The following is a 46,346-nucleotide window of genomic DNA, read 5'->3' on the forward strand; positions in this document are numbered from 1 at the left end:
AAGTCCGACTTGTCGGCTTCTCGATACTCTTCGCAGTGGGCAATGAGGCGGGGGGCCTCTCTACATACAAGGTCAGGGGCAATCCCTGCCTTTAGGAGCGATCGGCCTCCCCGGAAGTGCTTCTTCAGCCTGACGAGAATAACCTCTCTCACCAGGCCAGACACAACATACAAGGAGCGAGCGCAGCTCGCGATGCGCCGCGCGAGCGGCGCTCGTTCTAACAGGTTCTAGACATCCACCGCCAACCCATCCGAACTTCCCTCCCCCACCATGGCTCCTAACTGGTAACCCCCAACCAGCGCACACCGCCCATGGACCTCGTCATCGCCCGCCCCGAAGGCCTGTACTGCCCGCCCGGTGACTTCTACATCGACCCCTGGCGCCCAGTGGAGCGTGCCGTGATCACCCACGGCCACGGCGACCATGCCCGCAGCGGCAACCGCCACTACCTGACCGCCGCCCCCGGCGCCGGCATCCTGCGCAGCCGGCTGGGCCAGGACATCGCCCTGCAGGCCCTGCCCTACGGTGAGCGCATCCAGCACCACGGCGTCACCCTGAGCCTGCACCCGGCCGGCCATGTGCTCGGTTCGGCGCAGGTACGCCTGGAGCACCAGGGCGAAGTCTGGGTGGCCTCGGGGGACTACAAGGTCGAACCCGATGGCACCTGCGCCGCGTTCGAGCCGGTGCGCTGCGATACCTTCATCACCGAATCGACCTTCGGCCTGCCCATCTACCGCTGGCCCAGCCAGGCAGAGGTGTTCGCCGGCATCAATGCCTGGTGGCAGGCCAACGCCGCCCAGGGCAAGGCCAGCGTGCTGTTCTGCTATGCCTTCGGCAAGGCCCAGCGGATTCTCCATGGGCTGAACCCGGCCATCGGGCCGATCCTGGTCCACGGCGCGGTAGAGCCGCTGAACCGGGTATACCGCGAGGCCGGCGTGCACCTGCCGCCCACCCGTTATGCCGGTGATATCGCCCGCAACGACCCCCTGCTGCGCCAGGCGCTGGTGCTGGCACCGCCGTCCGCTGCCGGCAGCAGCTGGATGCGCCGCTTCGGCGACTACAGCGACGCCTTCGCCAGCGGCTGGATGCTACTGCGCGGCACCCGCCGCCGGCGCGGGGTAGACCGCGGCTTCGTGCTCTCCGACCATGCCGACTGGCCGGGGCTGCTGTGGGCCATCGGCCAGACCGGCGCGCAACGGGTGATGGTCACCCACGGCTCGGTCAACGTGCTGGTGCGCTACCTCAACGAGCAAGGCCTGGACGCCCGCGCCTTCGTCACCGAATACGGCGACGAAGACGACACACCCGCTACGCAGGCCCCGGCATGAAGGCCTTCGCCGAGCTGTACCTGCGCCTGGACGGCACCACCTCCAGCAACGCCAAGCTCGACGCCCTGCGCGACTACTTCAGCAGCGCAGCACCGGAGGATGCGGCCTGGGCCGTGTACTTCCTTGCCGGCGGCCGCCCCCGGCAACTGGTGCCTACGCGCGTCCTGCGCGAACTGGCCACGGCCTTGGCGGGGCTGCCCGACTGGCTGTTCGAGGAAAGTTATCAGGCTGTTGGCGACCTGGCAGAAACCATTTCCCTGGTATTGCCGCCAAGCGCCCATGCCAGCGATGCAAGCCTGGCCGAGTGGCTGGAGTGCCACTTGCTGCCCCTTCGCGGCTTGCCCCCAGAGCACATCCAGCAACGCCTGCCACCTTTATGGGCACAACTGGACCGGCCCAGCCTGATGCTGTGCCTGAAGCTGATCACCGGCAGTTTTCGCGTGGGCGTGTCCAAGCTGCTGGTCACCCGCGCCCTGGCGCAGTTGGCCGGGTTGGACGCCAAGCGCGTGGCCCAGCGCCTGGTGGGCTACACCGACATCGGCCATCGCCCCACAGCGGCCAGTTACCAGATGCTGGTCGCCGAGGAATCGGCCGACGAACACCGCCAGCGCGGCGGCCAGCCGTACCCGTTTTTTCTGGCCCATGCGCTGCAGGCGCCCACCGAGCAGTTCGATGATCTGCTCGGGCCGCCCGGCGCCTGGCAGGTCGAATGGAAATGGGACGGTATCCGCGCCCAGGTGGTCAAGCGCGAGGGGCAGCTGTGGATATGGTCACGCGGCGAGGAACTGGTCACCGAGCGCTTCCCCGAGCTGCACGGCCTGGCCGCCAGCCTGCCGGACGGCACCGTGCTCGATGGCGAAATCGTGGTCTGGAAGCCCGAAGCCGATGGGCCGGCCGTGCAGCCTTTCGCCGTGTTGCAGCAACGCATCGGGCGCAAGACCCTGGGCAAGAAGCTGCTCGCCGAAGCGCCCGTGGTCCTGCTGGCCTACGACCTGCTGGAATGGCACGGCGAAGACTGGCGCAACCGCCCGCAGCACACCCGCCGCCAGCAGTTGCAACAGGTGGTGGAAGACGCCCCACTGGCGCCGTTGCAACTGTCGCCGCTGCTGGCGGGCCAGACCTGGCAGGTGCTCGCCAGCCTGCGTGAACAGTCGCGCAGCCTGGGCGTCGAGGGGCTGATGCTCAAGCAGCGCGAGGCCTTGTACGGTGTAGGCCGGACCAAGGACATGGGCGTATGGTGGAAGTGGAAGATCGACCCGTTCAGCGTCGATGCCGTGCTGGTTTATGCCCAGCGTGGCCATGGCCGGCGCGCCAGCCTTTACAGCGACTACACCTTTGCGGTGTGGAATGCGCCACCCGGCACGCCCGAACGCGCCCTGGTGCCTTTTGCCAAGGCCTACTCAGGGCTTAGCGACGAAGAAATGCGCAAGGTCGACGCGATCATTCGCAAGACCACGGTGGAAACCTTCGGGCCGGTGCGCAGCGTCACCCCAACCCTGGTATTCGAGTTGGGGTTCGAGGGGATCGCCTTGTCCAAGCGGCACAAGAGCGGGATCGCCGTGCGCTTTCCGCGGATGTTGCGCTGGCGGTTGGACAAGCCGGTGGAAGAAGCGGATGACCTGGCGGCGCTGCAGGCGTTGTTGGCCTGATTGGCCGGGTTTACCCGCGAAGAAGCCAGCACGGTGGCAAAAATTATGCTTCTATTTTGGGTCGCAGACCGTTTTCGCACGCCACCAGGATTACCATGCACCATTCAACCCACGACCTGCTCTCTCCCGTACCGGGCATCTCGCGCCAACTGCACAGCTTCCACTTCGGCCCGCGCGGGGGCGCCAAGGTGTATATCCAGGCCTCGCTGCATGCCGACGAGCTGCCGGGCATGCTGGTGGCCTGGCACCTCAAGCGCCGCCTGGCCGAGATCGAGCAACAGGGGCTGCTGCACCGCGAGGTGATCCTGGTGCCAGTGGCCAACCCGGTAGGCCTTGAGCAAGTGGTGCTGGACGCACCGCTGGGCCGTTTCGCCTTGCAGAGCGGCGAGAACTTCAACCGCAATTTCGTCGACCTGTCCGACAGCATCGGCGACCAGATCGAAGGCCACCTGACCCAGGACCCGGCCCACAACCTGGCCTTGATCCGCGAATACCTGCGCCGCGGCCTGGATGCCCACCCGGCGCACACGCCGCTGCAGTCCCAGCGCCTGGCCCTGCAGCGGCTGGCCTGCGATGCCGACCTGGTGCTGGACCTGCACTGCGACTTCGAGGCCGTCGAACACCTCTACACCACGCCAGAAGCCTGGCCGCAGGTCGAGCCACTGGCCCGCTACCTGGGGGCACAGGCCAGCCTGCTGGCCACCGATTCCGGTGGGCAGTCGTTCGATGAATGCTTCAGCCTGGTCTGGTGGCAGTTGCAGCAGCGCTTCGGCAAGCGCTTCCCGATCCCGCTGGGCAGCGTCGCAGTGACCGTGGAACTGCGCGGCCAGGCCGACGTCAGCCATGAGCTGGCAAGCCAGGACTGCCAGGCCATTCTCGACTACCTGACCCACCTTGGAGTCATCGAAGGCCGCGCCGCCGAGCAGCCCCCGCTGCCCCGCCCGGCCACCCCATTGGCCGCCGTGGAACCGGTGAGCGCGCCACTGGGCGGGCTGCTGGTGTACCACGCCCGCCCCGGCCAGGCCGTGCAGGCCGGCCAGCTGATCGCCGAAGTGATCGACCCACTCAGCGACCGCGTGACGGCCGTGCGCAGCCAGCAGGGCGGCTTGCTCTACGCCCGCAGCGTGCGGCGCATGGCCACGGCAGGCATGGTCATCGCCCATGTCGCCGGCGAACAGGTGTGCCGCAGCGGTTACCTGCTGGCCAACTGATCGGTTAAAACCAAGTGCCCGGCCAGCGGTCTGTAGAAACACAGCCTCTGCAGGACCCTCGCCGCGCATGCCTACTTCCCCCGACCTCGCCAATGCCTGGTTCGCCGCCCGCGGCTGGAAACCCTTTGCCTTCCAGCGCCAGGTCTGGGCGGCGATCGGCCGCGGTGAATCGGGGCTGCTGCATGCCAGTACCGGCGCGGGGAAAACCTACGCCGTGTGGCTGGGCGCCCTGCGCGCCTACGCCAAAGCCGCTGCTGGGCGCCAGCCTGCACCGCTGCAGGTGCTGTGGATCACGCCCATGCGCGCACTGGCGGCCGATACTGCACACGCCCTGCAAACGCCGCTGGACGAATGTGCGCTGAACTGGAGCGTCGGTGTGCGCAGTGGCGACACCAACAGCAGCGAGCGCGCCCGCCAGGCCAGGCGCCTGCCCAGCGTGCTGATCACCACACCGGAAAGCCTGACCCTGCTACTGACCCGCGCCTCGGCCGCCGAGGACTTCGCCAGCCTGCGCCTGGTGGTGGTGGACGAATGGCACGAACTGCTCGGCAACAAGCGCGGCGTGCAGCTGCAACTGGCCCTGGCGCGCCTGCGCCGTTGGCAGCCGCAGTTGGTCACCTGGGGCCTGTCGGCCACCCTGGGCAACTTGGCGCACGCCCTGGACGTGCTGCTGCCCCAAGGGGGCCAGCTGGTCGAAGGCCGGCAAGACAAGCAACTGCAGGTCGACACCCTGCTGCCCCCGGCCATCGAGCGCTTCCCCTGGGCCGGGCACATGGGCCTGAAAATGCTCGCCCAGGTGGCCGCCGAGCTGGATGCCAGCACCAGCAGCCTGGTGTTCACCAATACCCGGGCCCAGGCCGAACTCTGGTACCAGGCCCTGCTCGATGCGCGCCCCGACTGGGCCGGGCAGATCGCCTTGCACCACGCTTCGCTGGCGCGGGCGACCCGCGACTGGGTGGAGCAAAGCCTCAAGCAGGGCACACTCAAAGCGGTGGTCTGTACATCCAGCCTCGACCTGGGCGTGGACTTTCTACCCGTTGAGCGCGTGCTGCAGATTGGCTCGGCCAAGGGCATCGCCCGCCTGATGCAACGTGCCGGGCGCTCCGGGCATGCCCCCGGGCGCCGCTCGCGTATTACCCTGGTGCCGACCCACAGCCTGGAACTGGTGGAGGCCGCCGCCGCCCGCGCGGCGCTGGCGGCGGGGCATATCGAGGCGCGCCAGTCGCCCCGCCTGTGCATGGATGTACTGGTGCAGCACCTGGTCAGCATGGCCCTTGGCAGTGGCTTTCAGCCCTCGCAGCTGCTGGCCGAGGTGCGCAGTACCTGGGCGTTCAAAGGCCTGCGCGACAGCCAGTGGCAGTGGGCACTGGATTTCGTCAGCCACGGCGGCCACGCACTGACCGCCTACCCCGACTATCAACGGGTCGAAGCCCACGCCGACGGTATCTGGCGGGTGGCCAGCGAGCGCTTGGCCCGGCGCCACCGCATGGGCATCGGCACCATCGTCAGTGAAGCCAGCCTGCAGCTCAAATATTGGAGCAAGGGCGGCGGTGGCAAGCACCTGGGCAGTGTCGAGGAGGCGTTCATCGCCCGCCTGCGCCCCGGTGACACCCTGGTGTTCGGCGGGCGCATCCTGGAACTGGTGCGGGTCGAGGGCATGACCGCCTACGTGCGCCGCAGCACCGCGCGCAAGGCCGCCGTGGCGCGCTGGAACGGCGGGCGCATGCCGCTTTCCAGCGAGCTCGCCGACGCCTTGGTGGGGCAACTCGATGCCGCCGCCCACGGCCAGTATCGCGGGCCGGAAATGCAGGCCGTGCGGCCACTGCTTGAATTGCAGGCGCAGTGGTCGGCGCTGCCCACCGGCGACACGCTGCTGGCCGAAACCTTCACCTCACGCCAGGGCTCGCACCTGTTCCTCTACCCCTTTGCCGGGCGCATGGCCAACCTGGGCCTGGCCAACCTGATTGCCTGGCGGGCCAGCCGCACGCAGCCGCTGTCGGTGTCCATCGCAGTCAGCGACTATGGCTTCGAACTGCTCAGCCCCAGCGAGGTGGACTGGGCAAGCTGCCTGCCCGGCGCACTGTCGGCCGACAACCTGCTCGAAGACGTGCTGGCCAGCCTCAATGCCGGTGAAATGGCCTTGCGGCGTTTTCGCGAAATTGCCCAGATCGCCGGGCTGGTGTTCGGCGGCTACCCGGCCGCGCAGAAAAGCACGCGGCAGATCCAGGCCTCCAGCGGGCTGTTCTACGAGGTGTTTCGCAAGCATGATGCCGGCAACCTGCTGCTGGGCCAGGCGCGCGATGAAGTGCTCAGCCAGGAGCTGGAGATCGAGCGCCTGCACCAGCAGCTGCGCAAGATGCAGGGCCTGCGCCTGAACCTGCAGGCCTTGCAGCGCCCCGGGCCACTGGCCTTCGCCTTGCTGGTCGAAGGCATGCGCGAAACCCTGAGCACTGAAAAACTCGCCGACCGCATTGCCCGCATGGTGGCGGACCTTGAAAAAGCCGCGAACCGCTCATGAACAGCCACCTGCCGATCGACCACTGCGGCGAACGCCTCTGGCTGCTGGCCGACAAGGCCATCTACTGGCCCGCCCGGCGCACCCTGCTGCTGGCTGACGTGCACATTGGCAAGGCGGCCAGCTACCGCGCCCTGCACCAGCCGGTGCCACGCGGCACCACTCGCGCGACATTGGACCGCCTAGACCGCCTGCTGGCCGCCCATGACTGCCAGCAGGTGATCATCCTGGGCGATTTTCTTCACGCACGCGCCGCGCACGCGCCGGCCACCCTGGCCAGGCTGATGGCCTGGAGAATGCGCTGGCCCCAGGTAAAGCTGGTGCTGGTGCGCGGCAACCATGACCGCCATGCCGGCGACCCACCGGCGCAGCTGGGCATCGAGGTGCGCGACGAACCCCTGCTGCTGGCTCCCTTTGCCTTGCAGCATGAGCCCAAGGCCCACCCGCAATACCCTGTGCTGGCGGGCCATGTGCATCCGGTGTTCGTGCTGCGCGGGCGAGCCCGCCAGCGCCTGCGCCTGCCCTGCTTCCTGATCGATGAGCAGGTCAGTTTGCTGCCTGCGTTCGGGGAGTTTACCGGCGGCTGGGTGGTGGCGCCCGCTGCGGGCACACGGGTGTACGCCGTGGGCGGCGAGCAGGTATGGGCGCTGGCCGAGTGATCAGGCCACAGGAGACGGTGGGGGTTCGTCTGGCAGGGTAGGCTCACCCGGCTCCATCGGTGGCGTGTCGCCAGGCTGGGCGGGCTGGGGCGTATCGGGGCCTGGCTGGTGCGGCACACCGCCTGCCTGCAAGGGCATCGGGTGGGCCAGCAGTGACCATGCCAGCAAGCCGATCTGGTTGGGCTGCAACACAGCCAGCTTTGCAGTGATGGCGGGGTCGAGTTTCATTGGCAGCTCCTGTCGAGGGCCGATACGCATCGGGCGTACCGGCACTGTTCACAACGTTGGAGTGCCAATGGCGAAACAAATTCCCCGCGCTTGTCGGCTCAGGTGCGTGGCAGGGTGACGCCACGCTGGCCCTGGTACTTGCCGCCACGGTCCTTGTACGACACTTCGCATTCTTCGTCGGACTGCAGGAACAGCATCTGCGCCACGCCTTCGTTGGCGTAGATCTTGGCCGGCAGCGTGGTGGTGTTGGAGAACTCCAGGGTCACGTGGCCTTCCCATTCCGGCTCAAGCGGGGTGACGTTGACGATGATGCCGCACCGGGCGTAGGTGCTCTTGCCCAGGCAGATGGTCAGCACGTCACGCGGAATACGGAAGTATTCGACGGTGCGGGCCAGGGCGAAGGAGTTCGGCGGAATGATGCACACGTCGCTCTTGATGTCGACGAAGCTGCCGGCATCGAAGTTCTTCGGGTCGACGGTGGCCGAATTGATGTTGGTGAACACCTTGAATTCGTCGGCGCAGCGCACGTCGTAGCCGTAGCTGGAAACGCCGAAGGAGATGACCCGGCTGTCTTGTTCGCCGCGCACCTGGCGCTCGACGAACGGTTCGATCATGCCGTGTTCCTGCGCCATGCGGCGAATCCACTTGTCCGATTTGATGCTCATGGCGGGGTGTCCTGAAGAGTTGCGAGGGGAAAATCCAGACGCGCATATTACCGGTCCCGGCGCCTGGGTTAAAGTTCCGTGCCACATCCCGCGCCAGACGGGGCTTGCAGCGGCCGCCGATCCGAATTTGCGTAAAGCGCCCCAAGACCATTGGCAGCTCGCGGAAAGTGGGGTAAGGTGGCGCCACTGTGCTGCACGTGACACCGAGAATCTCTAGTTTGATGCACGATCCTGATCGGCCCATCGCTGAATTTTCTGCTCTCTTTGCGCTCAGTCCCGGTCAGGGTTTTTCCTGACCGTTATCAAATTGTCCAAGGAGACAGAAAAATGTCCAACCGTCAATCCGGTACCGTTAAGTGGTTCAACGATGAGAAAGGCTACGGCTTCATCACCCCTCAGTCGGGCGATGACCTGTTCGTGCACTTCAAAGCCATCCAAGCTGACGGCTTCAAAACCCTGAAAGAAGGCCAGGCTGTTACTTTCGTCGCTACCCGCGGCCAGAAAGGCATGCAGGCTGAAGAAGTTCAAATCGCCTAAGTCGATTTAGCTTCCTAGCTTTCAAAAAAACCCGCCTCTGGCGGGTTTTTTTATGCCTGATCGAAACACCGAGTCGCCTGCTTCGCGGCGGTTCGACGCCTCGCCAAGCCCGCTCCTGTAGGAGCGGGCTTGCCCCGCGAAGAAGCCCACGCGGTCTTCAGTCCTCGCTAATGGTAATGCTCGGCATCGCCGGCGCCGCCGCTTCCTGCAGCACGATACGCGCACCTACCTGGCGGGCCAGTTCCTGGTAAACCAGGGCAATCTGGCTGTCCGGCTCAGCAATCGCCGTCGGCTTGCCGCTGTCGGCCTGCTCGCGAATCAGCATCGACAGTGGCAGCGAGGCCAGCAGCTCGACGCCATACTGGGCCGCCAGCTTCTCGCCTCCCCCCTCGCCGAACAGGTGCTCGGCATGGCCGCAATTGGAGCAGATGTGCACGGCCATGTTCTCCACCACGCCCAGCACCGGGATGTTGACCTTGCGGAACATCTCCACGCCCTTCTTGGCATCCAGCAGGGCCAGGTCCTGCGGGGTGGTGACGATCACCGAGCCGGCCACCGGCACTTTCTGCGCCAGGGTCAGCTGGATATCGCCGGTGCCCGGTGGCATGTCGATCACCAGGTAGTCGAGGTCGTCCCAGGCGGTTTGGGTCACCAGTTGCAGCAGCGCGCCGGAAACCATCGGGCCGCGCCACACCATCGGCGTGTTGTCGTCGGTGAGAAAGGCCATGGACATCACTTCCACGCCATGGGCCTTGATCGGTACGAACCACTTCTGGTCGCGGATTTGTGGGCGGGTGCCCTCCTTGATGCCGAACATCACACCCTGGCTGGGGCCATAGATGTCGGCGTCGAGAATCCCCACCCGGGCACCTTCACGGGCCAGCGCCAGGGCCAGGTTGGCAGCGGTGGTCGACTTACCCACCCCGCCCTTGCCCGAGGCCACGGCAACGATGTTCTTGACGTTGGCCATGGCCGGCACCTGGGCCTGGGCCTTGTGCGCGGCCACCACGCAATCGATCGACACCTGGGCAGCACTGACCCCGTCGAGGTTCTCCAGGGCGGTCTGCAGCACCTGGGCCCAGCCGTTCTTGAACAGGCCGGCGGCATACCCTAGTTGCAACTGCACACTGACCTGCCCGCTTTGGATGTCGATGGCGCGCACGCAACCGGCGCTGACCGGGTCCTGGTTCAGGTAGGGGTCGTTGTACTGGCGAAGCACACCTTCGACGGCGGCACGGGTGACGGCACTCATGGACACTCCCATTGGCAAACTGAATGCGAAACAGGCGCCTATCCTAACCCGTCAATCGTCAGCAGATGCGCGCGCGGGGTGAAATATATTTCCCGGCCCTTTATAGTGGCCGATCACCCTCATTTTTACCCGAGCCAGATAAGTAGCCGAGCCACCATGTCCGAGCCACGTCAGATTCTCGTCACCAGCGCCCTGCCCTATGCCAACGGATCCATCCACCTTGGCCATATGCTGGAGTACATCCAGACGGACATGTGGGTGCGCTTCCAGAAGCTGCGCGGTAACCAGTGCGTCTACGTCTGCGCCGACGACGCCCACGGCTCGGCCATCATGCTGCGCGCGGAAAAGGAAGGCATCACCCCGGAACAGCTGATCGCCAACGTCCAGGCCGAGCACAGCAGCGACTTCGCCGATTTCCTGGTGGACTTCGACAACTTCCACTCCACCCACAGCGAAGAAAACCGCGAGCTGTCGAGCCTGATCTACTCGCGCCTGCGCGACGCCGGGCACATCGCCACCCGTTCGGTGACCCAGTATTTCGACCCTGAAAAGGGCATGTTCCTGGCCGACCGTTTCATCAAGGGCACCTGCCCGAAGTGCGCCGCCGAAGACCAGTACGGCGACAACTGCGAAAAATGCGGCGCCACCTACGCCCCCACCGAGCTGAAGAACCCCAAGTCGGCGATCTCCGGCGCCACCCCGGTGCTGCGCGACTCCCAGCACTTCTTCTTCAAGCTGCCCGACTTCCAGGCCATGCTGCAGCAGTGGACCCGCAGCGGCACCCTGCAGGACGCGGTGGCCAACAAGCTCGCCGAATGGCTGGATTCGGGCCTTCAGGAGTGGGACATCTCGCGTGATGCGCCGTACTTCGGCTTCGAGATTCCAGGCGAGCCGGGCAAGTATTTCTACGTGTGGCTGGATGCGCCGATTGGCTACATGGCCAGCTTCAAGAACCTCTGTGCCCGCCGCCCGGAGCTGGACTTCGACGCCTTCTGGAACCAAGGCTCCAAGGCCGAGCTGTACCACTTCATCGGCAAGGACATCGTCAACTTCCACGCCCTGTTCTGGCCAGCCATGCTCGAAGGCGCCGGGTTCCGCAAGCCGACCGCCGTCAATGTGCACGGTTACCTGACCGTGAACGGCGCAAAAATGTCGAAGTCGCGCGGCACCTTCATCAAGGCCCGCACCTACCTCGACCACCTGCAGCCGGAATACCTGCGCTACTACTACGCGGCCAAGCTCGGCCGTGGCGTCGACGACCTCGACCTGAACCTCGAAGACTTCGTGCAGAAGGTGAATTCCGACCTGGTGGGCAAGGTGGTCAACATCGCCAGCCGCTGCGCAGGCTTCATCCACAAAGGCAATGGCGGCGTGATGGTGGCCGGCGATGCCGCACCGGAGCTGACCGAAGCCTTCCTGGCCGCGGCCCCATCGATCGCCGAAGCCTATGAAGGCCGCGACTTTGGCCGCGCCATGCGGGAAATCATGGCCCTGGCCGACCGCGCCAACGCCTGGATCGCCGACAAGGCGCCGTGGTCGCTGGCCAAGCAGGAAGGCAAGCAGGACGAGGTTCAGGCCATCTGCGCCCAGGGCATCAACCTGTTCCGCCAGCTGGTGATCTTCCTCAAGCCGGTGCTGCCGCTGCTGGCCGCCGACGCCGAGGCCTTCCTCAATGTGGCCCCGCTGGCCTGGAACGACCACCAGTCGCGCCTGGAAAACCACCAGCTGAACCCGTTCAAGGCGCTGATGAGCCGCATCGAGCCGGCCAAGGTCGAGGCCATGGTCGCTGCCAGCAAGGAAGACCTGCTGGCCGCCGAGGCCCAGCAAGCACCGGCCGGCAACGGCGAGCTGGGCAAAGACCCGCTGTCGGCGGAAATCGAGTTCGACACCTTCGCCGCCGTCGACCTGCGCGTGGCGCTGATCGTCAAGGCCGAGGCGGTGCCGGGCGCAGACAAACTGCTGCAGTTGACCTTGGACATTGGTGACGAGCGCCGCAATGTGTTCTCCGGCATCAAGTCGGCCTACCCGGACCCGTCCAAGCTCGAAGGGCGCCTTACCATGATGGTGGCCAACCTCAAGCCACGGAAAATGCGCTTTGGCGTATCCGAAGGCATGGTCATGGCGGCCGGCCCGGGCGGTGAAGAAATCTACCTGCTGAGCCCGGACAGCGGCGCCAAGCCAGGCCAGCGCATCAAGTAACCCCCATACCCCGGCGCCCCGCCGGGGTATTTTTTACCTTCTTCCCCCGCCGACCTACCCCGTAGGAGCGAGCGCAGCTCGCGATAGGGCCAGCCCAGGCAACGCACCAACCGGCCCTGAAAGCATCGCGAGCTTCGCTCGCTCCTACCGGGGCCCACGCCCATGGCGATTCCCGGCTATCGTCTTGTGCATGAACGACTACGTCCTGACGCTGCTCAGCGCCGCGCTGGTCAGCCATGTGCTGCTGCCACCCAGCCACTTGCCCGGTTTCGGCCTGGCATGCGCCGTGACGACCGCGCTGGGCGTGTGCGGTGGGCGGTTGATCGAGCACTGGCTGATAGCCCCCTGGCAACTCGAAGACCTGCGCCTGTTCCTGCTGCTGCCCTGGCTGGCAGTGCTCGCCTGGGCCGTGCCGCTGCTGCTGGCCAGGCTTCGCCCAGGCATGATCTCCCAGGGCCTTGGCACGCCGATCCTGGGCAATGCCTTGGTGCTCGGCTTGGCGCTGCCGGCCATGGCCGAGCACACGCCATGGCTGGCAACCCTGGGCTGGGGTATCGGCGCCGGGCTGGGCTTCTGGCTGGCGCTTACCCTGTTTGCCGACCTGCAACAGCGCACCGAGCATGAACAGCTGCCCCGCGCACTGCGTGGCCTGCCCATCGCCTTGATCGGCGCAGGCATCATGGCCATGGCGTGCTCGGGCTTGAATGGGCTGTTCACGCAATGAGCGCCGCCGATGCACGGCTGCGCACGGCCATGGGCCTGGTGCTGCTGGCCTGCATGCCCGGGGTGATGACAGCGTTCTGGTTTCATGGCTGGGGGCTACTGTTCAACCTGCTGCTGTGCGCCGCCAGCGCCCTGTGCTGCGAAACTGCGCTGCTGGCATGGCGTGGCCAGCCGGTACGGGCGGGTTTGAACGACGCCAGCGCGCTGGTGAGCAGTGTGCTGCTGGCACTCGCCCTGCCCACCCTGGCGCCCTGGTGGCTGCCGGTAACGGCCACCGGCATCGCCATTACCCTCGGCAAGCACGCGTTCGGTGGCGTCGGGCGCAACCTGTTCAACCCGGCAATGCTCGGCTATGCCGCTGTACTGTTGAGCTTTCCCCTGCAAATGAACCACTGGCCCGGCCAGCCCCCCGGCTTGCTCGAAAGCCTGCAGTGGGTGTTTACCGACGCTGGCCAGATCGACGCCTGGGCCCAGCCCACGGTACTCGACAGCCTGCGCCACAACCGCAGCCTGACCCTCGACGAACTGTTCGCCAGCCACCCAGGCTTTGGCAGCGTTGGCGGGCGAGCCAGTGAGTGGATCAACCTGGCGTTCCTGCTCGGCGGGCTGTTTCTGCTGCAGCGCAAGGTGTACGGCTGGCAGGCGCCGGTGGGCCTGCTGGCTGGCCTGTTGCTGTGCAGCCTGCTGGCCTGGAATGGTTCCGGCTCGGACTCCCATGGCTCGCCGCTGCTACACCTGTTTTCCGGCTCGACCATGCTGGCCGCCTTCTTCATCGCCACCGAGCCGGTTTCCGGCCCCAGAACCGACCAGGGCCGGCTGCTGTTCGGGCTTATCGCCGGGGCGCTGATCTACCTGGTTCGCACCTGGGGCAGTTACCCGGACGGCACGGCATTCGTCATCCTGCTGCTGAACCTGGCCGTGCCCGCCCTCGACCGGTTGGCCTTGCGCCGAGTGCAGGGCACGCCATGACCCGGCAACTGCGCAGCGGCCTGCTGCTGGCGCTGATCGGCGCGCTGGCCCTGGCTGCCACGCTCGCCTGGCGCGGATGGACCCACACCGCGATCAGCGATGCCGAGCGGCAGCTGCAAGCCCGGCAGCTGCTGGCCGTGCTGCCCGCGCACAGCTACGACAACCAGCCGTTGGACACGCCCCTGCAGCTACCTGCCGAACAACCGGCCCACAGCCGAATAAACGCTGCCTATCGGGCACTACTGGGGACCTCGGTGACCGCCGTGGTGCTGGTCAGCCAGGTACAGGGCTACGCAGCGCCAATCACGCTGGTGATCGCCATCGCCGCCGATGGCAGGCTGGTTGGCACCCAGGTGATCGAACAACGGGAAACCCCAGGCCTGGGTGGCCGCCTGGACGACCCGCAAGCGAACTGGCTGGCCCAATTTGCCCAGCGCAGCCTGACCGACCGCTGGGCAATCCGCCGTGACCACGGCGACTTCGACCAGCTGGCAGGCGCTACCGTCACCTCCCGCGCGGTGATCGAAGCACAACATGAGGCGCTGGCGTATTTCGACCGGCATCGCCTGCAGTGGCTCAGGGTTCCCGCGCATGAATAGAAACACCCTGCTGATCGCCAGCCTGCCCGCACTGCTCGGTGCCAGCCAAACCCTCACCCAGGCGGGCACCATCGCCGCCTGCATGCTGACCATGAGCCTTGCCCACCAGGCCTTGCTGAGCCCTGTGCGCGCCAGGCTCAGCGGCCCACCCTACTGGGCGGCGAGCCTGCTGCTGCTTGCGGCCCTGGCCAGTTGCCTGCAGCTTTCACTGCGCGCCTGGGCCTTGCCCCTGGCCTTGTCGCTCGGGTATTTTCCGGCGCTTGTGTGCCTGCAGTGCCTTGCCGTCGATCAGCATTTGCCGGCTGAGGGCCGCTGGCGAGCCCTGCTGGTGCAGAATACCGGGCTGATCCTGGCCTGCCTGGTGCTTGGCGCCGTGCGCCAAGGGCTGGCCGAAGGCCTCGGGGTGCAACTGGCCAGCCACCCCGCCGGCGCACTGCTACTGCTCGGACTGCTGCTGGCCTTGTACAATGGCCTGCGTCCGGGCCCTGCCCCCTCACGTCGTCAAGGAACGCGTTGACCCCATGAATGCTGCCAAACGCCTGGAGATTTTTCGCAGGCTGCACGAAGACAACCCCGACCCGAAGACAGAACTGGCTTACACCACCCCGTTTGAACTGCTGGTCGCCGTTACGCTCTCTGCGCAATCCACCGATGTGGGTGTGAACAAGGCCACCGCGCGCCTGTTTCCGGTGGCCAATACGCCCCAGGCCATTTATGCGCTGGGGGTGGAGGGGCTGAGTGCGTACATCAAGACCATCGGCCTGTACAACAGCAAGGCCAAGAACGTCATCGAAGCCTGCCGCCTGTTGATCGAACGCCACGACGGCGTGGTCCCGCAAACCCGCGAAGCGCTCGAAGCGCTGCCCGGGGTAGGCCGCAAGACCGCCAACGTGGTGCTCAACACGGCGTTCCGGCAACCGGCCATGGCCGTGGATACGCACATTTTCCGCGTCAGCAACCGCACCGGCATCGCACCCGGCAAGAATGTGCTTGAGGTCGAGAAGAAGTTGATGAAATTTGTGCCCAAGGATTACCTGCTGGACGCCCACCACTGGTTGATCCTGCACGGGCGCTACGTGTGCCAGGCCCGCAAGCCGCGCTGTGGCAGTTGCCGCATCGAAGACCTGTGCGAGTACAAGCAGAAGACTTCCGACGATTGAGGCAATAGCAAAAACCGCTACATTTCGATTGAAAAAATCTTTTTTACCGGACTTCGCTTTCCCGTTATAAGGACGGCCAATGGCCCTTTGGCTTGGAGCGACTCATGAGTACCGATAAAGACGACCTGTCGATCGAAGATGACTTTGCCACCGCTGACGACGACGCCGAACCCCAGGTGGAAACCGCCAAGACCAACCTGAGCAAACGCCGCACCATTGACAACCTCCTCGAAGAGCGCCGCCTGCAACGGCAACTTGCCGACTTCGACTACGACCTGTAGCCATTGACCAAAGCCTCCATTGCGGAGGCTTTGCGCCTGTGCGGGTCAGTTGATACCGTGCCGCCGGGCCAGTTCGATCAGGTCCACCAGGGAGTGGGCATTGAGCTTGAGCAGCAAGCGTGTCTTGTAGGTACTGACGGTCTTGTTGCTCAGGAACATGCTGTCGGCGATTTCCTTGTTGGAGCGCCCCCGAGCCAGTTGCTGCAGCACCATCATTTCCCGCGCCGACAGGCGCTCGACCATTTCCTTTTCCGAAACCCCGCCTACCCGCCCGCGCGACTTGTGCAAGGCCTGGTTGGGGAAATAGCTGTAGCCAGACAGCACGGCCTTGATGGCGCTGAGCAGTTCGGTCAGTTCCTGCTGCTTGCACACGTAGCCCGAGGCCCCCGCCTGCATGCAGCGCATGGAAAAATGCCCCGGCGTTTGCGAAGTGAGCACCAGTACCCGGCTTCCCGGGCTCGCCGTGGCCATGCGGGCGATGACTTCGAGCCCATCAAGCTTGGGGATGCCGATATCCAGCACCACGATGTCCGGCAGGTGTTCACGGGTGAGTTGCAGGGCGGTCACGCCGTTGTCGGTTTCGGCCACCACGTCGTAGCCATGCCGCTCCATCAGCATGCGCACTGCAAGGCGTATGACCGGATGATCATCCACGATAAGGACTTTATTCATGCGATATCCATTCATTATTCAGCATTGACGATGCGCCACCATAACCGAGCAGAACGCGGGATTGCGTGTCCATCTCCCGCGTATTTGGCTGAATAGATGAGCCTTACCCATGTTTAGGAATTGTCCTACAGGTGACTTTGTACAGCATCGACACCGCCGCGCTCATGACCCAGCGCAATGAGTTGCATGCAACCCCAGCAACGCGGTTGGCGCAAACGAAGGGAAATGCCTTGGGGGGTAATCTTCCCGCGCCGGAAATACTCCACCGTTCACAAAGCCCAGGCGAGCGTTCAGGTTAGCGGAACCGCAGGGAGGTAATCATCATGGTCGATCACAAAGCCGTTAGCCCGCTGACAATCATTGCGATCTTCGCAGGCATCATCGAGGCATCGGCGCTGGCAGCACTGCCCTTTCTCGGTGAGAAAAGCCAGACCCTCTATACCTGGTTCCTGGTGGGCTTCCCGTTTTTCCTCACTGCACTGTTCTTCCTGACGCTGAACTTCAATGCCAAGTCCTTCTACTCGCCCGGGCCCGAAGCGCCGCTTGCGGCCGAGCCAGTGATGGCCGCAGCAGAGCCGGTCACCGTTCTGCTGTCAGGCCCAAGCGCAGGGGAACTGCTGGAGCAACACGTGCTGCAGGCCATTGCACAACCGGTAGACGCAGAGCGCCGCTGGTGCTTTTGCAATGTCGACCGCGCCCAGCGTGTCGAGCTTTCGATCGGCAAGATCAGCGCATAGCATTTGCCGCTGCGGGCCTTGCCCCAGGCGAAAAAAAACCCCGGCCAAGGCCGGGGCTTTTTGTCGCCTGCGGAGGCTTAGAGCATCCCGCGGCCTTTGTTCGCAGCAATGCGCATGCGCAGTGCATTGAGCTTGATGAAGCCCGCCGCATCGGCCTGGTTGTAGGCGCCGCCATCTTCTTCGAAGGTGGCGATGTTGGCATCGAACAGCGAATCGTCCGACTTGCGGCCAACCACGATGACGTTGCCCTTGTAGAGTTTCAGGCGAACCACGCCATTCACGTTGACCTGGGAGGCGTCGATCATCTGTTGCAGCATCAGACGCTCCGGGCTCCACCAGTAGCCGGTGTAGATCAGGCTGGCGTACTTGGGCATCAACTCGTCTTTGAGGTGAGCGACTTCGCGGTCCAGGGTGATCGACTCGATGGCGCGGTGGGCCTTGAGCATGATGGTGCCGCCCGGGGTTTCGTAGCAGCCACGGGACTTCATGCCGACGTAACGGTTCTCGACGATGTCCAGGCGGCCGATGCCGTTGGCGCCGCCGATGCGGTTCAGCTCGGCCAGCACGGTGGCCGGGCTCATGTCGACGCCGTCGATGGCGACGATGTCACCGTTACGGTAGGTCAGTTCCAGGTAGGTGGCCTGGTCCGGGGCGTTCTCTGGCGAGACGCTCCAGCGCCACATGTCTTCCTCGTGCTCGGTCCAGGTATCTTCCAGGACACCGCCTTCGTAGGAGATGTGCAGCAGGTTGGCGTCCATCGAGTACGGCGACTTCTTCTTGCCGTGGCGCTCGATTGGAATGCCGTGCTTCTCGGCGTAGTCCATCAGCTTCTCGCGGGACAGCAGGTCCCACTCGCGCCATGGGGCGATTACCTTGACGCCAGGCTTGAGGGCGTAGGCGCCCAGCTCGAAGCGAACCTGGTCGTTGCCCTTGCCGGTGGCGCCGTGGGAAATGGCGTCGGCGCCGGTTTCGTTGGCGATTTCGATCAGGCGCTTGGCGATCAGCGGACGAGCGATGGAAGTACCCAGCAGGTACTCGCCTTCGTAGACGGTGTTGGCGCGGAACATCGGGAAGACGAAATCACGCACGAATTCTTCGCGCAGGTCGTCGATGTAGATCTCTTTGACGCCCATTGCCTGGGCTTTGGCGCGAGCCGGCTCGACTTCTTCGCCCTGACCCAGGTCAGCGGTGAAGGTCACCACTTCGCAGTCGTAGGTATCCTGCAGCCACTTGAGAATCACCGAAGTATCAAGGCCGCCGGAATACGCCAGTACGACCTTTTTTACGTCCGCCATGCCATCACTCCACGGGGTTGTACGGAAAGGGATCGATTCTACCGGCGTTGCGGATAAATTTACAGTGGGGCGACAGCTTCTGACGACAAAGCGACAAGAACATTCAGGGGCGCGACGTGGGGTCGCGGGGGGCGTTGGGTGGGGGTATTGGGTGGGGGCAGCCAGGCGCATGCCGTTACATTTTCGGCGCCGGTGAGATCGAGCGCCGCCCGCGCGGCGCATCGCGAGCTGCGCTCGCTCCTACGTTTGTTTTGGGCCAGTAACGCCTGTGGCAGGCGAGGTATCGCGCCATGCGCCAAGGCGTTCGCGCGCAAATCCCCCAGGACTCACTGGCCCGAAACAAACGTAGGAGCGAGCAAAGCTCGCGAAGCGCCGCGCGGGCGGCGCTCGATCTCACAGGCGCCAAAGAGGTTACGGCATGCTCATGGTGGCCCTGACGCCTCTATATCAGGGCGCCTTGGCGGGTGCTGCCGGTGCCGGTGCCGGTGCTGGTGCCGATGCCGGTGCTGGTGCCGCTGCCGCCGCCCCCCCCGGTTTCTCCACCACCGCCACCCGGTCCAGCTCGATATTCACCCGCCGGTTACGCGCACGGTTGGCCGGGCTGTTGTTCTTCACCAGCGGATAACGCTCACCGTGGAAGCGCACATCAATCTGCTCCTCCGGCACCCCATGGGCCTTGAAGTAGTCCGCCACCGCCAGGGCACGGCGGCGCGAGGCGTCGCGGTTGGTCAAACGGTTGCCGCTATTGTCGGAATGGCCGTTGAGCTCGATGTGGTTAACCGTTGGGTCGGCCTTCAGATAGTCGAGAATCACATCCAGCCGCGCCCGCGCGTCGGCATCCAGGTCCACGCCACCACTGGGGAAACCGACCTGGGTCTGGCGCACCTGGTCATAGTTCATCGCCAGCATCTTGCCCGCACAGGCCTGGTAATCGCTGTAGGCCTTGGCGAAGCTCACCGGCAATACCCGCACTTCCATCACCCGCCCACCTTCGCCGGTGTAGTTGCGCACCACCGTGGCGCGGCCATCGAGCAAGCCGTTGATCAGGCGGGTAGCCTGGCTCTGCGACGAGCTGAACAGCACGCCGGTGCGGGCCATGCGCACCGCCCCCAGGTTGACGTCGCCACGCCCGGGTTGCCAAGGCGCCGCGGCCGCCAGCAAGGTGGCGGAACCTGCGCCCAGCACATTGCTGTCCGAACGCAGGCGGAACACCGGCAGCTCCCCGGCCTTGCGCACGAACTCGCCGCTGCCAAAACCTTCGATCGGCTGGATCAGGCGGCATTCGAACTGGTCACCCTCGACTTTCCAGGCGACATTCTCCATGCGGGTCTGGAAAGTCAGTGCACCGGCCGGCAGGCTGGCGAACAGGGTCAACAGGGCTAGGTAACGCTGGCGCACGGTCGGCTCCAAAAATTCTGACGGCTTACAGGCAGGCTATCGGGCGCTTCGCGGAAAACTTGATAGCCGTGCTCGGCCCGGGGTTTTCCGGTAGCATTGGGGCCTGAGTTCGACCCGCCTGGAATTCCCAATGTCCGATCGCCTGACCCTCCTGCGTCCCGACGACTGGCACATCCATCTGCGCGATGGTGCCGTCCTGCCCCACACCGTTGGCGACGTGGCGCGTACCTTCGCCCGTGCCATCATCATGCCCAACCTGGTTCCGCCGGTACGCAATGCCGTCGAGGCCAGCGCCTACCGTGAGCGCATCCTCGCCGCCCGCCCCGCCGGCAGCCGCTTCGAACCGCTGATGGTGCTGTACCTCACCGACCGTACCAGCCCCGAGGACATCCGCGCGGCCAAGGCCAGCGGCATCGTGTACGCCGCCAAACTCTACCCGGCCGGCGCCACCACCAACTCCGATTCGGGCGTGACCAGCATCGACAACATTTTCCCGGCCATCGAGGCGCTGGCCGAAGTCGGCATGCCCCTGTTGGTGCACGGCGAAGTGACACGCAGCGAGATCGACGTCTTCGACCGCGAGAAGCGCTTCATCGACGAGCACATGCGCCGCTTGGTCGAGCGTTTCCCCACCCTGAAAGTGGTGTTCGAGCACATCACCACCGGCGATGCCGCGCAGTTCGTCACCGAGGCCCCGGCCAACGTCGGCGCCACCATCACTGCCCAGCACCTGCTGTACAACCGCAACCACATGCTGGTTGGCGGTATTCGCCCGCACTTCTATTGCCTGCCGATCCTCAAGCGCAACACCCACCAGGTGGCGCTGCTGGACGCTGCCATCAGCGGCAACCCGAAGTTCTTCCTCGGCACCGACTCGGCCCCCCACGCCCGCCACGCCAAGGAAGCGGCCTGCGGCTGCGCCGGTTGCTACACCGCCTATGCGGCCATCGAGATGTATGCCGAGGCCTTCGAGCAGCGCAACGCGCTGGACAAACTGGAAGGCTTTGCCAGCCTGCATGGCCCGGCCTTCTATGGCCTGCCGGCGAACACCGACAGCATCACCCTGGTGCGCGAGGAATGGACGGCCCCCGATAGCCTGCCGTTTGGCGAGCAAACCGTGATTCCGCTGCGCGCTGGCGAGAAACTGCGCTGGCGCCTGCTGGAGGACAACGCGTGAGCGAAGACCTCTACGAAGACGACCAGGACGGCCAGGGCAACAGCGGTTCGCGTCACCCAATGGCCGAACGCTTCCGTGGCTACCTGCCAGTGGTGGTGGACGTCGAAACCGGTGGTTTCAACAGCGCCACCGACGCCCTGCTGGAAATCGCCGCCGTCACCATCGGCATGGACGAGAAAGGCTTCCTGTTCCCCGAGCACACCTACTTCTTCCGGGTAGAGCCGTTCGAAGGGGCGAACATCGAGGCGGCGGCGCTGGAATTCACCGGCATCAAGCTGGACCACCCGCTACGCATGGCGGTTAGCGAGGAAAGTGCGCTCACCGATATCTTCCGTGGTGTGCGCAAGGCGCTGAAGGCCAATGGCTGCAAACGGGCGATCCTGGTTGGCCACAACAGCAGCTTCGACCTGGGCTTCCTCAACGCCGCGGTGGCGCGCAACGACATCAAGCGCAACCCGTTCCACCCGTTCTCCAGCTTCGACACCGCCACCCTGGCTGGCCTGGCCTACGGCCAGACCGTGCTGGCGCGGGCCTGCCAGAGCGCCGACATCGACTTCGACGGGCGTGAGGCGCATTCGGCGCGGTACGACACCGAGAAAACGGCCGAGCTGTTCTGCGGTATCGTCAACCGCTGGAAGGAAATGGGCGGCTGGCGCGATTTCAACGACTGAGCCGAAAAAGCTCCTGTTCTGATCTAACGGATAGTTCTGTAGGAGCGGGCTTGACCCGCGAAGCCGGCGACGCGGTGCGTGGCACCGGCTTCGCCGGTGTTCGTGGGGCAAGCCCGCTCCTACAAGGGGATCGCGACGGCGCAGCTCACAGATGCAGCTCCGTGGAAGCGGCGGTACGCAACGGCACAAAAAAACCGGCCACTTGGGCCGGTTTTTTCATGCGCGTGGCAATTACAGCTTGCCAGCGTTCTCGCTCAGGTAAGCAGCAACGCCTTCTGGCGAAGCGGTCATGCCCTGGTCGCCTTTCTTCCAGTTGGCAGGGCAGACTTCGCCGTGCTCTTCGTGGAATTGCAGGGCGTCTACCAGGCGCAGCAGCTCGTCCATGTTGCGGCCCAGTGGCAGGTCGTTGACGATCTGCGAACGCACGACACCGTTGGTGTCGATCAGGAACGCGCCACGGAAGGCCACGCCGCCTTCAGACTCAACGTCGTAGGCCTTGCAGATTTCGTGGGTGATGTCGGCCGCCAGGGTGTATTTGACCTGGCCGATACCGCCGGCGTTGACCGGGGTGTTACGCCAGGCGTTGTGGGTGAAGTGCGAGTCGATCGAAACGCCGATCACTTCCACGTTGCGGGCCTGGAAGTCTGGAATGCGGTTGTCCAGGGCGATCAGCTCGGACGGGCAGACGAAGGTGAAGTCCAGTGGGTAGAAGAACACCAGGCCGTACTTGCCCTTGATGGCCGAAGCCAGGTTGAAGCTGTCGACGATTTCGCCGTTGCCCAGGACGGCAGGTACGGTGAAGTCGGGGGCTTGTTTGCCAACGAGTACGCTCATTGTAATCTCCTAGTGAGGGTGGAAAACCGTTTGCAGGGCCCAGCAGGCTTGCCCGGCATCAAACAAAGGCCGACCATCATACACGGCTTGTGGTGACAGGCCGAATGCAACCGTCGGTCGCTCAAGCACGGCCCTTTCGCAAAGCCCTTTGACAAGCATTCTCATTAACATTAAGCTCCAACCCATCGACTCAACAGCGATGGTCAGCCCTTATGTATGTGTGTCTCTGTGTCGGCGTCACCGACGGACAGATCCGCGATGCGATCTATGAAGGATGCTGCAGTTACAAGGAAGTCCGCGCTGCGACCAACGTCGCCAGCCAATGTGGTAAATGCGCCTGCCTGGCCAAGCAGGTGGTTCGTGAAACCCTCACCGAATTGCAGGTGAGCCAGCATGCCGCCCTGCCCTACCCGGTAGAATTTACAGCCGCTTGACCCCCCCCTATTTCAAAGAACCGGACCTCGTGTCCGGTTTTTTTATGCCTGTATATCAATAAGTTAGCGTGCCAACGCGGTTCACAAACATTCTTATTCCTATTAATTTTCACTTATTATTCAACAACTTAGGTTTGACAGCCCTTTCATGCAGGCTCAAACTTCCCTGTATTGGCACACTTCAACAGGGCAGGAACCCGTCATGAAAGGCGACGTAAGCGTCATCCAGCATCTCAACAAGATCCTCGGAAACGAGCTGGTCGCAATCAACCAGTACTTCCTGCACGCACGCATGTACGAAGATTGGGGCCTGAACAAACTCGGCAAGCACGAGTACAAGGAATCCATCGACGAGATGAAGCACGCTGACAAACTGATCAAGCGTATTCTCTTCCTCGAAGGCATTCCCAACGTCCAGGACCTGGGCAAGCTGCTGATCGGCGAGCACACCAAGGAAATGCTGGAGTGCGACCTGAAGATCGAACAGAAAGGCCTGGTCGACCTGAAAGCCGCCATCGCCCACTGTGAAACGGCTGGCGACTTCGGTTCCCGTGACATGCTCGAAGATATCCTCGAGTCCGAGGAAGAGCACATCGATTGGCTGGAAACCCAGCTGAGCCTGATCGACAAGATCGGCATCGAGAACTACCTGCAATCGCAGATGGGCGAAGAGTAAGCCGCGCGCTAAAACGCCGCCCCATAAAAAAACCCGCCTTGAGCGGGTTTTTTTATGGCTGCCTGATAATCAGGCTTCGGAAGCCTTGGCCTTGGCGGCCGCTTCCTTGATCAGGGTTTGCAGCTCACCCTTTTCGAACATTTCCAGCATGATGTCGCTACCGCCAACCAGCTCACCGGCGACCCACAGTTGTGGGAAAGTCGGCCAGTTGGCGTACTTTGGCAGGTTGGCGCGGATTTCCGGGTTCTGCAGGATGTCGACGTAGGCGAACTTCTCGCCGCAACCCATCACAGCCTGCGATGCCTTGGCCGAGAACCCGCACTGCGGGGCATTCGGCGAGCCTTTCATGTAAAGCAGAATGGTGTTGTTGGCAATCTGCTCTTTGATCGTATCGATGATATCCATGTAGCACCTCAGCTGAACTTTCCGACGCGGTCGTCGGCACGGTGACGCATTGTATCGGAAAGCCGAGCAGCATGCTCGGCCTTACCGTCGCTCACGCGGCCTCCACCTGCACCGGCACGCCATTGAGCGCAGCGTTGCCGGAAACCTGATCGCGCAGGCATTCATCGGTGAGGTCATTGGCGCTGACTCCGGCCTGCCCCTGGGCCACCTGCAGTTGCACACCCTGGCGGCCATGGCCGAAACCATGGGGCAGGCTGACCACGCCGGGCATCATCTCGTCACTGGCCAGCACTTCCACTTCCAGGCTGCCGGTGCGCGAACGAATGCGTACCCGCTGGCCATCCTGGAGCTGGCGCTGCTGCAGGTCCTGGGGGTGCATCAGCAGTTGGTGGCGCGGCTTGCCTTTGACCAGCCGATGAAAGTTGTGCATCCACGAATTGTTGCTGCGTACGTGGCGCCGGCCAATCAGCAACAGCTCGCCGGGTATGGGCAGCGCCTGGCGTGCCAGGCGCTGCAGGTCGTCGAGCAGTACCGCAGGCGCGGCCTCGACCGCCTGGCTGGGGGTAGCCAGGCGCGCGCCCAGGTTCGCCCGCAATGGCCCCAGGTCAAGGCCGTGGGGGTGTTCGTCCAGCGCCTGCAGCGACAGCTTCCAGGCCGACGCCTCGCCATAGCGCCCCTTGCGCAAGGCCAGGTCGATCATCTGTGCCGGCGGCCAGGTGGGCTTGAGTTCCAGCTCGGCACGCCGGGCAAAGGCCTGGGCCAGGCCGACGAAGATCTCCCAGTCATGCAGGGCGCCCTCCGGCTTGGCCAGAATCGCCCGGTTGAAGCGCGTGACGTTGCGCACCGCCAGCAGGTTGAAGGTGCTGTCGTAGTGATCGTTCTCCAGCGCCGAGGTGGACGGCAGGATCAGGTCGGCGTGGCGGGTAGTCTCGTTGATGTAGAGGTCGATGCTGAGCATGAACGCCAGCCCCTCCAGTGCCTCGTCCAGCTGGCGGCCATTGGGCGTGGACAGCACCGGGTTGCCGGCCACGGTCACCAGGGCGCGCACCTGGCCCTCACCTGGGGTCAGCATCTCTTCGGCCAGGGCCGCCACCGGCAGCTCGCCGCCGTATTCAGGCAAGCCCGATACGCGGCTCTGCCAGGCATTGAAGTGGCCGCCCGAGGTGGTTGCCACCAGGTCCACGGCAGGCTCGGTGCACAATGCACCGCCTTCGCGGTCGAGGTTGCCGGTCACCAGGTTAAGCAGTTGCACCAGCCAATGGCAGAGGCTGCCGAAGGCCTGGGTGGACACCCCCATGCGGCCGTAGCAGACGGCCTTGTCGGCAGCGGCGAAGTCGCGCGCCAACTGGCGGATTACCGCGGCTGGAATGGCGCAGTGTGCGCTCATGGCCTCGGCGCTGAACGGGGCGATGGCTTCACGCACCTGTTGCAGCCCATTCACCGGCAAATGCGAACCGCGGGCCAGGCCTTCGTCGAACAGGGTGTTGAGCAGGCCACACAGCAAGGCGGCGTCGCCACCGGGGCGAATGAACAGGTGGGTGTCGGCCATGGCTGCCGTTTCGCTGCGCCGGGGGTCGACCACCACCAACCGCCCGCCGCGCCCACGCAGGGCCTTCAGGCGCTTTTCCACATCCGGCACGGTCATGATGCTGCCATTGGAGGCCAGTGGGTTGCCGCCGAGAATCAGCATGAAGCCGGTGTGGTCGATGTCTGGAATCGGCAGCAGCAGGCCATGGCCATACATCAGGTGGCTGGTCAGGTGCTGGGGCAACTGGTCGACCGAGGTGGCGGAAAACCGGTTGCGGGTCTTGAGCAGGCCGAGGAAGTAATTGCTGTGGGTCATCAACCCATAGTTGTGTACGCTGGGGTTGCCTTGGTACACCGCCACGGCATTGCGCCCATGGGCCTGCTGGATGGCCCACAGTTTGTCGGCGGCCAGCTCGAAGGCTTCTTCCCAGCCGATGGGCAGCCACTGCTCGCCTACCCGGCGATGGGGCTGGCGCAGGCGATCCGGGTCGTTCTGGATGTCCTGCAGGGCCACGGCCTTGGGGCAGATATGGCCACGGCTGAACGGGTCCTGGGCGTCGCCCTTGATCGAACTGATCAGCGCCCGCCCGTCGTCTTCATGGCTGACTTCGATGTTCAGGCCACAGATGGCTTCGCACAGGTGACAGGCACGGTGGTGCAGGGTCTTGGTCATGGCCGCCTCTAACCTTGCCGATAAAGGGAATGCTCGAGCACCGACTATGCGCCGGCCGCTCAGCCCCGGCCAGCGTGCTTCGTGGCGTGAATCGCGCGACATCAGGCGCACGATTCAGCACAGGCATTTGCCAAATTGCCAGCAAGCCGTGTACAACCGTCTGTAGCAAATAAAAAACAGCACTGGCCCCTGGGGGACGACACCCTTTGCAACATCCTTTGCTCAAGGCCGCTGTTTCCCCTCTTGGTTTCAGGCGACATTTAATTATAGTATTGCGCCTTTCCCCATTTCGTCCGCCCCGTGCGGCTTACGCCGCAGGTCACTCCCGTTGTCAAAAAAAACCATACGGTCGACCTGCATACCGTTGCAGATAAGGTAGTCAATCATGAGCGCTAGGCACTTTCTCTCCCTGCTGGATTTCACCACCGACGAATTGCTCGGTGTGATCCGCCGAGGCATCGAGCTGAAGGACCTGCGCAAGCGCGGCGTACTGTTCGAGCCGCTGAAGAACCGCGTGCTGGGGATGATCTTCGAGAAGTCCTCCACCCGTACCCGCGTGTCGTTCGAAGCCGGCATGATCCAGCTCGGCGGCCAGGCCATCTTCCTGTCGCCGCGCGACACCCAGCTGGGCCGTGGCGAGCCGATCGGCGACAGCGCCATCGTGCTGTCGAGCATGCTCGACGTGGTGATGATCCGTACCCACGCCCACAGCACCCTCACCGAATTCGCCGCCAAGTCGCGGGTCCCGGTGATCAATGCCCTGTCCGACGAGTCGCACCCGTGCCAGCTGCTGGCCGACATGCAGACCTTCCTCGAACACCGCGGCCCGATCCAGGGCAAGACCGTGGCCTGGATCGGCGATGGCTTCAACATGTGCAACTCCTACATCGAGGCTGCCCGGCAGTTCGACTTCCAGCTGCGCATCGCCTGCCCGGAGGGTTACGAGCCCGACCCACGCTTCATGGCCCTGGGTGGCGACCGCGTGCAGATCATCCGCGACCCACAGGAAGCCGTGCGCGGTGCGCACCTGGTGACCACCGATGTCTGGACTTCCATGGGCCAGGAAGAGGAAACTGCACGGCGCCTGGCGCATTTTGCGCCTTACCAGGTCACCCGCGCACTGCTCGACCTGGCGGCACCCGACGCCCTGTTCATGCACTGCCTGCCCGCCCACCGTGGCGAGGAAATCAGCCATGACCTGCTCGACGACCCTCGTTCGGTCGCCTGGGACCAGGCTGAAAACCGCTTGCATGCACAGAAGGCCCTTCTCGAATTCCTTGTCGAACCGGCTTACCACCACGCATGAGTCAACCCCTACTGCTCAACCTGCGCAACCTCGCCTGCGGCTATGGCGACCAGCGCATCGTCCAGAACCTCAACCTGCACCTGAACGCAGGCGACATCGGTTGCCTGCTGGGTTCCTCCGGTTGCGGCAAAACCACCACCCTGCGCGCCATCGCCGGCTTCGAGCCGGTGCACGAAGGTGAGATCCAGCTGGCCGGCGAGGTCATTTCCCGCGCCGGCTTCACCCTGGCGCCGGAAAAACGCCGAATCGGCATGGTGTTCCAGGATTACGCCCTGTTCCCGCACCTGACCGTGGCGCAGAACATCGCCTTCGGCATCGCCAAGCACCCGCGCCAGGCGCAGGTGATCGAGGAAATGCTCGAACTGGTCAAGCTCACGGGCCTGGGCGGGCGTTACCCGCACGAGCTGTCCGGTGGCCAGCAACAGCGCGTGGCCCTGGCCCGGGCGCTGGCGCCGGAGCCGCAACTGCTGCTGCTCGACGAGCCGTTCTCCAACCTGGATGTGGAACTGCGCCGGCGCCTGAGCCACGAGGTGCGCGACATCCTCAAGAGCCGTGGCACCAGCGCGATCCTGGTCACCCATGACCAGGAAGAGGCATTTGCCGTCAGCGACCACGTTGGGGTGTTCAAGGAAGGCCGACTGGAGCAGTGGGACACGCCCTATAACCTCTACCACGAGCCGCAAACGCCGTTCGTTGCCAGCTTCATCGGCCAGGGCTACTTCATCCGTGGCCAGATGAGCAGCCATGAGGCGGTCAACACCGAGCTTGGCGAGCTGCGTGGCAACCGCGCCTACACCCTGGCCCCAGGCAGCGCAGTGGACGTGCTGCTGCGCCCCGACGACATCGTGCCGGCACCGGGCAGCGCGCTGCAGGCGAACATTGTTGGCAAGAGCTTCCTGGGGGCTTCGACGCTGTACCGCCTGCAATTGCCCACCGGCAGCCAGCTGGAAGCGATTTTCCCGAGCCATGTCGACCATCAGCTGGGTGAGGATGTGGGGATCGCGGTGAAGGCCGACCACCTGGTGCTGTTCCCGGTGCCGGGCAGTGTCGCAGCACAGTTGCCGCGCCAGGAAAGTGGGGTTCGCCGGTACAGTTCGGCGACCTGATCGCTACTTGGTTGGGGCCACTTTGCGGCCCATCGCGACCTTTGGTCGCTCCTACCGGAATGCGTTTTTCCTGGTAGGAGCGACCAGAGGTCGCGATGGGCTGCAACGCAGCCCCAACCACCTCAGCCGCGACCGATCCCGGCAAATTTACCCTGGGTATGCTCGGCCAACACCGCCGCCGCCAATTCCACCTCCAGCCCCCGCCGCCCGGCACTGACATGGATGGTTGCAAACTGCTGCGCCGAATCATCGATAAAGGTACGCAGGCGCTTCTTCTGCCCCAACGGGCTGATCCCCCCAACCAGATACCCCGTGGCCCGCTGCGCCGCCGCCGGGTCGGCCATCTCGCACTTCTTCACCCCCGCCGCATGGGCCAAGGCCTTGAGGTCGAGGGTGCCCACCACCGGTACCACCGCCACCAACAACTCACCTTTCTCGCTGCTCGCAAGCAAAGTCTTGAACACCTGCTGCGGATCGAGCCCGAGCTTTTCCGCCGCTTCCAAACCATACGACGCCGATTTCGGGTCATGTTCGTAACTGTGCACGCGGTGTTCGGCACGGGCTTTTTTCAACAGGTCGAGGGCGGGGGTCATGCAGTGCTCCGGTCTGGGACAGGTCGGCGGCTACTTTAGGGCAATTCCTACAACACAGCCAGCATAGGGCTGACGCGCCCCTCTACCACGGGCATCACCCCGGAAAAACAGCGTCCAAAACGTGACTGGCCGTTCACTTTCGACCTTTGACATAAGCGTTTCTTGTCTATATTTTTTCGTTTCTGAATAAATGGTGCCCTTTTAAGGTGCATTTCTTACATCCGCCCGTGGTCAATGGGGATCGACCACAGGCTTTGCTGTCGAGCGCCTAGCGCCTCACAACAAAAACAACGAGGTCATACATGACGACTGCTCAACGCGAACCCACACTGTCCAGCCAGTGCCTGGCCGAATTCCTCGGCACCGCGCTGCTGATCTTCTTCGGCACCGGCTGCGTCGCCGCCCTGAAGGTGGCAGGCGCCAGCTTCGGCCTGTGGGAAATCAGCATCATCTGGGGGGTCGGCGTGAGCATGGCGATCTACCTCACCGCCGGCATCTCCGGCGCGCACCTGAACCCGGCGGTGAGCATCGCCCTCACCCTGTTCGCCGGCTTCGACAAGCGCAAGCTGCCGTTCTATGCCGTGGCCCAGGTGTTCGGCGCATTCTGCGGCGCGGCGCTGGTCTACACCCTCTACAGCAGCCTGTTCTTCGATTTCGAACAAGCCCACAGCATGCTGCGCGGCAGCGCCGACAGCCTGGAGCTGGCGTCGGTGTTCTCCACCTACCCCCATCCATCGCTCTCCACCGGCCAGGCATTTCTGGTCGAAGTCGTCATTACCGCCATCTTGATGGGCGTGATCATGGCCCTGACCGACGACAACAACGGCCTGCCGCGCGGCGCCATGGCGCCGCTGCTGATCGGCTTGCTGATTGCCGTGATCGGCAGCGCCATGGGCCCGCTGACCGGCTTTGCGATGAACCCGGCCCGGGATTTCGGGCCCAAACTGATGACCTTCCTGGCCGGCTGGGGCGAAATCGCCTTCACTGGCGGCCGGGATATTCCGTATTTCCTGGTGCCGGTGTTCGCACCGATCCTCGGCGCTTGCCTGGGCGCGGCGACCTATCGCGGCCTGATTGCCCGCAACCTGCCAGCAGCGCCAGGCGCGGCCCCAGAGACAAACGACAATCGCCAGGGCGATACTCAAGCCCACTGATGCTGGCGCCCTGACCTCCTCTTTTATGCAAGGCCTACGACCATGACAGACACCCAGGATAAGAACTACATCATTGCCCTGGACCAGGGCACCACCAGCTCGCGCGCGATCATCTTCGACCGCGATGCCAACGTGGTGGGTACGTCCCAGCGTGAATTCGCCCAACACTACCCGCAGGCCGGCTGGGTCGAACACGACCCGATGGAAATCTTCGCCACCCAGAGCGCTACCATGGTCGAGGCCCTGGCCCAGGCGGGCATCAGCCATGCCCAGGTGGCGGCGCTGGGCATCACCAATCAGCGCGAAACCACCGTGGTGTGGGACAAGGAAACCGGCCGCCCGGTGTACAACGCCATCGTCTGGCAGTGCCGCCGCAGCACCGAGATCTGTGCCCAGCTCAAGCGCGATGGCCATGAAGACTACATTCGCGAAACCACAGGCCTGGTCACCGACCCGTACTTCTCCGGCACCAAGCTCAAGTGGATCCTCGACAACGTCGAGGGCGCCCGCGAACGCGCCGAGCGCGGCGAGCTGCTGTTCGGCACCGTCGACACCTGGTTGATCTGGAAATTCTCCGGCGGCAAGGTGCACGTCACCGACTACACCAACGCCTCGCGCACGCTGATGTTCAACATCCACAGCCTGCAGTGGGACGACAAGCTGCTGGAAATCCTCGGCATCCCACGGCAGATGCTGCCTGAAGTGCGCCCGTCCTCAGAGGTGTACGGCCACACCAAGAGCGGCATCGCCATCGCCGGTATCGCCGGCGACCAGCAATCGGCGCTGTTCGGCCAGATGTGCGTGGAGCCAGGCCAGGCCAAGAACACCTATGGCACCGGCTGCTTCCTGCTGATGAACACCGGCGAGCAAGCGGTGAAGTCGTCCCACGGCCTGCTCACCACCATCGCCTGCGGCCCGCGTGGCGAGGTGGCTTATGCCCTGGAAGGCGCGGTGTTCAATGGCGGCTCCACCGTGCAATGGCTGCGTGACGAGCTGAAAATCGTCAATGACGCGCTGGACACCGAGTACTTCGCCAGCAAGGTCAAGGACAGCAACGGCGTGTACCTGGTGCCAGCCTTCACCGGCCTCGGCGCCCCCTACTGGGACCCTTATGCCCGTGGCGCGCTGTTTGGCCTGACCCGTGGCGTGAAGGTGGACCACATCATCCGTGCAGCCCTGGAGTCGATCGCCTTCCAGACCCGCGATGTGCTCGACGCCATGCAGCAGGACTGTGGCCAGCGCCTGTCGGAGCTGCGCGTGGACGGTGGCGCGGTGGCCAACAACTTCCTCATGCAGTTCCAGGCCGACATTCTCGGCACCTGCGTGGAGCGCCCGAAAATGCGTGAAACCACTGCCTTGGGCGCGGCTTACCTCGCAGGCCTGGCCTGTGGTTTCTGGAGCGGCCTGGAAGAGTTGCGCGACAAGGCGATCATCGAGCGTGAATTCAGCCCGCAGCTGGACGAGGCGCAGAAAGAGAAGCTGTATGCCGGCTGGAAAAAAGCCGTCGAGCGCACCCGTGACTGGGAAGATCACGACGCTTGAGCCAGCATCGGTTGTAGGAGCGGGCTTGACCCGCGAAGCAAGCGACGCGGTGCATGGCACCGGCTGCGCCGGTGTTCGCGGGGCAAGCCCGCTCCTACACAACCCCGATGGTCCACTGGCCGTAGGGCCTGTCCTACGGCATCATTGCAGCATTTGTCCGGCAGCCCCAAAGGACCGCCCATGAATCTGCCCCCACGCCAACAACAAATCCTCGAACTGGTCCGCGACCGCGGCTATGTCAGTATCGAGGAAATGGCGCAGCTGTTCGTCGTCACCCCGCAAACCATCCGACGCGACATCAACCAGCTCGCCGAGCTCAACCTGCTGCGCCGCTACCACGGTGGCGCCGCCTACGATTCGAGCGTCGAGAACACCGCCTATGCCATGCGCGCCGACCAGATGCGTGACGAGAAGCAGCGCATCGCCGAAGCCGTGGCCCGGCAGATTCCCGACCATGCCTCGCTGTTCATCAACATCGGCACCACCACCGAATCGATTGCCCGGGCGCTGCTCAACCACAGCCATCTCAAGGTGATTACCAACAACCTGCACGTGGCCGCGATCCTTGCCGCCAAGGATGATTTCGAAGTGCTGGTTGCCGGTGGCACGGTGCGCCGTGACGGCGGTGTGGTGGGCCAGGCCAGCGTCGACTTCATCAACCAGTTCAAGGTGGACTTCGCCCTGGTGGGCATCAGTGGTATCGATGAGGACGGCAGCCTGCTCGATTTCGATTACCAGGAAGTGCGGGTGTCCCAGGCGATCATCGCCAATGCACGGCAAGTGGTACTGGCTGCCGACTCCAGCAAGTTCGGGCGCAATGCCATGGTGCGGCTGGGGTCGATCAGCTTGGTGGATTGTTTGGTGACCGACCAGGCGCCTGCACCGGGGCTGACGCAGTTGTTGAACCAGAACAAGATTCGGCTTGAGGTGGTTTGAGGGTCTAGGAGGTGCGGCATTGGCCTTGTAGCGCCTGGGAGATCGAGCGCCGCCCGCGCGGCGCATCGCGAGCTGCGCTCGCTCCTACGTTTGTTTCGGGCCAGTATCGCTTGCGCCATCGCGCGCGACCGCCTTGTTTGTTCGCCTTGGATGCGCCACTCGGTTAAAACCGTTCACACAATTTTCGTAAATGTTCACTTTCCTGTCATCCAATCCGTTTTTTCTATAGAAACTGACTGGCGACCGGCTTTCTGTTGCGCTAGTATTTTCGCAAACGAACATCAATGTTCACTTTCGCTGCGAACAGCCCCAGGAGGCCTTGCCCGTGTCCCAGCCCGTTTCGTCCCAGCCCAGCCCCGCCGACTGCTATGACCTCGCCGTGATCGGCGGTGGCATCAATGGCGTGGGCATCGCTGCCGACGCCGCCGGGCGCGGCCTGAAAGTGTTCCTTTGCGAAAAGGACGACCTGGCCCAGCACACCTCCTCGGCCAGCAGCAAATTGATCCACGGCGGCCTGCGCTACCTGGAGCACTACGAGTTCCGCCTGGTGCGCGAAGCCCTGGCGGAACGCGAAGTGTTGCTGGCCAAGGCCCCGCACATCGTCAAGCCAATGCGTTTCGTGCTGCCGCACCGCCCGCACCTGCGCCCGGCCTGGATGATCCGCGCCGGCCTGTTCCTCTACGACCACCTGGGCAAGCGCAAGCGCCTGGGCGCCTCGCGCAGCCTGCGCTTCGGCCCAGGCTACCCGCTCAAGCCAGCCATCACCCGTGGCTTCGAATACGCCGACTGCGCCGTGGACGATGCCCGCCTGGTAGTGCTCAACGCCATGGCCGCCCGTGAACACGGCGCGCACATTCACACCCGCACCCGCTGCCTGCGCGCCGAGCGCGTCGATGGCCTGTGGCAGGTCGAGCTGCAACAGGCCGACGGCAGCCTGCAGACCATTCGTGCCCGTGCCCTGGTCAACGCCGCAGGCCCGTGGGTGGCCAGCTTCATCAAGGACGACCTCAAGCTCGATGCGCCCTACGGCATCCGCCTGATCCAGGGCAGCCACCTGATCGTGCCGCGCCTGTATGAAGGCGAACATGCCTACATCCTGCAGAACGAAGACCAACGTATCGTCTTCTGCATCCCGTACCTGGAACGCTTCACCCTGATCGGCACCACCGACCGCGAATACAGCGGCGACCCGGCCCAGGTAGCAATCACCGAACAGGAAACCGACTACCTGCTCGAGGTGGTCAACGGGCACTTCAAACACCAGCTTGAGCGTGGCGACATCCTGCACACCTACTCGGGCGTTCGCCCGCTGTGCAACGATGAGTCGGACAACCCATCGGCCGTCACCCGCGACTACACCCTGGCGTTGTCGGCCGCTGAGCAGCAGGCGCCGCTGTTGTCGGTGTTCGGCGGCAAGCTGACCACCTACCGCAAGCTGGCCGAGTCGGCCATGGCCGAGCTCAAGCCACACTTCCCGCAGATGAAAGGCAGCTGGACCGCCACTGCACCGCTGCCGGGCGGCGAGAACATGCAGTCGGCGCAGGTGCTGGTAGAACAACTGCTGGCCCGTTGCAGCTGGCTGGCAGCCGACATCGCCAAGCGCTGGGCAACCACCTACGGTGAGCGTGTGTGGCGCCTGCTGGAGGGTGTAAACGGCCCGGAAGGCCTTGGCCAGCCGATTGGCGCCGGGCTGTTCGGCCGTGAGGTGGACTACCTGTGCAGCGAGGAATGGGCCCGCAGTGCCGACGACATTCTCTGGCGCCGCACCAAGCTTGGCCTGTTCACCAGCGCCGCCGAACGCCAGGCGCTGGATGACTACCTCAAGCAGCAACCCCAGGTGCGTGCCGCCTGAGCCAAACCGCGCCCCCGCCCTGGCGGGGGCACCGATCGATCACGGGTTGAGACGCTGGTAGACCTCCCTGGCCAGGGTCTGGATCAGCCGGCGTTCCGCCGCCTCGTACTCATGCATGAGACCGATGCTGCGCCGGTTGAACAGCCATTCGTCGATTTCGCCACGCTTGAGCTCCGCTTCACTTTCCTCCAGCAGTTTCTGAACGCGCTCGGTTTCAGCGCTGAACCGGTCGGCGTAACGCTCGCGGGCATGGGCCTCCCAGAAGGGCCGCTGGGCCAGGGACTCGACAATCGCCTCGGGCGTTTCCGCGCTTAGCACTTGCTCCCGTGCGTTGATCAGGTCACGTGTGCTGACGTGGGCGAACTCCTCGTAATGCATCGAATCCAGCTCGATTGGCAACTCCAGCGCCGCCGCCAGTTTCAGGCGATAGAACAGCTGCACTTCGATTTCATCGATGTGCGGGCTGTTTGCCGCCTGCATGCGCTGGATATGCAGCGCGGCCTGATGGTCGACTTCGTCCAGGCGAAACAGCGCGCGCGCCAGTTCCAGCAGTTTCTCCTCCATCCGCGCCGGCACCAGATTGGCGGTATACTTCTCGACCAGCACGCCCAACTCCAACTGGCCAAGAATCAGCAACAGGCGGTCCTCGCAGGTGCGCGGCCCCGCCATCTGCAAGAACAGCCGCTCACGCAAGCTGGTGTGCTCGGCGCACAGCTCCAGCACCCGCCACACTCGGGCCCGGTAGTGGCCAGGGTGCTGCTGGAAATCTTCGGAATCGACGAAATCAGCCAGGAACACGAACAGCGCCGATGCACCGTGCTCCCGGCGCAGCGCACGCCACAGTTTTCGACGCTCTTCGCGCATCACCCCGGCGTCCTCGCCCAGCCATCGTTCGAGCAAGGCTTCATTCACCCGCTGGTGGCGGTGGCTGGCACTGCCACGGGCGCGTGGTTGCACCCCACCGGCCGCTTCATCCAACAACTGCTCGCTGGCAGCGTCCAGCGGGTTGTCGTGCAGCGACAGCTGGTCGACCCGGCTGCGCAGGTCGTCCAGGCTCATGCGAATCCGGCTGATATTGTTCTCGCGCAGGTCCATTTGCGCCCGCCACACGGTACTCTCCGGCACCGCATCGAGGGCAGCACCATTGAGCCGGAGGGTGCGCAGGTTACGCAGGTTGCGCAGGTCTGGCGCATAGCCGAGCGGGTTCATCGACAGGTCGAGCACCTGCAGGCGCGCCAGGCTGGCCAGGCGCCGCTGGCTCGCTGCGTCCATGACGATCTGGTTGCTGCCCAGGTGCAACTGGCGCAGGTAGCGCAACTGCTCGACACCACGGGGCACGGCGCTCAGCTGGTTGCCCCGCAGGTCGAGCTCGACCAGCATGTCGAAGCGCAGGATGAAGTCCTCGTCCAGCTCGGCCAGGTCCATGTTGCTCAAGGTCAGGCGCTGGATATGGCTGTAGCGCACGGCGCGTGGAAGGCGCGGCAGGGAACCGACCGGCTCGCCATCGATGACCAGCACGAATTCATCGGCATAGTTCGAAATCTTGCGCCGCCAGGCGCGCCGAATCTGGGTGGCCACGCGTCGCCGCCGCAGGCTGTCGCGCACGCCGCTGGCCTGGCTCTGCCAGGTGTTCAGGGCGTGACGCAGACGCGTCAGTTGGGTCTGGACATGGCCATAGTGGTCCCACAGGCTTTCGCCATGCTCCAGCACATCCAGCAGATAGGCCTCCATCTGGTCTTCGGTGAGCAACGGGTAGATGCGCTGGAACCCCCGCCTGATCGAGCGCTGGCTACCGCCGCCGCGCCCGCTCAGCAGGAAGCCCACACGCCCGTCACCCAACCGGCTCGGAGGGCGCAGGCCGGCACCGATGGGTGGCATGCCCAGGATGCCCGCCACCTGCTCGCGGTCCCTGCTTGCCGCCGCGAGCAATTGCCCTGCCAGGCCTTCGGCGGTGAGTGAACTCGCACTGCCCAAGCGCGCTTGCTGTTCATCGTCCAATGTGGCGAGCAATACCTGCAGCAACCCTTGCGCGGGCCCTTGGGCGCCGTCGAGCTGGTAACCCTGGGCAACACGCAGCACATGCTCGACATCCTCGGCGGCCTCCTGGCCCATCGATGCGATCAGCCGGCCGCCCGCATGCCCCTCGCGCAATTCCAACCGTCGGCTGGGCGCCGGGGGCGCCAGCGCCTGAAGAACACCAAACGCCAGGCATTCGCTGTCTTCACTGGCCGCCCTGGCCAGGCGCAGCCCTGCACAGGCACGGTCCAGGCGATACTCGCGCACATGCCAACGGGCGCGTTCGGCCATGGCCAACGGCACCCGTTGCGCCTGTACCAGGCTGTCGAGTTCGGCGCTGCTGGCCTGGCTGAACACTTCCTGCAGGCCACGGGTGGTCAGCCCTGGAAAGTCGCGCTTGAGCAGCGCCTCATCGCCGGTGGCTTCGGTCTGGCGATCGTTAAAGCGTTGCTCCAGGGCCTGGCCGTGCTCCAACGGGTGCAGCTCGTGCAGCTGGTAGTGCTCCAAGGCGTCGTAGACCCGCGCCGGAAGCTTTTCGCCCGCCAGGTGCAGGTGGCGCAGGCGGTCGGCGTCGAAACCGGTCATCTGCATCAGCTCGGTGGCCATTTCATCGCCCACGCCTTCAAGGCGGCTGCTGAAACCACGCAGCAGCTGGCCATCCTCAGCCCAGTGCTGCGGTTCTACCCACTCTGCCGCGCCAGCGGTGCCCAAGCGGATGCGGCCATCGGCCGAGGCGATCGGCACCAGCTCGTCGACGAACGCGACACGTTGCAACTGGTTGCGCACCACATTGCCGCCCTTGGCCGCCAGCACACCGATGGCGACGTTTTCGGCGACGTTGAACAAGTGATCGAGTGCGGCCTGGCGGTCGCCGATCGCCCAGGCGGTGTAGCCCTCATAGACCTCGGCGGCCATCTGCACGGCGGCAACCGCCAGCATGACTTCGCCCAGCACCGGCACGAACAAACTGGCCAGGTTGAGCAGTTCCAGGCCCAGTGACGTGTAGCCATCCAGGCGCCCCCGCCTTTGCTGTTCATCTTCGTCACCGGTAGGCACCACGAGCACCCGGGCATCATCGATCATCTTGTCCAGTTGCTGGCTGGCCAGGTGAACCCACAGGTTCCCGTCGATCGGTAGGTGCCGGCCATCGAGTTGCGCCACGCTGTCACCGGCCGCGTCGAGCTGTGCCTTCAGCGCAGCAGCGAAGCCCGCCCGGTCACGCTCACTGATGAAGCGGGCGAAGTAGCGGCGATACGGCTGTTCACGCAAGCGCTCGGCCAAGCGGTCGTACAACGCCTGCCAGGAGGCATGCCGCGTGACCGTCTGTCCCGGCAAGTAGGCGATCACCGATTGCACGGGGCCGCCAACCGCTGCACGCACCTCGACAGCAACCACCCCACGTATGCACTTGCCCAGCAGGTACAGCTGGCGTGGCGTGACCACGCCCGGTGCCGGGGCAACGATGGGTTTGGCGGAAATCAGCGGCAACAGCTGCAAATAGCCTTGCTCGTCCAGCTCACCCTTGAGCGCAGCCATGCGCACCGCCACGTCCATGTGCGCCTGCAGGGCCTCTTCGAACCCGCGCTGAACCTGTTCGCTACGGGCAGGGTCTGCCGCTGGGCGCAAGAGGCCCGTGAGGTGCACCTGGTAGCGGCCACCGACATCCAGCGCCCGGCACAGCCCGGCGAAGCGTTCGAAGCCCAGCGCCAGGCGATTGCCGCTGGCGTCCTGCAACTGCGCTTTGCGCAGGATCGACGGCCGCGTCTCGCCGATATGAAAGTTGTGCAGCGTTGCAGCCAGCAGGCTCTGGCGCGACACATGGGTGTAGCGCGGCCTGGGCAACTGTGGCGCGGCCGTGGGCAGCTCCAGTTCCTGCTCGATACGCACCCACACGCGGCGGCTGTCGAGCTGGCCCAGGCCGGCATTGTGCAGCAAGGTTTCAAGCAGTGGCGTGGCGAAGGCTTGCGGCGTAGCAATGGCTGCCAACACGGGGGCCAGGCGCCCGCTAGCGGTTTCCTGCCGCCGCAGGGCACGGCGCAAGGCGTTCAGGCGGTCGACAGGTGCCTGGCTCAACCAGGCAGGCAGATGGCTGGCCAGCAGCTCATCGATGGATCCGGGTGTCATCGCAGGGGGGGTAGTAACAGGCATGCTCACGGCCTCGGAAAAAGGCCTTGCAGTACACCCCCTCTTCGCGCCCCACGGGCTGTACATGAATGCCACAGCCCGCCACACCCGGCCATTCGGATAGCCGAACATTTTTTGGCTATTCATTCGGAAAGCCGGACGAAGAAATTCGGTAATAAGAAGTAAGAAAACCTTAATCCCCAGCATTTTCACGGCGTTATGATCAATGCCAGAGCTTGGCACGACTCATGCTCTACACTTGGTAGCCGAATGCACTCGCTTCTTGCTGTATTCGTTGAACGAAAGAGTCCGCCAACGGCTCCATAAAAAAAACAAACACGTCGAGGAAAATTTGATGCGTATCGTTCGTCATCTGTTGGGCGCCACTATCGCTGCGGCGATCATCGCTTCGCCAGCCATGGCCGAAGACCTGACCGGCACCCTGAAGAAAATCAAGGATTCGGGCACCATCACCCTGGGTCACCGCGACTCGTCCATTCCATTTTCCTACCTGGCCGGCGGTCAAACGCCCGTAGGCTACTCCCACGACATCCAGCTGGCCGTGGTCGACGCCCTGAAGAAGCAACTGGGCACCGACATCAAGGTCAAGTACAACCTCGTCACCTCCCAGACCCGCATCCCGCTGGTGCAGAACGGCACCGTGGACCTGGAGTGCGGCTCCACCACCAACAACGTCGAGCGCCAGCAGCAGGTTGACTTCTCGGTCGGCATCTTCGAAGTGGGCACCCGCCTGCTGACCAAGGTCAAGGACGGCCAACCGTCCTACAAAGACTTCCCTGACCTGGCCGGCAAGAACGTCGTGACCACCGCCGGCACCACTTCCGAGCGCCTGCTCAAGGCCATGAACGCCGACAAGCAGATGAAGATGAACGTGATTTCCGCCAAGGACCACGGTGAAGCCTTCAACATGCTCGAAACCGGCCGCGCCGTGGCCTTCATGATGGACGACGCCCTGCTCGCCGGCGAAATGGCCAAGGCCAAGAAGCCAAGCGACTGGGTCATCACCGGCACCCCACAGTCGTACGAAATCTACGGCTGCATGGTGCGCAAGGATGACCCGGCGTTCAAGAAAGCGGTCGATGACGCCATCGTTGCCTACTTCAAGTCGGGCGAAGTCAACAAGAGCTACGACAAGTGGTTCACCCAGCCGATCCCACCGAAACAGCTGAACCTGAACTTCAAGATGAGCGACGAGTTGAAGAAACTGATCGCCGAGCCAACCGACAAGGCTGCGGACGAGAAGAAGTCCTGACCTTCAGATAGTGGCCTGGTGCTCAACAGCACGAATCAATTCTGCAGGCCACTCATTAGTGTCTAACCTTTCATCCGAGGGCGGTTGCCGCCCTCGGATGCTCGAAGGTGCCCGTGAAACAACCGTCTGAGGGGAAATCCCGATGAATTACAACTGGGACTGGGGCGTGTTCTTCAAGTCCACCGGCGTGGGCAGCGAGACGTATCTGGACTGGTACATCACCGGTCTGGGCTGGACCATCGCCATCGCCATCTCCGCTTGGGTCATCGCACTGCTGCTGGGGTCGGTCCTCGGCGTCATGCGCACCGTGCCCAACCGCCTGGTAGCGGGCATCGCCACCGCTTACGTGGAGCTGTTCCGCAACGTGCCGCTGCTGGTGCAGCTGTTCATCTGGTACTTCCTGGTGCCCGACCTGCTGCCCGAAGGCCTGCAGGAATGGTTCAAGCAGGACCTCAACCCGACCACCTCGGCGCTGATCAGCGTGGTCATCTGCCTGGGCCTGTTCACCGCCGCACGGGTGTGCGAGCAGGTGCGCACCGGTATCCAGGCGCTGCCCCGCGGCCAGGAAGCCGCCGCCCGCGCCATGGGCTTCAGCCTGCCGCAGATCTACAACAACGTACTGCTGCCGCAGGCCTACCGGATCATCATTCCGCCGCTTACCTCAGAGTTCCTGAACGTGTTCAAGAACTCCTCGGTGGCCTCGCTGATCGGCCTGATGGAACTGCTCGCGCAGACCAAGCAGACCGCCGAGTTCTCGGCCAACCTGTTCGAGGCCTTCACCCTGGCCACGCTGATCTACTTCACCCTGAACATGGGCCTGATGCTGCTGATGCGCATGGTCGAGAAGAAAGTCGCCGTGCCTGGCCTGATCTCCGTGGGGGGCAAGTAAATGGACATGGATTTCACTGAAATCATCCCGGCCCTGCCAGCCCTGTGGGACGGCATGGTCATGACCCTGCAGCTGATGGTGATGGGGGTGGTCGGCGGCATCGTGCTGGGCACGATCCTGGCGCTGATGCGCCTGTCGTCGAGCAAGCTGCTCTCGCGGGTGGCCGGTGCCTACGTCAACTACTTCCGTTCGATTCCGCTGCTGCTGGTGATTACCTGGTTCTACCTGGCGGTGCCGTTCGTGCTGCGCTGGATCACCGGCGAGGACACCCCGGTGGGTGCCTTCACCTCCTGCGTGGTGGCGTTCATGATGTTCGAGGCCGCCTACTTCTGCGAAATCGTGCGCGCGGGCGTGCAGTCGATTTCCAAGGGCCAGATGGGCGCCGCCCAGGCCCTGGGCATGAACTATGGCCAAACCATGCGCCTGATCATCCTGCCCCAGGCATTTCGCAAGATGACCCCGCTGCTGCTGCAACAGAGCATCATCCTGTTCCAGGACACCTCGCTGGTGTATACCGTGGGCCTGGTGGACTTTCTCAATTCGGCACGTGCCAACGGCGACATCATCGGGCGCTCCCATGAGTTCCTGATCTTCGCCGGGGCCGTGTACTTCGTTATCAGCTTCTCCGCTTCGTGGCTGGTCAAGCGCCTGCAAAAAAGGATCACCGTATGATTTCCATCAAGAACGTCAACAAGTGGTACGGGGACTTCCAGGTGCTGACCGACTGCAGCACCGAAGTGAAGAAAGGTGAAGTGGTGGTGGTGTGCGGCCCGTCGGGCTCGGGCAAATCCACCCTGATCAAGTGCGTCAACGCCCTGGAGCCGTTCCAGAAAGGCGACATCGTGGTCGACGGCACCTCGATCGCCGACCCGAAAACCAACCTGCCCAAGCTGCGCTCGCGGGTGGGCATGGTGTTCCAGCACTTCGAGCTGTTCCCGCACCTGAGCATCACCGAGAACCTGACCATCGCCCAGCGCAAGGTGCTTGGCCGCAGCGAGGCGGAAGCGACCAAGAAGGGCCTGGCCCTGCTCGACCGCGTAGGCCTTGGCGCCCACGCCAAGAAGCACCCCGGCCAACTGTCCGGTGGCCAGCAGCAGCGCGTGGCCATCGCCCGCGCCCTGTCGATGGACCCGATCGTCATGCTGTTCGACGAACCGACTTCGGCGCTGGACCCGGAAATGGTCAACGAAGTGCTGGACGTGATGGTGGAGCTGGCCCACGAAGGCATGACCATGATGTGCGTGACCCACGAAATGGGCTTCGCCCGCAAAGTGGCCAACCGCGTGATCTTCATGGACAAGGGCAACATCATCGAGGACTGCCAGAAGGAAGACTTCTTCGGCAACCCCGGTGGCCGTCACGAACGCACCCAGCATTTCCTCAGCAAGATCCTGCAACACTGATTCGGCAACAACGGCACCGCTGCAGGGCTTGGCCCGGCAGCGGATGCTGGCCGTGACAAGGCCACTGTGATGAAATGCGACCCTTCGCTTCTTCTCCCTGCCAAGCCCGCCGTGAAATCCCGCCTGATCCGCCAATTGCTGCTACCGCCCCTGATCATCCTGTTAATGGTCGGCCTGGGGCTGGTCGGTTTTCTGATCAGCGAGAGCAACGGCATCCGCACCCTCAGCGAGAGCGGCGAGCGTGCGCTGGAGTTGCACGCGCGTACCGTGGAAAGCGAAATCAGCAAGTACACCTACCTGCCAAGCCTGCTGGAACTCGAAGACAGCGTCTCGCAGCTGCTGACCGATCCTGACGGTGCCAACCGCCAGGCCGTCAACGAATACCTCGAAGGCCTGAACCGCCGCAGCCGCAGCCGGGCGATTTTCGTGCTCGACACCAATGGCCGGGTGCAGGCCTCCAGCAACTGGCGCGATGCCGACTCGTTCCTCGGTGAAGACCTGTCGTTCCGGGCCTATTTCCAGAACGCCGTGCGCGGCGAACCGGGGCGCTTCTACGGCATTGGCAGCACCACCGGCGAGGCTGGCTACTACCTGGCCCACGGCCTGGAGGAACACGGCAAGATCATTGGCGTGGCGGTGATCAAGGTGCGCCTGGACACCCTCGAAGAGCGCTGGCAGCGGGCCCGCCTGGAAGCCTTCGTCAGCGACGAGAACGGCATCATCATCCTCTCCAGCGACCCGGCCCGGCGCCTGAAATCGGTGCGCCCGCTGACGCCGCAGATCAAGGAGCGCCTGGCACGCAGCCTGCAATATTACTGGTGGCCGCTGAACGAGCTGCAGCCACTGGCCCGGGAAACCCTGGCCGATGGCGTGGAAAAACTGACCTTCCCGGCCAACAGCGAAACGGCCCAGGGCAAGCCCCATGAGGTGGCCTACCTGGCGCAAACCCGGCGCCTGGCCGACACGCCCTGGCACTTCACCCTGCTCACGCCACTGCAGGACCTGCGCCGCGAGTCCATGGTGCAGGGCATCCTGGTGGGGGTGGCCTTCGCCCTGCTGGCGATCCTCGGCATTGCCTGGAACGAGCGGCGCAAGGTGATCGCCACCCGCCTGGCCGCCCGTGAAGCGCTGGAAGAAGCCAACAGCCAGCTGGAGCGGCGTATCACCGAGCGCACCGCCGACCTGCGCGCCAGCAACGAACGGCTCAAGGGCCAGATTCGCGAGCGCCGCCACGCCGAAGAAACCCTGCGCCGCGCCCAGGACGAACTGGTGCAGGCCGGCAAGCTGGCCGCCATCGGGCAGATGTCCACCAGCATCGCCCACGAGCTCAACCAGCCCCTGGCGGCGCTGCGCACGTTGTCTGGCAACACCGTGCGCTTCCTCGAACGCGGCGCGCTGGAAACCGCCAGCACCAACCTGCGCACCATGAACGACCTGATCGACCGCATGGGGCGTATCACCGCCAGCCTGCGTTCGTTCGCCCGGCGTGGTGACGACAGCGGCCAGGCTTCGCTGGCCAAGGCAGTGGAGGCCAGCCTGCAGGTGCTGGGCAACCGCATCAGCGCTTGCCACCTGCAGCTGCACAGCCAATTCGACGACCAGCCACTGGCCATCGACCAGACCCGCCTGGAACAGATTTTGGTCAACCTGATCGGCAACGCCCTCGACGCCATGGCCACCCAGCCGCTGCCCGAGCTGTGGCTCGAAGGCGAGCTGCAAGGCGACAAGTACCGCCTGCGTGTACGCGACAACGGCCATGGCATCGACGCCGAAACCCGCAAGCACCTGTTCGAACCTTTCTTCACCACCAAACCGGGCGAACATGGCCTGGGCCTGGGGCTGACCCTTTCAGCGAGCCTTGCGGCCGCTGCCAAGGGCAGCCTGAACGTCGAGCACCCCGCCAGTGGCGGCACTGCCTTCGTCCTCGCCCTGCCCCTGGTCAAGCCCCCCAGCGAATCGGCAGAGCAACCATGAACCAAGCGCCTCTTACCGTCCTGATCGTCGAAGACGACCCGCATGTGCTGCTCGGCTGCCAACAGGCACTGGCCCTGGAAGACATTGCCTGCGAGGGGGTCGGCAGCGCCGAACAGGCCCTTGAACGCATTGGCGACGATTTCGCCGGCATCGTCGTCAGCGATATCCGCCTGCCCGGCATCGACGGCCTGGAACTGCTCAACCGCCTCAAGGCCCGCGACCGCAGCCTGCCGGTGGTGCTGATCACCGGCCACGGCGATATCGACATGGCCGTGGGTGCCATGCGCAACGGCGCCTACGACTTCATGGAAAAACCCTTCTCGCCCGAGCGCCTGGTCGACGTGGTGCGCCGCGCCCTGGAGCAGCGCGGGTTGTCGCGTGAAGTGGTGGCGCTGCGCCGGCAACTGGCCGAGCAGAACAGCCTGGAAGGCCGCATCATTGGCCGCTCGGCGGCCATGGAGCAGCTGCGCGAGCTGATCGTCAACGTCGCCGATACCTCGGCCAACGTGCTGATCGAAGGTGAAACCGGCACCGGCAAGGAACTGGTCGCGCGCTGCCTGCACGATTTCAGCCGGCGCCAGGGCCGGCCCTTCGTCGCCCTGAACTGCGGTGGCCTGCCGGAAAACCTGTTCGAAAGCGAGATTTTTGGCCACGAAGCCAACGCCTTCACCGGGGCCGGCAAGCGCCGTATCGGCAAGATCGAGCACGCCAATGGCGGCACGCTGTTCCTCGATGAGGTAGAAAGCATGCCGCTCAACCTGCAGATCAAGCTGCTGCGCGTGCTGCAGGAGCGCACCTTGGAACGCCTGGGCTCGAACCAGAGCATCCCGGTGGACTGCCGGGTGATTGCGGCCACCAAGTCCGACCTCGACGCGCTGGGCCAGGCCGGGCAATTTCGCAGCGACCTGTATTACCGGCTGAACGTGGTGACCCTGGAGCTGCCGCCGCTGCGCGAGCGCCGGGAAGATATCCTGCAACTGTTCGAGCATTTTCTGCAGCAGTCGGCGCTGCGCTTCGACCGCGAGGCGCCGACGCTGGACAGCCAGACCCTGTCACGCCTGATGGCCCACGACTGGCCGGGCAACGTGCGTGAGTTGCGCAACGTGGCCGAGCGTTATGCCCTGGGGTTGCCGGCGTTCAAGAAAGGGCCGGCCAGCGGTGCCAGCCAGGGGGTGGGGTTTGCCGAGGCAGTGGAAGCGTTCGAGCGCAACCTGCTCAGCGATGCCTTGCAGCGCACCGGTGGCAACCTGAGCCAGGCCAGCCAGGAGCTGGGCATGGCCAAGACCACCTTGTTCGACAAGGTCAAGAAGTACGGGCTCGGCTAAGCACCAACGTCCCCTGCCTGGTAGGAGCGAGCAAAGCTCGCGAGGCGATCTGGCAGGTGCAACAGCGTTCAAGGGATCGACCCGGCCTTGAGACCGCATCGCGAGCTGCGCTCGCTCCTACCAAGGAGCGATGTCACCGGTAGGAGCGAGCAAAGCTCGCGATGCGATCTGGCAGGTGCAACAGGGTTCAAGGGGTCGACCCGGCCTTGAGACCGCATCGCGAGCTGCGCTCGCTCCTACCAAGGAGCGATGTTGATCTGGTCAAGTAATTTTGGACACCGATTAAGGTTTATGCCGCCGCTTTGAGCTTTTCCTCCATGGCTACCGGTGTTTCATAGCCGTTGTAGCTGTGGAGGCGCTTGAGGTTGTAGCGCATCAG

At 64.2% G+C, this 46,346-nt stretch carries 41 protein-coding genes; 30 read left to right on the plus strand and 11 right to left on the minus strand.

Translation table 11 applies throughout. From position 1 onward, the window contains the following. Positions 1 to 311 precede the first annotated feature (311 nt). From F3J45_RS27365 to pdeM, 5 genes are all read left to right on the plus strand, one after another. The gene (locus F3J45_RS27365; protein ID WP_167070391.1) at positions 312 to 1,328 is read left to right on the plus strand and encodes a ligase-associated DNA damage response exonuclease; all 1,017 of its coding nucleotides are present in this window, start codon (positions 312 to 314) and stop codon (positions 1,326 to 1,328) included. After that, complete coding sequence (locus F3J45_RS27370) at positions 1,325 to 2,977, plus strand: ATP-dependent DNA ligase (RefSeq protein ID WP_167070393.1); 1,653 nt, start codon at positions 1,325 to 1,327, stop codon at positions 2,975 to 2,977. The genes F3J45_RS27365 and F3J45_RS27370 overlap by 4 nt, the downstream gene beginning before the upstream one ends. Positions 2,978 to 3,072: 95 nt before the next feature. Continuing rightward, the gene (locus F3J45_RS27375) at positions 3,073 to 4,188 is read left to right on the plus strand and encodes a succinylglutamate desuccinylase/aspartoacylase family protein (protein WP_167070395.1); all 1,116 of its coding nucleotides are present in this window, start codon (positions 3,073 to 3,075) and stop codon (positions 4,186 to 4,188) included. 67 nt (positions 4,189 to 4,255) lie between these two features. After that, entirely contained in the window at positions 4,256 to 6,706 is a 2,451-nt protein-coding gene (locus tag F3J45_RS27380) for a ligase-associated DNA damage response DEXH box helicase (RefSeq protein WP_167070397.1), read from the plus strand. After that, positions 6,703 to 7,362: a ligase-associated DNA damage response endonuclease PdeM gene (pdeM, locus tag F3J45_RS27385; RefSeq protein WP_167070399.1), complete on the plus strand. Its 660-nt coding sequence runs from the start codon at positions 6,703 to 6,705 to the stop codon at positions 7,360 to 7,362. Before F3J45_RS27380 ends, pdeM begins: the two co-directional genes overlap by 4 nt. On the opposite strand, the gene F3J45_RS27390 is transcribed toward pdeM, so the two are convergent. Together F3J45_RS27390 and dcd are read right to left on the minus strand one after the other, a co-directional pair. After that, a complete protein-coding gene (locus tag F3J45_RS27390) occupies positions 7,363 to 7,590 on the minus strand; it encodes a hypothetical protein (protein WP_167070401.1) in 228 nt (75 codons plus the stop codon). Between the two features lie 98 nt (positions 7,591 to 7,688). Next, a complete protein-coding gene (gene dcd, locus F3J45_RS27395; RefSeq protein ID WP_003258001.1) occupies positions 7,689 to 8,255 on the minus strand; it encodes a dCTP deaminase in 567 nt (188 codons plus the stop codon). Positions 8,256 to 8,582: 327 nt separating this feature from the next. Here dcd and F3J45_RS27400 point away from each other — a divergent pair, with 327 nt between their 5' ends. After that, positions 8,583 to 8,792, plus strand: a complete 210-nt coding sequence (locus F3J45_RS27400) for a cold-shock protein (protein WP_016488765.1) — start codon at positions 8,583 to 8,585, stop codon at positions 8,790 to 8,792. A 157-nt stretch (positions 8,793 to 8,949) separates the two neighbouring features. On the opposite strand, the gene apbC is transcribed toward F3J45_RS27400, so the two are convergent. After that, positions 8,950 to 10,044, minus strand: coding sequence for an iron-sulfur cluster carrier protein ApbC (apbC, locus tag F3J45_RS27405; protein ID WP_167070403.1), 1,095 nt, complete (start codon positions 10,042 to 10,044; stop codon positions 8,950 to 8,952). 156 nt (positions 10,045 to 10,200) lie between these two features. Between apbC and metG the strand changes: the two genes are divergently transcribed. The 7 genes from metG to F3J45_RS27440 all read left to right on the plus strand — a co-directional run bounded on the left by metG (position 10,201) and on the right by F3J45_RS27440 (position 15,975). Then, the gene (gene metG / locus F3J45_RS27410; protein WP_167070405.1) at positions 10,201 to 12,243 is read left to right on the plus strand and encodes a methionine--tRNA ligase; all 2,043 of its coding nucleotides are present in this window, start codon (positions 10,201 to 10,203) and stop codon (positions 12,241 to 12,243) included. Between the two features lie 190 nt (positions 12,244 to 12,433). Further along, positions 12,434 to 12,967 (plus strand): Rnf-Nqr domain containing protein, encoded by a 534-nt coding sequence (locus F3J45_RS27415; RefSeq protein ID WP_167070407.1) that lies wholly within the window; start codon positions 12,434 to 12,436, stop codon positions 12,965 to 12,967. Next, positions 12,964 to 13,935: an RnfABCDGE type electron transport complex subunit D gene (locus tag F3J45_RS27420; protein WP_167070409.1), complete on the plus strand. Its 972-nt coding sequence runs from the start codon at positions 12,964 to 12,966 to the stop codon at positions 13,933 to 13,935. Before F3J45_RS27415 ends, F3J45_RS27420 begins: the two co-directional genes overlap by 4 nt. Beyond that, a complete protein-coding gene (locus tag F3J45_RS27425) occupies positions 13,932 to 14,534 on the plus strand; it encodes an RnfABCDGE type electron transport complex subunit G (RefSeq protein ID WP_167070411.1) in 603 nt (200 codons plus the stop codon). Before F3J45_RS27420 ends, F3J45_RS27425 begins: the two co-directional genes overlap by 4 nt. Then, positions 14,527 to 15,051, plus strand: a complete 525-nt coding sequence (locus F3J45_RS27430) for an Rnf-Nqr domain containing protein (protein WP_167070413.1) — start codon at positions 14,527 to 14,529, stop codon at positions 15,049 to 15,051. The genes F3J45_RS27425 and F3J45_RS27430 overlap by 8 nt, the downstream gene beginning before the upstream one ends. A gap of 4 nt (positions 15,052 to 15,055) precedes the next feature. Next, positions 15,056 to 15,694, plus strand: a complete 639-nt coding sequence (gene nth, locus F3J45_RS27435; RefSeq protein WP_167070415.1) for an endonuclease III — start codon at positions 15,056 to 15,058, stop codon at positions 15,692 to 15,694. A 104-nt stretch (positions 15,695 to 15,798) separates the two neighbouring features. Next, the gene (locus F3J45_RS27440; protein ID WP_167070416.1) at positions 15,799 to 15,975 is read left to right on the plus strand and encodes a PA3496 family putative envelope integrity protein; all 177 of its coding nucleotides are present in this window, start codon (positions 15,799 to 15,801) and stop codon (positions 15,973 to 15,975) included. A 45-nt stretch (positions 15,976 to 16,020) separates the two neighbouring features. Here the strand turns inward: F3J45_RS27440 and F3J45_RS27445 are convergent, their stop codons facing one another. After that, positions 16,021 to 16,647, minus strand: a complete 627-nt coding sequence (locus F3J45_RS27445) for a response regulator transcription factor (protein WP_167070417.1) — start codon at positions 16,645 to 16,647, stop codon at positions 16,021 to 16,023. A 323-nt stretch (positions 16,648 to 16,970) separates the two neighbouring features. On the opposite strand from F3J45_RS27445, the gene F3J45_RS27450 reads away from it, so the two are divergent. Next, a complete protein-coding gene (locus F3J45_RS27450) occupies positions 16,971 to 17,384 on the plus strand; it encodes a hypothetical protein (RefSeq protein ID WP_167070419.1) in 414 nt (137 codons plus the stop codon). A 77-nt stretch (positions 17,385 to 17,461) separates the two neighbouring features. On the opposite strand, the gene F3J45_RS27455 is transcribed toward F3J45_RS27450, so the two are convergent. Then, on the minus strand, positions 17,462 to 18,679 hold the full coding sequence (locus F3J45_RS27455; RefSeq protein ID WP_167070421.1) for an argininosuccinate synthase: 1,218 nt from the start codon (positions 18,677 to 18,679) through the stop codon (positions 17,462 to 17,464). A 447-nt stretch (positions 18,680 to 19,126) separates the two neighbouring features. Further along, positions 19,127 to 20,077 carry an OmpA family protein gene (locus F3J45_RS27460; RefSeq protein WP_167070423.1) on the minus strand — a complete coding sequence of 317 codons (951 nt, stop codon included), beginning with the start codon at positions 20,075 to 20,077 and terminating at the stop codon, positions 19,127 to 19,129. Positions 20,078 to 20,207: 130 nt separating this feature from the next. Between F3J45_RS27460 and pyrC the strand changes: the two genes are divergently transcribed. Together pyrC and rnt are read left to right on the plus strand one after the other, a co-directional pair. Then, positions 20,208 to 21,254 carry a dihydroorotase gene (gene pyrC, locus F3J45_RS27465; protein WP_167070425.1) on the plus strand — a complete coding sequence of 349 codons (1,047 nt, stop codon included), beginning with the start codon at positions 20,208 to 20,210 and terminating at the stop codon, positions 21,252 to 21,254. A gap of 59 nt (positions 21,255 to 21,313) precedes the next feature. Beyond that, on the plus strand, positions 21,314 to 21,925 hold the full coding sequence (gene rnt / locus F3J45_RS27470) for a ribonuclease T (protein WP_240164724.1): 612 nt from the start codon (positions 21,314 to 21,316) through the stop codon (positions 21,923 to 21,925). A 231-nt stretch (positions 21,926 to 22,156) separates the two neighbouring features. Here rnt and F3J45_RS27475 read toward each other — a convergent pair whose 3' ends face one another. Further along, on the minus strand, positions 22,157 to 22,759 hold the full coding sequence (locus F3J45_RS27475; RefSeq protein WP_027918971.1) for a peroxiredoxin: 603 nt from the start codon (positions 22,757 to 22,759) through the stop codon (positions 22,157 to 22,159). 212 nt (positions 22,760 to 22,971) lie between these two features. Here F3J45_RS27475 and F3J45_RS27480 point away from each other — a divergent pair, with 212 nt between their 5' ends. Beyond that, complete coding sequence (locus F3J45_RS27480) at positions 22,972 to 23,193, plus strand: bacterioferritin-associated ferredoxin (protein WP_027918972.1); 222 nt, start codon at positions 22,972 to 22,974, stop codon at positions 23,191 to 23,193. Between the two features lie 202 nt (positions 23,194 to 23,395). Further along, positions 23,396 to 23,869, plus strand: a complete 474-nt coding sequence (gene bfr, locus F3J45_RS27485) for a bacterioferritin (RefSeq protein ID WP_167070429.1) — start codon at positions 23,396 to 23,398, stop codon at positions 23,867 to 23,869. 69 nt (positions 23,870 to 23,938) lie between these two features. Here bfr and grxD read toward each other — a convergent pair whose 3' ends face one another. Beyond that, a complete protein-coding gene (grxD, locus tag F3J45_RS27490; protein WP_016713741.1) occupies positions 23,939 to 24,274 on the minus strand; it encodes a Grx4 family monothiol glutaredoxin in 336 nt (111 codons plus the stop codon). 91 nt (positions 24,275 to 24,365) lie between these two features. After that, a complete protein-coding gene (locus F3J45_RS27495; RefSeq protein WP_167070431.1) occupies positions 24,366 to 26,474 on the minus strand; it encodes a molybdopterin-dependent oxidoreductase in 2,109 nt (702 codons plus the stop codon). Positions 26,475 to 26,859: 385 nt separating this feature from the next. On the opposite strand from F3J45_RS27495, the gene argF reads away from it, so the two are divergent. Both argF and F3J45_RS27505 read left to right on the plus strand, forming a co-directional pair. Next, positions 26,860 to 27,780: an ornithine carbamoyltransferase gene (gene argF / locus F3J45_RS27500; RefSeq protein ID WP_167070433.1), complete on the plus strand. Its 921-nt coding sequence runs from the start codon at positions 26,860 to 26,862 to the stop codon at positions 27,778 to 27,780. Then, positions 27,777 to 28,886 carry an ABC transporter ATP-binding protein gene (locus F3J45_RS27505; protein WP_167070434.1) on the plus strand — a complete coding sequence of 370 codons (1,110 nt, stop codon included), beginning with the start codon at positions 27,777 to 27,779 and terminating at the stop codon, positions 28,884 to 28,886. Before argF ends, F3J45_RS27505 begins: the two co-directional genes overlap by 4 nt. 122 nt (positions 28,887 to 29,008) lie before the next feature. On the opposite strand, the gene ybaK is transcribed toward F3J45_RS27505, so the two are convergent. Further along, entirely contained in the window at positions 29,009 to 29,479 is a 471-nt protein-coding gene (gene ybaK / locus F3J45_RS27510) for a Cys-tRNA(Pro) deacylase (protein WP_167070436.1), read from the minus strand. Between the two features lie 302 nt (positions 29,480 to 29,781). On the opposite strand from ybaK, the gene F3J45_RS27515 reads away from it, so the two are divergent. From F3J45_RS27515 to glpD, 4 genes are all read left to right on the plus strand, one after another. Further along, complete coding sequence (locus tag F3J45_RS27515; protein ID WP_167070438.1) at positions 29,782 to 30,633, plus strand: MIP/aquaporin family protein; 852 nt, start codon at positions 29,782 to 29,784, stop codon at positions 30,631 to 30,633. Positions 30,634 to 30,675: 42 nt separating this feature from the next. Beyond that, a complete protein-coding gene (gene glpK, locus F3J45_RS27520) occupies positions 30,676 to 32,175 on the plus strand; it encodes a glycerol kinase GlpK (protein ID WP_167070440.1) in 1,500 nt (499 codons plus the stop codon). Positions 32,176 to 32,355: 180 nt separating this feature from the next. Next, on the plus strand, positions 32,356 to 33,111 hold the full coding sequence (gene glpR / locus F3J45_RS27525; RefSeq protein WP_167070442.1) for a DNA-binding transcriptional repressor GlpR: 756 nt from the start codon (positions 32,356 to 32,358) through the stop codon (positions 33,109 to 33,111). 325 nt (positions 33,112 to 33,436) lie between these two features. After that, complete coding sequence (gene glpD, locus F3J45_RS27530) at positions 33,437 to 34,963, plus strand: glycerol-3-phosphate dehydrogenase (protein WP_167070444.1); 1,527 nt, start codon at positions 33,437 to 33,439, stop codon at positions 34,961 to 34,963. Positions 34,964 to 35,002: 39 nt separating this feature from the next. Here the strand turns inward: glpD and F3J45_RS27535 are convergent, their stop codons facing one another. Beyond that, on the minus strand, positions 35,003 to 39,127 hold the full coding sequence (locus tag F3J45_RS27535) for an NEL-type E3 ubiquitin ligase domain-containing protein (RefSeq protein ID WP_167070446.1): 4,125 nt from the start codon (positions 39,125 to 39,127) through the stop codon (positions 35,003 to 35,005). A 331-nt stretch (positions 39,128 to 39,458) separates the two neighbouring features. Between F3J45_RS27535 and F3J45_RS27540 the strand changes: the two genes are divergently transcribed. The 6 genes from F3J45_RS27540 (at position 39,459) to F3J45_RS27565 (ending at position 45,967) form a co-directional block, all read left to right on the plus strand. Beyond that, positions 39,459 to 40,376 carry a glutamate/aspartate ABC transporter substrate-binding protein gene (locus F3J45_RS27540; RefSeq protein WP_167070448.1) on the plus strand — a complete coding sequence of 306 codons (918 nt, stop codon included), beginning with the start codon at positions 39,459 to 39,461 and terminating at the stop codon, positions 40,374 to 40,376. 142 nt (positions 40,377 to 40,518) lie between these two features. Then, positions 40,519 to 41,265, plus strand: a complete 747-nt coding sequence (locus F3J45_RS27545; protein WP_167070450.1) for an amino acid ABC transporter permease — start codon at positions 40,519 to 40,521, stop codon at positions 41,263 to 41,265. Next, the gene (locus F3J45_RS27550) at positions 41,266 to 41,937 is read left to right on the plus strand and encodes an amino acid ABC transporter permease (RefSeq protein WP_167070452.1); all 672 of its coding nucleotides are present in this window, start codon (positions 41,266 to 41,268) and stop codon (positions 41,935 to 41,937) included. Beyond that, on the plus strand, positions 41,934 to 42,668 hold the full coding sequence (locus F3J45_RS27555) for an amino acid ABC transporter ATP-binding protein (RefSeq protein ID WP_167070454.1): 735 nt from the start codon (positions 41,934 to 41,936) through the stop codon (positions 42,666 to 42,668). Before F3J45_RS27550 ends, F3J45_RS27555 begins: the two co-directional genes overlap by 4 nt. Positions 42,669 to 42,779: 111 nt before the next feature. Continuing rightward, the gene (locus tag F3J45_RS27560) at positions 42,780 to 44,642 is read left to right on the plus strand and encodes an ATP-binding protein (RefSeq protein ID WP_205299706.1); all 1,863 of its coding nucleotides are present in this window, start codon (positions 42,780 to 42,782) and stop codon (positions 44,640 to 44,642) included. After that, a complete protein-coding gene (locus tag F3J45_RS27565; RefSeq protein WP_167070459.1) occupies positions 44,639 to 45,967 on the plus strand; it encodes a sigma-54 dependent transcriptional regulator in 1,329 nt (442 codons plus the stop codon). Before F3J45_RS27560 ends, F3J45_RS27565 begins: the two co-directional genes overlap by 4 nt. Positions 45,968 to 46,346 lie beyond the last annotated feature (379 nt).

The sequence above is a fragment of the Pantoea sp. Ap-967 genome, from assembly GCF_011752565.1.
In the GTDB taxonomy this organism is placed as follows: Bacteria; Pseudomonadota; Gammaproteobacteria; order Pseudomonadales; family Pseudomonadaceae; genus Aquipseudomonas.

What these genes read in the sequence shown, in the direction of transcription:
- F3J45_RS27430 (WP_167070413.1), top strand. Translation starts at nt 14,527, where the DNA reads ATGAATAGAAACACCCTGCTGATCGCCAGCCTGCCCGCACTGCTCGGT.
- F3J45_RS27440 (WP_167070416.1), top strand. Translation starts at nt 15,799, where the DNA reads ATGAGTACCGATAAAGACGACCTGTCGATCGAAGATGACTTTGCCACC.
- F3J45_RS27420 (WP_167070409.1), top strand. Translation starts at nt 12,964, where the DNA reads ATGAGCGCCGCCGATGCACGGCTGCGCACGGCCATGGGCCTGGTGCTG.
- glpR (WP_167070442.1), top strand. Translation starts at nt 32,356, where the DNA reads ATGAATCTGCCCCCACGCCAACAACAAATCCTCGAACTGGTCCGCGAC.
- F3J45_RS27425 (WP_167070411.1), top strand. Translation starts at nt 13,932, where the DNA reads ATGACCCGGCAACTGCGCAGCGGCCTGCTGCTGGCGCTGATCGGCGCG.
- F3J45_RS27550 (WP_167070452.1), top strand. Translation starts at nt 41,266, where the DNA reads ATGGACATGGATTTCACTGAAATCATCCCGGCCCTGCCAGCCCTGTGG.
- F3J45_RS27375 (WP_167070395.1), top strand. Translation starts at nt 3,073, where the DNA reads ATGCACCATTCAACCCACGACCTGCTCTCTCCCGTACCGGGCATCTCG.
- F3J45_RS27515 (WP_167070438.1), top strand. Translation starts at nt 29,782, where the DNA reads ATGACGACTGCTCAACGCGAACCCACACTGTCCAGCCAGTGCCTGGCC.
- metG (WP_167070405.1), top strand. Translation starts at nt 10,201, where the DNA reads ATGTCCGAGCCACGTCAGATTCTCGTCACCAGCGCCCTGCCCTATGCC.
- bfr (WP_167070429.1), top strand. Translation starts at nt 23,396, where the DNA reads ATGAAAGGCGACGTAAGCGTCATCCAGCATCTCAACAAGATCCTCGGA.
- grxD (WP_016713741.1), bottom strand. Translation starts at nt 24,274, where the DNA reads ATGGATATCATCGATACGATCAAAGAGCAGATTGCCAACAACACCATT.
- F3J45_RS27555 (WP_167070454.1), top strand. Translation starts at nt 41,934, where the DNA reads ATGATTTCCATCAAGAACGTCAACAAGTGGTACGGGGACTTCCAGGTG.
- apbC (WP_167070403.1), bottom strand. Translation starts at nt 10,044, where the DNA reads ATGAGTGCCGTCACCCGTGCCGCCGTCGAAGGTGTGCTTCGCCAGTAC.
- F3J45_RS27370 (WP_167070393.1), top strand. Translation starts at nt 1,325, where the DNA reads ATGAAGGCCTTCGCCGAGCTGTACCTGCGCCTGGACGGCACCACCTCC.
- F3J45_RS27505 (WP_167070434.1), top strand. Translation starts at nt 27,777, where the DNA reads ATGAGTCAACCCCTACTGCTCAACCTGCGCAACCTCGCCTGCGGCTAT.
- F3J45_RS27475 (WP_027918971.1), bottom strand. Translation starts at nt 22,759, where the DNA reads ATGAGCGTACTCGTTGGCAAACAAGCCCCCGACTTCACCGTACCTGCC.
- F3J45_RS27565 (WP_167070459.1), top strand. Translation starts at nt 44,639, where the DNA reads ATGAACCAAGCGCCTCTTACCGTCCTGATCGTCGAAGACGACCCGCAT.
- pyrC (WP_167070425.1), top strand. Translation starts at nt 20,208, where the DNA reads ATGTCCGATCGCCTGACCCTCCTGCGTCCCGACGACTGGCACATCCAT.
- nth (WP_167070415.1), top strand. Translation starts at nt 15,056, where the DNA reads ATGAATGCTGCCAAACGCCTGGAGATTTTTCGCAGGCTGCACGAAGAC.
- F3J45_RS27380 (WP_167070397.1), top strand. Translation starts at nt 4,256, where the DNA reads ATGCCTACTTCCCCCGACCTCGCCAATGCCTGGTTCGCCGCCCGCGGC.
- argF (WP_167070433.1), top strand. Translation starts at nt 26,860, where the DNA reads ATGAGCGCTAGGCACTTTCTCTCCCTGCTGGATTTCACCACCGACGAA.
- F3J45_RS27450 (WP_167070419.1), top strand. Translation starts at nt 16,971, where the DNA reads ATGGTCGATCACAAAGCCGTTAGCCCGCTGACAATCATTGCGATCTTC.
- F3J45_RS27365 (WP_167070391.1), top strand. Translation starts at nt 312, where the DNA reads ATGGACCTCGTCATCGCCCGCCCCGAAGGCCTGTACTGCCCGCCCGGT.
- F3J45_RS27415 (WP_167070407.1), top strand. Translation starts at nt 12,434, where the DNA reads ATGAACGACTACGTCCTGACGCTGCTCAGCGCCGCGCTGGTCAGCCAT.
- F3J45_RS27400 (WP_016488765.1), top strand. Translation starts at nt 8,583, where the DNA reads ATGTCCAACCGTCAATCCGGTACCGTTAAGTGGTTCAACGATGAGAAA.
- F3J45_RS27480 (WP_027918972.1), top strand. Translation starts at nt 22,972, where the DNA reads ATGTATGTGTGTCTCTGTGTCGGCGTCACCGACGGACAGATCCGCGAT.
- F3J45_RS27545 (WP_167070450.1), top strand. Translation starts at nt 40,519, where the DNA reads ATGAATTACAACTGGGACTGGGGCGTGTTCTTCAAGTCCACCGGCGTG.
- pdeM (WP_167070399.1), top strand. Translation starts at nt 6,703, where the DNA reads ATGAACAGCCACCTGCCGATCGACCACTGCGGCGAACGCCTCTGGCTG.
- glpK (WP_167070440.1), top strand. Translation starts at nt 30,676, where the DNA reads ATGACAGACACCCAGGATAAGAACTACATCATTGCCCTGGACCAGGGC.
- rnt (WP_240164724.1), top strand. Translation starts at nt 21,314, where the DNA reads ATGGCCGAACGCTTCCGTGGCTACCTGCCAGTGGTGGTGGACGTCGAA.
- F3J45_RS27445 (WP_167070417.1), bottom strand. Translation starts at nt 16,647, where the DNA reads ATGAATAAAGTCCTTATCGTGGATGATCATCCGGTCATACGCCTTGCA.
- F3J45_RS27390 (WP_167070401.1), bottom strand. Translation starts at nt 7,590, where the DNA reads ATGAAACTCGACCCCGCCATCACTGCAAAGCTGGCTGTGTTGCAGCCC.
- dcd (WP_003258001.1), bottom strand. Translation starts at nt 8,255, where the DNA reads ATGAGCATCAAATCGGACAAGTGGATTCGCCGCATGGCGCAGGAACAC.
- F3J45_RS27540 (WP_167070448.1), top strand. Translation starts at nt 39,459, where the DNA reads ATGCGTATCGTTCGTCATCTGTTGGGCGCCACTATCGCTGCGGCGATC.
- F3J45_RS27455 (WP_167070421.1), bottom strand. Translation starts at nt 18,679, where the DNA reads ATGGCGGACGTAAAAAAGGTCGTACTGGCGTATTCCGGCGGCCTTGAT.
- ybaK (WP_167070436.1), bottom strand. Translation starts at nt 29,479, where the DNA reads ATGACCCCCGCCCTCGACCTGTTGAAAAAAGCCCGTGCCGAACACCGC.
- F3J45_RS27495 (WP_167070431.1), bottom strand. Translation starts at nt 26,474, where the DNA reads ATGACCAAGACCCTGCACCACCGTGCCTGTCACCTGTGCGAAGCCATC.
- F3J45_RS27535 (WP_167070446.1), bottom strand. Translation starts at nt 39,127, where the DNA reads ATGCCTGTTACTACCCCCCCTGCGATGACACCCGGATCCATCGATGAG.